This is a genomic window from Shewanella sp. 5S214, from assembly GCF_041439795.1.
Classification (GTDB): Bacteria; Pseudomonadota; Gammaproteobacteria; order Enterobacterales; family Shewanellaceae; genus Shewanella; species Shewanella vesiculosa.
Genome location: NZ_JBGOOV010000004.1, coordinates 168,847 through 223,863, shown reverse-complemented (window position 1 = coordinate 223,863; position 55,017 = coordinate 168,847). Strand labels below are relative to the sequence as shown.

The following is a 55,017-nucleotide window of genomic DNA, read 5'->3' as shown; positions in this document are numbered from 1 at the left end:
GTGAAAGGCTTTCCTAAGCGTTTGTTTAATGCCTATCCACAAGACATGCCAGCACAATACGTTACTGCGGAACGTGTCAATGCCATGATGGGCAGCGCCAAACAACCACAAGATAAAGCCGCTCAGGCATTGAGCCCTGAAAAACTGTATCAAGCTTTTGAAAGCGACAGTGCCAGTTGGTGGAAATTTGATCCTCGAGTAGATTGGTTAATTGAGTTTTTAAAGTCTCACCGCAGCAAAAAAGTACTGATTATTGCCAGCCAAGCTGAAACGGCTTTAAGTCTTGAAGAAGCATTACGTACTCGCGAAGGTATTCAGGCAACGGTTTTTCATGAAGAAATGTCGATTATTGAACGTGACAAAGCCGGGGCGTATTTTGCCCAAGAAGAAGGCGGTGCTCAGGCATTAATTTGTTCTGAAATCGGTTCTGAAGGTCGCAATTTCCAATTTGCTAGCCACCTAGTACTGTTCGATTTGCCGCTTAACCCTGATTTACTAGAGCAGCGGATTGGCCGTTTAGATCGTATTGGTCAGCTAAACGATATTCAAATTCATTTACCTTACCTGCGCGATACCGCCCAAGAAAGATTAATGCGTTGGTATCATCAAGGATTGAATGCGTTTGAACTCACTTGCCCGAGCGGACATGTGTTATTTAACGAATTTGCTGATGAGCTGATTAACGTGCTGTGCGACGATGATGAAGAGGTAATGACCCAATTACTCAATCATACTCAGCATCGCTACAAAGAGCTTAAGCAAGCAATGGAGCAAGGCCGCGATAAACTGCTAGAGATCAACTCTCATGGCGGCGAGCGCGCTAATGCGTTAATTAAACGCTTGTCAGACAGTGATAATGATACCCATCTAATCGGTTCAGTGATCCGTTTATGGGACATTATTGGTGTTGATCAAGAAGATCGTGGTGAAAACTCGATTATCTTGCGCCCTAGTGAACACATGATGTTCCCAACGTATCCTGGGCTGCATGAAGATGGCATCACAGTCACCTTCGATCGCACCACGGCGTTGGCACGTGATGACATTGCCTTTATTTCGCAAGAGCACCCTTTAGTGCAAACTGGCTTAGATTTAATCACCGGCTCAGATACCGGCACCACCAGTGTAGCCATTCTAAAAAATAAGGCGTTACCTGCAGGTACCCTGTTTTTAGAATTGATTTACATGGCCGATGCCTCGGCGCCAAAGGCGAGTCAGCTATACCGTTATTTACCACCCACTCCTATTAGAGTGTTGCTGGATAAAAATGGCTTAAACATGGCTGACAAAGTAGATTATGCCAGCTTTGATAAGCAACTTAGTGCGGTTAACCGTCATATTGCCAGTAAGCTTGTTAATGCATCGCAGCCTATTTTGCACCCTTTATTGGCCAAAGGTGAAGAGTTTGCCAAGCAATCGCTAGCACAGTTAGTGGTCGATGGCCGCGCTAAAATGACTCAGCAACTCACTGGCGAATTGGAAAGACTAGAAGCCTTAAAAGCAGTTAATCCGAACATTCGTGAAGACGAACTAGAATATATTCGTAATCAAATGGTCGAATTAACGGGCTATATGGACAATAGCCAATTACAGCTTGATGCAATACGTATGGTGCTTGTTAGCCATGTATAACGCTTAACTCGTTGTAGCAATAATGTCGTGTAAAAAATGCCCTGTTTATCAGGGCATTGTTTTTACTCATCGTTATACATTAAGCTAATCATATTAAGTGTTTTTTACTGAGAGGTTATGGTGCAATTAGGACGACTAAGTCTGTTATTAATCGTAACAGTAAGCTTATTAATGGCCATGCCGAGCGTAAAAGCGCAGCAACCTTATGCTTACCTATCTGCTGATGAAATAAAATTTATCACTATTGACGGTAAACAAAGTGAAATTCTGGTCCGGTCTTGGCAGAGCAAAAAACACTTTGGCTCGGCGGTGATTGTGGCCGCGTCAGACACAGATGCAGATGCCGCGGGTTTAGCCAGCTATCTGCGGACTAATATTAATAGCCTCGGCTGGGCGAGTATTAGCCTCACACCAGCAAAAGGCTTATATCGACCAAACTATGCCACTAAACCTGAAGAAATTACTAAAGCAGGCACAGAACAATTACAATTAAGTAGTGACAAAAGCATTCCTAAATATGAATCATCTCAGTTACTTGAACTGAGAAATTTTCAACAAACCAATCTAAATGAAGCCCTAAATCAATTACCCGCAACCACCAGTTTATTCCCAGGCGGAAAGATTATGATTGTGCTTGATGACAGCGCCGGCATGATCATCAATTTGCTCTATGAAAAAAAAATTCCTACGCCAGATGTACTGGTCATCATCAACCCTTATCGCGAGTACGAATATTTAATCGATCCGCAAAGTCAGCGTAAATCAATTGCCGAGCAATTAGTGACTATGTCGATTCCAATACTCGATATTCAATCGGCTGATGCACACCCTAATTCGATTGAACAAGCCACTACTCGACTTAATTACAATCAAGTTAAACCGGCTCGATACTATCGCCAATATCAGATGAGTTTAGATTTAAGCAATGCTAGTGGCTGGGAAGAAGCCCTGAATCAAATTGAAGGCTTTTCCCGAACCGTTATCGGTAGATAGTCATTGCATCGATACATTAGTGCTAATCGATTTACTTACCACCAAGACTGACGAACGCGATAGGCCTTATGTGGATTTTTAGTTTGTCTAATCGCAGCAATCACCCGGTTTTCCCCCAATAATAATCGAATTTGGCTCAACGATTCCCGGGCTAATAAACTGCGTACAGAGGCACTCCAACTTTGATTGATACTGCGTTTAATGGCGGCATTGGCATCGGGCGAAGTACGCATAATTTTTTGAGCTAATGCCGTAGCATACTCATAAGCGTTATCACTTATTTGAGTCACCAAACCTAGCTCAAGCGCTTGCTCAGCAGTTAAAATATCCGCGGTATAGGTCAACATCAACGCTTTGTCTTTCGGCATAATTTGTCTTAATGCCACCAAACCAGCCATATCTGGCACAAGCCCCCACTTTGCTTCCATTATCGACAACTTACAATGTGGCGTGGCAATACGAATATCAGCACCTAGCGCTATTTGGGTGCCACCGCCATAACAACAGCCGTCTAACACCGCAATAACAGGAATCGGTAAACGCTGCCAGCCCAAAGACACCCGCTGAGCTAAGTTTGCATTACCTGGCAACCACTTAAATAATAGCTTCAAGGCACTGGTGGGTGAACTCGCCACACTCTTCACATCTAAGCCTGAACAGAAATTGCCTTCGGCGCCGGATAAAATCACCGCATTAATCTGTTTATCAGCTCTGATCTGCTTAATAAGCGCATCTATCGCGGTAAACATCTCAACATTAAGCGCATTTATTTTACTGGGTCTGTTTAGGCAAACATGGGCAATACCATGCTCAACCCTGAACTTAATTAACTCTTTTTCCATAAAGCACCCTATTACTGGTCAGTCCAGTTTTTAGACTAACATATCTGGACTATCTGCCGAATAGTAATAACATGACAAATAATCAGCATTGGTCAAAATGTTGCCACGCTTTATTTTGAACAATATTCCATTGAGTGTTAGCCTGATACAGTATTAATTTAGGCATAACCATCCACTCTTCATGCTTCTACACGAAATATAACGCCAGATTGATATGACATTGATGACATTGTGGTAACAGCCATACAAATGTTACCAACTTAATTAAATGTTAAAACTAAGTTATCAATATTGTAAGCAAATACGTATAATGAGCTAACGAACAAAAAATCGCTGTAAATAGTCTTATAATTATAACTATCCGCCTCATACCACTCGCGGTTGCATAAATGAGTGTTTTTTTCTTAAAGGCGAAATAAGGAAGACCAGCAACAATGACCATTCCAATATTAATATGCGACGACTCTGCACTCGCCAGAAAACAAATGGCAAGAACTCTCCCCAAAGACTGGGACGTTGAAATTAGCTACGCCACCAATGGTGCCGAAGGGCTTGAGGTCATTCGCGCAGGTAAAGGTGAGATTGTCTTTCTCGATCTCAACATGCCGGTGATGGATGGTTATGAAGTACTCCAAGCGGTACAACAGCAAGATTTACCCGCGCTGATCATTGTGGTGTCAGGTGATATTCAAATTAAGGCCCATGAGCGAGTCAAAGCTTTAGGTGCTCTGGACTTTATTCAAAAACCCGTTAGTGCAGAAGCTATCAGCCATATTTTGCAAGAGTACGGCATTTTAACCCTTACTCAGGGTAATAAAGCTGACGACACTCCAATGATGAAAGTTGATATGCGTGACGCATGCCAAGAAATCGCTAACGTCGCTATGGGTAGAGCAGCAGACTTACTCGCTAAGCTTCTAGATGTATTTGTATTATTACCAATCCCAAATGTGAACGTGCTAGAAGTTAGTGAATTAACCATGGCCTTAAAAGCCACCGAGCGAAACTCAACTGTCTCAGGGCTGTGCCAAGGATTTATTGGTGCAGGAATCGCTGGTGAAGCATTATTGCTGTTCCATGACTCTAGCTTTGAAGACATGGCCAAATTGATGGGCTTAGATAATCCAGAAGACATCACCACAGAAATAGAAGTGATGATGGATACCGGTAACGTGCTCATAGGAGCATTTCTAAATGGTATATCTGAACAACTTGACATGAAATTCAGTCAGGCACATCCGGTTGTACTTGGCAGACATTGCAGCGTCAATGAACTCATTCACGACAACTCAGACAAATGGCAACGAACTCTAGCGATGGAAATCAACTATCGAATCGAAGATTACAATATTCAATGTGATCTTTTGCTGCTGTTTACTGAAGACTCTATTCCTACGCTTAACTATAAGCTTGGCTACTTACTCGATTAATGTTGGATACTCTTTATGTCAAATGACCAAAGTGCGATGAATGAGCTTCACTGGCTAATCGATATGGTGCAAACCATTGAGGTAGGCTTAGTTGTGCTCGATCGCGACTATAATATTCAGCTTTGGAATGGTTTTATGGAAAACCACAGCGGCGTATCACCGAACTCCATTAAGGGTAAAAATCTGTTCGAACAGTTTCCAGATTTACAGGCTGATTGGCTGAAGAAAAAAATGGAATCGGTATTTGTATTAAAAAATCGCACTTTTATTAGTTGGGAACAACGTCCATACGTATTCAAGTTTAAAAACTATCGGCCAGTAACGGGACGAGCTGATTTTATGTATCAGAACATTACCTTACTACCATTAGCTTCATTAACAGGGCAAATCACCCACATCAGTATTATTGTCTATGATGTAACCGATATAGCGGTAAATAAACTGCAATTAAAATCGGCCAATGAGCAACTGGAGCAATTAAGCCAAACCGATGGCTTAACCCAGCTACATAACCGTCGCCACTGGCAAGATTGTATGGAAAAAGAGTTTGATCGCTATTCACGTTACGGTGATGCGGCATCTTTAGTCATGATTGATATCGATAATTTCAAACTGATTAACGACAAGTATGGTCACCCTGCTGGCGATAAAGTTATCCAACATATCGCTTATCTGTTAACACAAGCATTACGTGAAACCGACTGTGCCGGCCGTTATGGGGGTGAAGAGTTTGGCGTGGTGTTATCTAAAACCACAGCCGAAGATGCACTGAACTTTACCGAACGGTTACGAAAACGCATTGAAGAATCTGAAATAGCATTCGAAAATCGCCTGATAAAAGTCACTATAAGTATAGGGATTAATGATTTAGATTCAGAAATAGACAATAGCTCTACCTGGTTATCCGGTGCAGATAAAGCACTATATCTTGCTAAACAACAAGGTCGTAATCAAAGCGTTATTAATAAGTAATAGGTTATCAATAATTGCTATTCAGCCATAAAAAAACGCTCATCATGGATGAGCGTTTTTTATGGTATTCAGCAAATGATTACTTAGTGAAATTTATCATCTGAGTCATTATCATCTTCGTATTCATCATCTTCAAATTCATCGTCTTCTTCGTCGCCTTCAACTTCATCACCAACAAAGTAAGTTCCCCAACCGTCATAGTCTACTTTTTGCTTGGCGGCGAGTTGAATTAACTGTTCACAGGCTTTATCCAATAAAGGCACTTCTAGCTTATGCTTAGCGATAGCATCAAAACAGAAAATAATCGAGCCATCTTCAAGCTCCATTTCTTCGGCATCGTTCACTTCAAAACCGAGTTTAAATGCGTCAACAGCGGCTTTTTCTAAACGATCAAAATTGGTCGCAGAAAAATGATGTTCAATAGTATATTCCGCATCAGGCTCTGAACCATCGGCAAGTAAGGCATCAACAATTTCAAGATTTTCAGCAAATTGTTCTTTTAACTGACGCTCAACAGACATGGATTACTCCGTAAATAGGACCTGTAAAAATTTATTCAATTATACCCAAACTGACACAAGTTGCGAGTTTATGAGCGATGTTAGGCGACCGATAACAATATTATTGCGCTTGTAGCATTAATGCTTGTGCTTCTTTATTCAATTCGACCAAACGTGCTGACATTAATTGATGCACTTTAGCATTTAATGCTTTCACATCATTTTTATCTAAACCTGCCGTGGCTACTGGCGCCATCATTTCTACAATCACCACACCGTTGTTCCAACGATTTAGGTTTATATGATTCTGACAAGACGCTAAGACTGGCACTATGGGTGCTTGGGCAGCTATCGCAGTGTGAAAAGCACCCACTTTAAAGGGTAATAATCCACGACCACGAGAACGAGTTCCTTCAGGAAATATCCACACTGACAGGAGTTTATTTTTCATCTTATCGACTGTTTTCGCCATAGTATCAAACGCACTATGACGGTTTTTGCGATCAATAAGAATATTGCCCGATAGCCAATAAATTTGCCCGAATAACGGCATCCATAGCAAACTTTTTTTACCTAAGCTCACTGTCGCTTTAGGCACTACTGATGTATGGGTAAATAAATCAAAATTATTTTGATGATTAGCTAAGTAAATACAAGGTTGCGGTGTAGCACTCGCAGAGTGAACACGTTTAATGACTTTAATGCCCAATACTGGCGCAACGGAACCAAAAAAGCGGGCCACAAAATGTACATTGTCGCGATGCATAGGCCGAAATAGGCAAATGACAACCGAAAATATAAAGGCTAAAAATAATAGCACGGCGAGAATGATTGAACGAGCGATAAGCAGCACAGCATACTCCTGCAATAAAATTGGCGTCAGTATAGCGATGCTAGTCTAGGGACTCAACGTTTTGTTTACATATGTACGCTGAAATACTCTGCCCCTGTGAGCAGGGGCAGAGTAACAAGCTTTCTATGAAAGATTAGCCATTGGGTTAACAAGTTAATTATTAGTGGCTTAACCAGCTAATACTGGCAATCGCAGTTTTAGCAACATTCTAAATAAAAATGCACTTAACGCTAATGTTGCCACTATGGCTGCACCACTGGGTAAGTCATAACTAGCAGACAACAGCAAGCCAGCAATATAACCCACAATACCGACCCCATACGCCAAAGCGAGTTTGGGTTTACCATGATATTGGTTTAAGGCCAAAGCCGGCAAAATTAGGGTGCTAAACACTAAATACACTCCCACGAGTTCCACCGACAAAGTAATCACTAAGGCAAATAGAAAGTAAAACCCAGCACCATCTAATATTTGCGGTTTTGCGATAATAATCCCCAGAATACCGGCAGAAACTACTGCCGGTAGTGCTAACTGAGACCAACTCACCCACAATATTTGCCCCGACATTAATTGCTTTAATAACTCAGCACCATGAGGGTCGTTGGCTAATAACAACATTGCCGCCACCGCACTGAGCACATAAAAGCAGCCAATAAATGCCTCGAGCTCACCGACTAACCGCTTTGCCATCCAAGCAATAATACCTGCACCGCCTAGAGCAAACAACGCAGGCATCCACACATGGGCATAGGGTAAATCTTCTAGCCTATGATCAATGTGCGACACTATCGCCCCTAAGGCTGCAACTTGAGCAATAGCCAAATCAATAAAGATAATGCCACGCTTAAGCACTTGTTGACCTAACAGCACATGGGTTGATAATACCAATAACCCTGCCGCTAACGCAGGCAACAAGATAGACAGTAGCTCTACATCAAACATAGTGTTATTTCACCTTATTCAATAGGCTAAGTATGCTGTCGTATAAGCTAATCAGGTCTTTACTCTCTTCGTTGCCACCCACCGATATCGGTAGCACCAATACTGGCAGATTAGCACGTTCGCCTAACCATTTTGCCCCACGCTCATCTTGGTATGACGCCACAATAATCGCCATTACATCGCCTTTTTCCGCACGAGCAAGCAAAGAGGCTAAATGGCTACTCGTAGGTGCGATACCTGGCTTGGGCTCAAGATCGGCTACTTGCTCAATGCCAATCCATTTGAACAAATAACGAAAGCTTGAATGGTAGGCGATAACCTTCTTACCAGCTAAATCTTTAGCCTGCTGTTGCCATTGCGGTATTTTAGCTTGCCAAGCTTGACTAAAATCGGCCAACGACTGACGATAAAGACTGGCATTGTCAGGATCGATTTGAGTAAATTTGGTACTCAAGGCCTGTGCAACTATTAACATCCGCTGCGGATCAAGATGCAAATGGGGATTTCCCTTTGCATGAACATCGCCCATTGAACGATCCACTGAGGCTAACTTATCCAAGGTATCAATATGCTCTGCAGCAAAAAATAAGCCCTTATCCGTCGACCTAACCTGAGGATTAGCCGACTTCATTTGCAGCATAGGCAGCCAACCTATTTCTAAGTCTGCCCCTGCACAAACCACTACATCAGCTTGACGCATCTTCGCAATCAGGCTTGGTCTTGCTTGTACTTGATGTGGATCTTGCATCGCTGTTGTTGCCGAATACACTTTTGCATCGGGTGCTAACGCTAATGTCAGTGCTGCATATTCAGGTTCACATGCAAACACATTGAGTTCCGCTTGTGCTGTCGCGGTAAACAGCAGTGACATTGAAGCCACTGCTAAAAGCAATTTAGTATTGATGCGCACCGTGAGCTCCTAATGACATGACATATTGTAAAGTAAGGATATTATCATCTTCAAAACCATCGAAATTAGTCCCCGTCTGATGAGTGTATTGCAAGCGCACTGTCGAAAAATGACTACTGTGCCATGCTAAACTGACTTCTGACTCTTTCAATTGTTGTGGATGAAGGTGATCGCCATGGACTTCATAAGTATCCACTTGACCATAACGAATCCCAGCAGACCAACGAGGAGAAAATTGATACACACTACTGACGTACCAGCCCTGGTGATAGTCATCACTACTAATATCTTCATGGTCGGCCTCAACAATATGACCAGGTTCCATAGCAAAAATATCAGTTACTCTAAAATATTCACCACTGACAGTTAAATTTTGGTATTTGTAGTTACCATTAGGTGCCCACTTATAAACAACATCAGCAATATAGGTGTTTTTACCTGTATAAGAAGCACTATGGCTATGTCCAGCATGCTCTTCATCATGGTCCTCTTCTTCCTCATTATGCTCATCTTCGGCATAAGCTTGACCATTTTGATTGCGAAGATAACTCAAGCCTAACTGCCAAGAACTTTCGATACCAATATCCCCCCCCATCTTGGTTAACGCACTGTACACCCCAAGGTTATCAAAATCGCGCTCACCATGTGCATCCGCCGCACGTAAACTTTCTCCCTTAAACGCTTCGACACCCAGAGTCCAGTAGAGATCGGTTGGCGCGACATAGTTTAAACGAATACCATCATCAAAATAATGTCCGCCTAAAAATGCACGGTAAGCAGCTGGACGATCAGAAAATGAGTCTGTGTGTAAATGTTGGTTATTTAAATAGCCAATGTCAGATAAAAAACGACCTGCACGAACCGATAAACCATAAGGCATAGCTAATGTTTGAATAAAGGCTTCTTCTAAATTAAGCTCTGTTTCACCGTCATGTGACTCAATAATGGCGGTCACTTTACCGTAAAACATTTCATCAATATTGGCACTCAAGGCCAACTCAGTTTCACCTAAACCAAAACCTTCTGCACGCTCAGCTAATGGTCGGTCACCTGTTTGATAGTATCCATCGAGCACTGCACTTATATTAGGGTTGGTTAAACTAGAATCTTCTGCCATGACAGAATACGAACTCACAGCACAAGCTAATGCTAAAATTGACACACGGGTGTTTAACGCAGACATAAAATCTCCAAAATACAACAAATATCCGCCTATCGCTGTTCAATATGAACTATCCGATAACGGAAAAATTAATAAATGTATGTGTTGAATTACAGGGATTGTGGTGGCGCGCGACTGTGGTAATAGCGATGAAAAACCGTTGAGAAAGGAGGTAGAGTATACTGCTGAAGTTCAAAAGTTTGCTTAGTAACGGCAAACACAAAACTGGAAAACTGCAGGGTTTTATTAAGATGAAGTTGGTGAAAACACAAGGTACAGTGATTTTTTACACCGTCATCGAGATGTCTAACTGAATGGGCTGACGCAGCAACAGACAACACAATCAAAATGGCACTAAGCCAGATTGCGATAGTTTGTCTTATTTTGATGCGGGAACTCACCAGCAAAAATCCATCAGGTTAATAAAAGTGGCCATTAGTGTAAAAGACCACCAATAAAAAGCAACACTTAGATTGTGATAAATCATGGCGACATATTGACAGTAAAATCATTAACTACCGACAAATAACTAAGTCGTTATTTTTAAGATAGTCTTAAGCTATTACCCATAACATAATGCATGAGTAAACATCATCATTACAGGACAAACACCATGGCACTATTTATTCGTGAAAACATTGGCATCATTTTAGTAATAGCCATTGTTGCTGTTGTTGTACTAGGCGGTATTTACTACGTTGAAGCCTCATTAGAAAGCCAAGTGATTGAGGTGAATTAACCTATTTTGCACCAGGTTCTGTACTAGGATCATTTTCAGGGGCTTCGATCAGCTGTAAATGGTCCATAATATGCGATAAACCAACAATGATAACCGCTAATATAATCAATGGCGTGGTGATCGACGCTACATTGTCAAAAAAATAACCGACTACCGCGGCAACTACGCCACCATAAAACCCAAACATCTTAGCAATTGATAACAACTTGTTATGCCCAAGCCATGCAGCACAATGAGGGCATTGCACCTCAACCGACAAACCTTTACCACGACTGTCATTGACCTTCGCAATTGAAAAAGATTTATAGCAATGAGCACATTGCAGCGACATGATAATTTCCTCAGTTCAATAATGGCGGCAAGTGTAACAAATAACCCTAAGAATTGCTGTACTTGGCTACTATAGGCGTTTTCCACTATTATAGGCACAACTCAACGCCAAAGGACGACCTTTCATGCTACGGATTTTATTTACGATATTATTCACCTTAGTGGTGTTTATGTCGCCAACAGCTAGCGCAGAACAAGATGCAACAGCACCGATTGTCACTACCAGTCAGTTAACCGACACTCAAAATAAAATCAGCCGATTACAACAAACAATTGATCAAGATACACGCCTACTGTTTAAAGCAAAAGGTGAATTACGTAACTTTACTGAATATAGGATTAAGAACAAGTCATCTGAATTACGCGATATAATTGCGCAGTTGATCAAAACTCCAGATGAAAACCCGCAATACCTAATCACTTTAGTTCAAAGTCAGCTGGATTTTTTAAACAGTGTCGGGAGTTATTTAGACGATCAAATTATGCTTATGCGTCTTGATATCAAGCAAGGTGATGAAAGTAAGGTTGTCTTAGCTATATCACAACGAGAATTTGAACGAGACCACTATCTCAAGGCACAATTAACCTCGCTGCAATGGGCTAAAACCTTGAATATGGATGTCAGTATTCAACAACAGAAATTAACCGATTTTATGCTCAAACGCGCCGATCATTTCGACAGTTTAGTGCATTACACACAAGATGAATTACAAAAAGCCGTTTCAGAAGCTGAAAGCGCTGGGGCCGATATCACTGCCGAACAAAAAGCAGAGGTGATGGCACTAAAAGAACGTTTAGATCAAAGTAGCTCAAGCCTAGCTGTATCAGCGGGAATGCTCGAAACACTAGGCCAAGATGTCACGGCTTTTAAACAAACCTTGTTTAGCGTGTCAGGTGATATCACCCAAGATGTATTGAACTTCAGTGTCGCGTCTAATCTGCTGCAAGGCTGGCTTAACGTCATCAAAGATCAAACCATTAATAATGGTCCTAGCTTAACCTTCAAAATTTTAGTCTTTGTATTTATTTTATTTTTAGCCAGTTTAGTGGCCAAAATTGTCACCAAAATTATCTCGAAAACAGTAAAAGCATCAAAATTACAATTTAGCCAATTACTGCAAGACTTCTTTATTTCGTTGTCCAGTAAGGTGGTATTTGCATTAGGATTATTAATTGCCTTATCACAGCTCGGGTTTGAGCTTGGGCCTTTGCTCGCTGGTTTTGGTATTGCCGGTGTGATTATTGGTTTTGCATTACAAGACACATTATCAAACTTTGCATCTGGGATGATGATCTTAATCTATCGTCCATTTGATGTCGGTGATCTGATTAATGCAGCCAATGTTACCGGTCGTGTGAGTCACATGAGCTTAGTATCAACAACCATCAAAACCCTCGATAACCAACGCTTGATTGTGCCAAACAATAAAATTTGGGGCGATACCATTAACAATATTACTGCCGAGCATCAGCGCCGCGTAGACATGATTTTTGGTATTAGTTACAGCGACAATGTTGAACATGCTGAAACCATTTTAAAAAGTATTGTTGAGCAACACCCTAAGGTGCAAGAACATCCAGAACCAATTGTAAAACTGCACACATTAGGTGAATCTTCAGTCGACTTTGTTGTCAGGCCTTGGGTTAACCCTGATGATTACTGGGAGGTTTACTGGGATATTACTCGTGCAGTGAAAATACGCTTTGATGCTGAAGGCATTAGTATTCCGTTTCCACAACGCGATGTACATATTTATCAAAAATAACCCAGTGCTTAAGCTAATCAAGCTAAATCAATGGCATGCTATGTCGCCTAATGTAGTCAAACATTGTGTCAAAGTATGCTACAACAATGATTAACTGACCTCATCCATTTAGCGGATGAGGTAAATAGCTAAAAATAACACTGGCTCAGTGATTTTGTTCTGTCTTGCTAAGATTCGTTGGCTTTTGATAGCGAGTCGCTTATCAGTCAATGCGGATCTAAAAGTGCTTTAATAAGCATTTATTACCCCTAACTAAGGTTAAAATTAACTTATGACCCAATCTACTTTTAGATTTTCTGATTTTATCGCCGGATTTTGGCGTGCTGATGCTTGGAATATGTCGCCACAGCAACTGCTTGGCTTAATTGAGCATTATCTTGATCTTGGCGTCACGACCATGGACCACGCTGATATATATGGTATGTATCAGTGTGAAACCTTATTTGGTGAAGCGTTAGCCCTAAAACCACAGTTACGTCAGCAAATGCAGTTGATCAGTAAGTGTGGCATTAAACCCTTGTTTGATGGCTATGATGGTCGTTATGTTAATCATTACGACACAAGTAAAGCGCATATTATTCAAAGTGTTGAAAATTCACTTACTGAATTAAAAACTGATCACTTAGATGTCTTACTCATCCATCGCCCCGATCCATTAATGAATGCTGACGAAATGGCTGCCGCTTTCGAGCAATTGCATGCCCAAGGTAAAGTCAGCCACTTTGGTGTATCTAACTTTACCACCAGCCAATTTGATTTACTGCAATCACGCCTCAGTACTCCGTTGATCACTAACCAAGTTGAAATATCGCCTTTAGCCATGCAGAGCTTGCATGATGGTGTGCTTGATCAGTGTCAACAACACCGCATCACCCCAATGGCATGGTCTTGTTTGGGCGGTGGAGATCTCCTTTCAGCGAACACGCCCCAAGCACTGAGAATTCGCAATACCCTGCACGATATTGCTCAGCAAGTTGGCGCACAAGACATTAGCCAAGTGATTTATGCTTGGGTTCGTATGCATCCAAGTCGCCCTGCTCCTATTATCGGCAGTGGTAATCTAGAACGTATCACCAGCGCGGTAAATTCAGCTAACATTGAACTTGATCGACAACAATGGTTTAGCATTTGGGAAGCGGCAATGGGCCACTCGGTACCTTAAGTCTGCCATAAAAAAGCTCAGGTATTAACCTGAGCTTTTTTATGTTCGCAATTGACTTACCACTGACGTTTAAGCCACCTCAGCGAGGTCTATCTGCTTATAAATAGGTAACATCACCCTGCAAATGCGGTCGACGACCTTTGACATCACGTATTTGAAAACGTTTACCATTCTCAGTACTTTCAAATGCAAATGTCACTTCAGACGGCATAAACACCGGTAATTTAAATTCAACATCAACCTGAAAAGGTCGATCACCGATATAAGTCATCAACTGAGATAATGCACGCGCTTTAGACCACATGCCATGGGCCAACACTCGCTCAAAACCAAAGCGTTTTGACAATAAAGGATGCAAATGGATCAAGTTATAATCGCCCGAAGCTTTGGCATAACGACGGCCTAAGTCATCGGTTAAACGCCATTGCTGGACATTTTCCCATGCCATCTCAGACGCTTTAGGCGGACGAGCCCGCCGCCCAGCAGACTCAATGCGATATAAGTATGTTGATAACGCTTGCCATACAAGCTCTTCACCAACCAACACTTTTGAAACTAAATCAAACTCAAGTCCAGCATCTGTAGTGCGACTCGCTGACAGTTCGCACTGCACAGTCAATATTTCATCAGTACGTACAGGACGAAATACACTAATACTATTTTTTAAGTGGATCATTCCAAGCAACGGAAATGTCACGGCTTTATGAGTAAAAATCATCGCATGCAAACGAAATGCCCACACATATAAATACGTTGGAGGTAACACCCTATCATCGTATTCAAAACCACATACTGCGGCATATTGCCGAATTTTCTCTTGCGACAGCACCACATTAGAAGCTTGCACATAAATATTCGGCAGCGGTTGTTGATCCCATCCCGGTTTACGACCAAATAGGATTTTTCGATACAAAGACAACAGCGAAGGCATCGCCTGTAATTCGATAGCGTAGTCGTGACTCACAATGTTGTACCCTAAATAGGCAGCAAAAAGTATGCGCTGCAAAGATGGTTAGTCGATCATTATACCTTAGACTCTTACTGTTGCTAAACCGCTAATTATAAAATGCGCTTAAAGTCGGTTGTCATTGCTGCTTATATTGATTAATCGATAAACTTTTATTTACCCTATATGCACAATCACTGATTTGTCTTTACCTTTTTCAGCCTACAGTGCGACAATTACGTTACTCCATATCGGCTCAATAACGTGATGTAACTTAAATCGTGCAAGATAAAAATTTCGATACTCTTAGTCAAAAGTTTGCGCAAAACATCTATGGCACCACTAAAGGTGAAATCCGTGCTGCAGTATTGTGGCGAGACTTAATCCCAGCATTAACTCGCTTGAATAAACCACGATTACGCATTTTAGATGCTGGGGGAGGATTTGGTTTTTTGAGCCAAAAACTGGCTGCGTTGGGCCATGATGTGGTGCTATGTGATATTTCTGAGCAGATGTTGGCCATAGCCCAACAACAGATTGCCGCCTCAGACACAGAATTATCAATCGAGTTAGTGCATAGCCCTATTCAAGCACTAACCGTGCAGCAGTTTGGTCAGTTTGATGTCATCTTATGCCACGCTGTAGCCGAATGGCTCACTGATGCTGAATCGACTTTGCATGGGTTATTAAGCCTGCTAAAACCGAATGGGTTATTTTCGCTGATGTTTTTTAATAAGGAAGCCTTGCGCTTTCACAGTTTAATTTCAGGCAACTTTGACTATGTTAAGCGTGATTTTAAGGTTAAAAAGAAGGTTGGATTAACCCCTAACCATCCCCTGTATATTGCAGATGTTCGCGCTTGGTTTGCCCAATGGCAACTGTCGATGATCAGTCAATCTGGGGTTAGGGTGATTAATGATTACTTAAAAAATAATCTCCCGCCCAACTTCGATAAACATCAGCTTATTGAAATGGAATTGGCTTATTCACAACGTGAGCCATATTTATCTTTAGGTCGATATGTTCATTTTCTTGGTCAATCAAAGCCAATATAAGCATAAAGTTATACTATTATTGGCCCTTGTGGACGCACAACATCCTCCTTAACACTGCAAAAAGGTACAAGGGGTGACCGTTGCACCTTGCTGTTTAAGTAAGTCAGGAATGGCTTGCTGACCAACAATATGGCCTGCTCCAACCACAATAAACAGCTGTTTATAATTACGCTGTTGTAGCAACTGGATAATTTTTTGCGTCATGGTGTGATTGCGTTGCCACAGTAATTTTTCAAGCAATTCATCGGCATCGCCCGCTTGCGATTCCATAATGGTTGCCAATGCACTGGCATCGCCTTGGCGCCAAGCATAAATTAAATCAAGCATTTCGGCATCACTGACGTTGATCGAATCATCCAGCATTTGCATTTGGGTCGCGGTTGAAAATGATGAAATTAACTCAAATTGAAACTGCATACTTTCAAGTTCAACTAGGGCTTTGTCACTGCGATTGGCCATAAAATAAGCATCGACGCCTTGGTCTGCGCTATAACCCAATTGCGCATAACGGCCCATACTAATTTGTGCTGACTGTAACCAGGGAGCATACGGTGCTAATGCCTGACACAAACTTTGATGACTTTGGCAATAAACTTGGCGTGTCACATTAACGTCTGCGGCAATATCGGCAGACAAAGCACCGTACTGCTGTAATAGCGCTCCCGTGTCACCTTGGCTAATATCGGCCTCAACCACGAGTGCATCGGCTTGCTTAAATGCCGACTCAATATGTTGTCCTAATGGGTAAAAATCTTGGCGACCGATATGAATTGAACCCAGTAAATACGCTTGCTGTTGCTGATACTCAATTTTATAAAATACTGGCGAATCCAATGCCATTGCCGATGTAGAGCCAAAACACAGTAGAAATACCACTAAACTAAAGCTATATCGCTGTAAACGACGATAAATCATCCCTATATTAAAAATAAGCGGACTTTTCCTTGTTGCCAGCATAACGGCTCCTTATAATTAGCTTTATTATTTACAAATGCACTATGAGGCAATTATGCCGTACACCAATGTTTTTCTACAGATAAAAGAAAACCTGCAAATAGCCTATAGACAAGCGATTGACTCTGATGCTCGCCTTGACGAATTGCGTAAAGCAGGACATGGTAAGTTTGTGGCTATCTTTACTGAAGATCAAGGATTTACGGAAAGTAGCAACCGTTTCTTGCCCTATGTACAAGAATTGGTAGCTGAGTTTGATGCGATGCAGAGTAGTACTCATGTCGCACCTGAAACTCTCGAAGCCTTTGTCAAAAAACTTGCGACTTTACTGCAAACGCTGCAAGTATTTAAACTGTCTAAATAATCTTTATGCTCCTGCGGAATCTTCATGCAGGAGCAACCTTAGTTGATATGACCTTTACATGTTGCGGCGACAATCATTGATAAAACCCAATGGCGACAATCAAGCGTAACCAGCGTCACTGGCACATTTGGTTATCAACAACGATTCATCAAGTCACTACAGATAAAACAGACAACCCTGCGCTAAATCAACCTTATCGATATAATCCTAAGTACTGTCGCCAAGGGCTATAGTTTAGGTGCGACACTCTTTTGTAACCAATCGGTAAATAAAGTTGTTTCGTACTGAAATGGTCGGTCATTAAAGCGATGTGAGTTAGACATAAAACTCATATCTGTGATTTTCTCATCACCAACAATAATCACCTTGTCACCTTCTTTAATCGTGTAACTAAAGGTGGCTCTGGGTGGGTATAAATCTTTTACAACACGTAAATCACCCGGCGTGGCACCAAATGTTGGTCGCATGTCTCCCGCTAGATCAAAGTTAGTCACTGTCATTTGCAGTGTCTGTCCTGGCTTGAGGGTTTTTTCAGCTTCTTTATTGATGTTCTTGGTTAAAGTGTCAAATAAACGGTTTTCAAATCGTGACTGAAGCTCGTTAGAAGTTCTGATATCACTGAAATCTTTTGGATTTTGCCATTCAATTTTTACCAGCCCAACTTCAGTAAGAGGATTAGGTGGTGGCGCATCTTCAGCCATAACAATTTGGGATACTAATACCGAAGCTAGCATTATATATTTTACATTCATAATAGACCTCCTGGGACTTAGGCGCTTGTGATAACACAGGTTTCAAGGCTGCTTCAGATAACGCTATTCAGCTTCTGTTAAAGCAACTTTGACCATATTTGCACGCCGATACTTATCATCAAATCAAATGTTAGCCATTAAGCTATCATCACTATAAATTGACTATAGTCCTCATAAGCTGAACCAAAGCTTAACAACGCCTAAGATCAAGCGGTCCACTAAAATGGAAAACGCGCACTCAATAAAGGATAGGTTTGACGCATAATTTTTGGTTTAGTGCTAAATTTTTTCCCTTCTGGAGTACTGTGTCCTGAGGGTAAGAATGGCAGCTCTAAGCCAGTGCGGTCTTCGTAGACTTGTCCTGCAATCAAATCATAATCTTCAACAAACGGGTAAGCATAATCGTCCACTAACGGCCAATGTTCTAATTCCCCTAAGCTATCTGGATTGGCGATAATCTTGTTGTACCATTGCTGACCTAACGACAATAAAAAACACCTAAACTCAGTAAAAGCATCATCAGAATCGCAACCTGTCACTATGTATGCTGCTCCCCAAATCGACCAGGAATAACTGCGACGTAATTGTTGACCTAATATTTTATCGAATGCCTTGAGTGCTTCATCGTCCAAGCTTTCTAATTGCTGGCGTAAACTCAGGGTGAGATCTGCAGAAGACTGCTCAGGTTTATCGCGGGTCACTAGCGCCCAAAAATGTGTTTCTGTCATCAAAATATACCCATCACTCTGTTTTGTGCGATATTCTACCTCAAATTCTCCAGTACTATGATCAATATGAACCAAAATTCAGCCCAACGAATGCCCGTTAGAGTGATGATCCTTATCTCACTGTATGTTGTACTCACTCTTGTTGCTATTTGGCGCGCGATCACCTTTGAAGCCTTTGACTTATTAACTCTGGGAGTGATACCGGTTTTTATTGGTTTACTAATACGTGCGCCATGGACAAAAGTACTGCTACTCAGCTATGTCGCCCTACAAAGCCTAGGGTTAGTTGCAATGACAACAACGGCGTTGATTGCCTATCAAATCACCCCTGAAGACGTCAAACTGGTATTTCGAGGCTATAATATTCCATTAATTCCGCTATGGTTATTACTGTTAAGTGTGGTGGTGTTTCAATGGTGGGTTGGTCTGTCGAACGCGACCAGAGACTATCTTGCTCAAAAATAAACACCAAGTGCTATAGGCCTAGCTTAACTATCATCTCTAGCATTTTTTTAGTGTACAATTTATTCACACATGCAACATTAAAATAATACTAATAATAAATATCTGTGGAACGTGAATTATGACTAGCTTATCTCCAAGTGAATTATCCATCCTATTACTTGAGCCTTCAGAGACTCAACGTAAGATCATTATTACTCGCCTTCAGCAAGAAGGTGTCAGCAGCATCCAAACTGCCGCAACCATTGCTGAAGCTAAAGAGATAATCCATCGCCATAAACCAGACTTAATTGCCAGCGCACTGCATTTTATCGATGGCGAAGCCACTGAGCTATTGCAGTACATCAAAATGACTCCAGCATTGAGTGATATTCAATTTATGCTGGTTTCCAGTGAGTGTCGTCGTGAACAGCTAGAAATTTTTAGACAATCAGGCGTAGTGGCTATCTTACCAAAACCATTTAATGCCGAACACTTAGCTACGGCACTTAACTCAACCATTGATTTACTCAGCAATGACGAGCTCGATTTAACCCACTTTGATGTTCACAGCATTAGAGTATTGGTGGTTGATGATAGCCGAATGGCACGAAATGTTATTAAGCGCACCATAGGCAATTTAGGCATACAGCTAATTACTGAGGCTGTTGATGGTGAACAAGCGATTAGCCTAATGAAAGACAATATGTATGATTTAGTGATCACTGATTACAATATGCCCTCGGTAGACGGACTTGCACTGACTCAGTACATCCGTAACCACAGTCAACAATCTCATATTCCAATCCTAATGGTATCGTCAGAAGCCAACGATACTCATCTGAGTAATGTATTTAGTGCTGGCGTCAATGCGCTTTGTGACAAGCCTTTCGAGCCGCAGTTAGTTAAGAAAATTCTTTATCAGCTCTTAGAAGAGTAACAACAAGGCAAATAAAGACATTATTTGTGCTAATTTTGCTTTAAAACCATTACAGATACTGAATTTATGGGATAAAGTGCTTTTAAACCAGCATCGCTTGTGGCATGTTAATCATGTTTTAAAAAAACACTTCTATGGAAAGCAGAGAATATCAATATGAACAAAAGTGAATTAATTGCAAAAATCGCTGAAAATGCGGAACTAACAAAAGCTGAAGCTGGCCGCGCTCTAAAGTCTTTCGAACAAGCGGTAACTGAAGCCATGAAAAATGGTGATAAAATTTCTATTGTTGGCTTTGGTTCTTTTGAAACCACTCAACGTGCCGCGCGTACTGGTCGTAATCCACAAACTGGCAAAGAAATTCAAATCGCAGCAGCTACAGTGCCTAAGTTTAAAGCTGGAAAAACACTAAAAGATAGCGTTAATTAATTATTCGTTTACTCTTTTTTTGCTAGAAACCTCCTTTATGGAGGTTTTTTATTGCCTGCTTTTTATATTTATCCTCTGCAAACAGTATTATCTCTTAATTCAACATCAACGAATATTAGGATGCTGAGCACTGTTGCACAAAAAAGGGGCGAGCTTGCATCATTAAGTTGCAACAAATATGCAACAAAATGATCCATGAATACATAAGCAACTGACTTTAATAGGAAAATAGAGTTGGCATGCGATTCGCTAATTAATCTTCAGACAAACCAACATTGAGTTCATTTAGTTACACATAAATGCCTCATTGATAATAAAACGTTAAGGGATGAAGATGAAAAAATCACTATATCAAGCAATTGCATTATCAACAGGCTTATTACTGAGTGGCTCTGCCCTTGCTGAAGTTACGGGTAATATTGGCGCAACATCAAACTATTTATGGCGTGGCACCACACAAACTAATGATGCGGCTGCGGTTCAAGGTGGCATTGATTATGCCCATGACTCTGGTTTTTATGCTGGCACTTGGGTATCTAATGTCGATTTCGGTGATGAAACCAGTTACGAGTTAGATTTGTACGGCGGTTATGGTGGTAACTTTACTGAAGACTTAACTTACGACATTAGCTACCTTTATTATGCTTACCCAGATGCTGGTGGCAGTATTGATTTTGGTGAAGTCGCGCTCACTCTTGGATGGAAATGGCTAGATGTTGGCTATTCTAAAGTAATTAATGCTGATTCAGGTGTTTCTGGTGCCAGTGACGAAACAGATTGGAGCTATATCCAGGCCAATGCCAGCTTCCCGTTAACAGAAAAGCTCAGCGTCGCATTCCACTATGGTTATTCACAAGGCGATGTAGTTGAAGATTTGTTCGGTGACACTTATGCAGACTACAACGTCACATTAAGTGCTGAAACAGACATAGGTACCGTATCCTTCATGGCTTCTGATACTGACTTACCAGACAATGATGCAAAAGTTGTTTTAGGCTACTCTTACGGGTTTACACTATAACGAGTAACACCATTACTGGCTCGCTTTATGAGTATATCAACGCCACCTCATTAACAGGTGGCGTTTTTCTATCTGTAGCAGATAGAAGCAGTATTATCTGGCGACATCATGGCATAGATAATACTTGTTTAAGCACACACTCTTCGCACTTGGCTTTATGTTTTACTAGCAAGAAATACATTTACTGCTAAGCTCAAAACGAAGGGTAAAAATAGCTGTCCAATTAAGGAAAAATATTTTACTTCCCTATTAACGTTTTTTTAGTTAGAAAATGCTCATTGAATTAATACCACGCTTTTATTTTACATGAGGGTTTTGTGATGGCTAATATTAGTGAAATAGTGCCTGATGACACAGAAATAGATGCGATGACGACGCCTAGAAACGTTAAGTCTGCCGAAAGTTTACAGCATAAACGCCAAGTGAAACGAAGATTAGAAGATTTTCTCGAACAAGCCCAATTACGCAAAGCAATTGGTGACGATGACTTTTTCTAAAAAATAGGGATAAACGCTTATATCGTTTATCCCTGTCTGTATTATCATCTTTATCTCAGCGGATGTTAGGCGCTGATCAATATGCTATACGCTTTTAATTTGTTCGCGCCGCATATGCTTACCCGCTTGGGTTTGGGTGAGCAGCAGCTCGGCTTTGGCCCCTAGATAGACATAGATTCCCAGCCCTACCAACAAGCCCACTACGGCTAACATCATTAAAATTGCTGGCTCAATATATTGCTTTTCCCCTAGCGACGCTTTAAACATAGTCAACAAGGCTTCTATTGAAATCGCAATCAAAATGGTCGAAATAAACCGCGTAATCGTTCGTCGAGTTGAACTGTGACGAAAAATATCTTTATGCATCAATACTTCTTCTTCCAAAATAGTTTTACCCAAATCAAAAATGGCTAATGCCAAGGTAAGAAAAATAATAATGCCGAAGGGTTGCAATGGATCATGGGTAGCAGAAATTTGGCTAAAAAGGGTATAAATGTCACGAACTACAGTCCACATTAGCACGCTCACTAACACAAAAAGGCCCAGTACAATTGCAGCATAAATACTTTTAAAAAAAGGCGACATTTTGCGTCTAGCACTGTCACCCATCATAAACTCAATTAAGCGCGTTAAGTTGACATCAATAACCACAATTACCACTTGCCCAGACGCAGATTTAATCATTTGTGATGCAGACAAACACAAGCCACCACCAGAATTAGACAAATAAGGTCGAGTAATATGCACAGTATCAACCGCAGTCAATTGGGTAAAGTAAGGCCGCTGACTTCGATCTGCACGGTCACCGCAATTCATTAATTTAACCTGCTGGTTAATGACGCTGATATTGGGGCAAATCTGTATGCCCTGAGCATTCAATAAATAAATCAGTTCCACGAAGGGATAGCTTATCGCCATATCTTCAAAAATTTTAGCCGATATAGGTTGCTCGAATAAATTAATATCGCCCACACCAATCAAAATAGACTCTAGTAGCTCGTGCACTAAATGCTCATATTCATGATAACGCTCAATCACACTTAAATAGCTCATCGCTGCCATAAATTTTCCTTTTAATTATTACTACTTTAGGTAAAGCAGTTTTAATGCCAAGAAAATAATTGAATATTTTTAGTAACTTAAAAAAACCACCCTTAAGACATTGCTATACGCCATGATAAATTGCACTAAAATAGTGCTGACTAGATGGTTATTTTTTCATTGCAGTTTTATGATCAACATCTGCTAATATGGCCGCTAGCACTGCTAACAACTTCTCTAGATTAGGAAAAGACAATGTCTGACTCTTTATTGCGTTATCAACAAGATATTCGTCGTTTTTCTGATGAATTAATTCGCATCCAAGCGCCAATTAAAATTTTAGACTCAATAAAATGGCCAAGACAAATTGAAGATGATTTTTTAGCGCAAAAAAGTAAACAATTACCCAACGTTAGTAATGACTTTTATCAGTCAATTCCGCTATCGTTTAACGCAGATCAAACTCAAACAGACCTGCAAGGTTTAAAAACTGCCGTTGAGCGTGGTTTAGGTAAACGCGATAAATTAGGTAAAATTTTACTGGCCAATATTGATCAATATCGCATAGTAATAGACATGCTGCATAATCGTGGCAAGCCGATGTTTGGTAAACTTAGCCAAGAGCTTTACGGCAGTGCCAGCCACAAATTACATGGCGATCGCCATACATTACGCCAACTGGGCGATCGCTTAAGCCATATATTTTCTTTGCCAGCGGCGCGCCACATGAATAGCCGCCATCCTAAGATTGTAACGGCACCAGAAGCGGTAAATGTTCTCAGCGAACGCTTAGTGAAGTATTTTCATAATGATGAAATTCACGTTAAATTGAGTGATGGTATTGTGTCCGATGCCGCCGTCGGTGGCGATACGGTTAAGCTCAATACTCGCGCCATGTTCAGCGAATCTGATCTGAATATCTATGAAGTGCATGAAGGCTGGGTTCATGTGGGCACCACACTCAATGGCCGAGCTCAACCTCATGCCACTTGGCTCAGCGTTGGATCACCACGGGTTACCGCTTCGCAAGAAGGCTTAGCTGTGCTCATGGAAATGCTCACCTTAAGCTCAAATCCGGGCCGCGCTCGACGTATTAGCGATCGAGTATCTGCGGTAGACATGGCAGAGAAAGGTGCTGATTTTATTGAAGTGTACCGCTATTTCAGAGACCTTAATTTAAGCTCAAAAGACAGCTATCGGGTAACTCAACGGGTATTTCGTGGTGGCATGGTCGGCGGCGGTAGCTTTTTTACTAAAGATATCTCTTACGTGCGCGGTTATGTAGAAAATATTAACTTTATTCGTAGTGCCATCAGCACTGGGCTACCTGAGTTAATCCCTATGCTATTTTTAGGCAAATTAGCCATTGAGGATATTCCGGTACTATACCAAGCTTATCAAGAAGGTATTATTGCCCACCCTAAGTATTTACCTCCGATGTTTGAAGATATTAGCGGACTTTATGCTTGGTTTGGTTTTGCCTCAGGAATAGGCAATATCGACCTAAAAGGGGTGCAACGCCATTTTGCTCGCCAATTCAAAAATGTTGTTCCAAGTTCTGCCGTCGACTTATTTGAAGACTCAGAGTTTGATAATAATTTCGAATAAACCACAGTGGTAATGTAATAGGTTAAGTGCGCGATAGTTACACTTAACCTATTAAAAATAAACTTCTTTTAAATGATACAGGTAACACTCACTATATTGCACTAATAGACACTAAGTAACGAATCTATCTAAATACCTCGGTCGATGACATACGCCTCACCATTACACTCTAAATACACAGCACACGATGGGTAATTAACTTTGCCGCATTGCTTCATAACAATGGCATTTCCACCACGTTGTTTCACTTGTAATTTGAGCGATTTAGTCATTGAAGACAAGCTAGGGAGATCATCTAACTTATCAGGATCCGATGAGACTTCACAATATGAAGTGGTCACATCGCCTAGAAACTTTGCTTTGAACCGGGATATTTCTCCAGAGGTATAAGTATCAATCTCTGCTATCTTGGCATTGCCAAGCGCAATGGTACCCGCATTTGTTCGCAGCGACAGATTAGAACACCCGGACAAGAGCATCACCATCAATAACGCTGCGCTTGATACAGCAAAAGTAAGATGTTTCATAAAAATCCTTTTAAGGAAGCATGTTCATCTATTTACCAATGAACATGCTTAACCACGATTGCGAAATATTAACGTGAGTCGTTAACTAGACGAGTTTAAGCGTTAGCTTTCAAAGCTCGTTGCTTAATAAAATACTCACGAGTTAAGCCAAACACCACAGGACTTAACAACACCAACGCAATTAAGTTTGGAATCGCCATCATCGCATTTAATGTGTCAGCTAATAACCAAATAAACTCTAACGAACTGACTGCGCCTATCGGTACAACTAAGGTCCAAATTAGACGAAATGGTTTGACGGCTTTATCACCTAAAAGGTATTGGACACATTTTTCACTGTAAAAACTCCAACCTAAAATGGTGGTAAAGGCAAATATAGCCAATGCAATTGCCACAATATAATTTCCCATAGGCAATGCATTTGAAAATGCCAATGAGGTTAACGCCGCGCCGTTTTCACCTGATGTCCAGGCACCAGAAACCACAATAGCCAAACCGGTAATTGAACACACAATAAGGGTGTCAATAAACGTGCCTAACATAGCGACTAAACCTTGTTTTACAGGATTATTAGTTTGTGCTGCGGCATGAGCAATCGGGGCACTACCTAAACCAGCTTCATTGGAAAATACGCCTCGCGCTACACCAAATCGAATTGCAGCCCATACCGCTGCGCCTGCAAAACCACCTTGGGCTGCGACCGGGTTAAAAGCACTTTCAATAATTAACAGAAAAGCCGCGGGTACTTGCGCTGCATTAACAATCAATACCGCTAAACCCGCAGTAATATAAAACACTGTCATTAATGGCACTAGCTTACCAGCCACTTCAGCAATACGCTTAATACCGCCCATCAGTACCGCACCAACCAGCACCATTAACACCACGCCGGTCACCCAACTAGGCACGCCAAAATTACTGCTCATCGCATCCGCAACCGAGTTAGCTTGTACGGTATTACCAATACCAAAACCAGCAATAGAGCCAAAAATAGCAAATGCAGTACCTAACCAAGCCCACTTACTGCCTAAACCGTTTTTGATGTAATACATAGGGCCACCAACATGGTTGCCATTAGCATCTGTTTCACGAAACCTCACCGCCAAAACAGCTTCCGAAAACTTAGTCGCCATACCCACGAGCGCCGTACACCACATCCAAAATAGCGCACCCGGACCACCAATAAAAATCGCCGTTGCCACACCCGCAATGTTACCGGTACCAATAGTGGCTGATAATGAGGTCATTAATGCATTAAACGGGCTGACATCACCCTTTTCGCTATCATCTGTAACCTGACGACCCGCCCATAACAATCTAAAGCCTCGATTTAGCTTTAAAATAGGCATGAATTTTAAGCCAATCGACAGAAATAGCCCGACACCTAAAATCATAATTAGCATGGGAACACCCCATACTATACCGTTAACCATATTGACAAATTGTGTGACTGCTTCCATGTAAAAACCTCATAATGAGTAATGATTTATGTCTAAAGTTATAATTATTATTAACTAACCTCACCTCGCGGATAATAGACAGGATAAAACGTTTAAACGGGAGTCATACCAAATCTACAAAATCAAACCTACACTGTGCTTTACTCACCAGGCTGTTTGAAAACCGTTTATTATCCAAAACTGAGGTTAATTATCTTCTGATTCCCCCTCAACAGCCCAACTCCGTTGAAAAACAATCATTTTAGATTACCTCGATTTCGTTAATCATAGCAACCATGTATATGTGACTAGCGCCAACTTCAATAATACCGTCCTAAAGTCATCAGAAGATCCCCCTATTAATATAAATCGCGCATTGTTCTGCCATGACGCAGATATGCATTCAGAGACGGTTATAAATAAGTACCAATATTGGTTTATAGGTCGATAAATAAAAATATTAACTTACTTGGGAAGGACAAGAACGAGGACATCAAAGCAGCTATTGATTGGCGTTAAGTGTTTATATGCCAAGTTAAGCCGCTTCGAAGCGGTAACACAAACCATCACTCAAATAGCATTGAGATTTCGCTAATGAGTAATCTAAGGTTAGGGTGAATAAGTTTCAACGGCATCAATATCAGATTGTTGCACTAATTTAGCCATACAAGACTGACAAACACATTGATTATTGGGTAAATCAACCCCAGAAGATGTTGCGTTAAACTGCGCAATAATGGAGGGCATATCCACGGTTTGCTTAGCGCACCAACATGCATCTATGGCTAATCCTTGCTCCATGGCACAAGCATTATCTTGTTGGCACAGTGGGCACAATTGTGCCGCAAAGGTGAATAATGTCATTGCCCAACCTATGAGGTAATAATAAATAAAAGCTAAGATCAACATACTGCCATTTCTGATCGCTATGCTCAATAAGCTCTGTCTAAGTAATGTGTACACTGACAAAAAAGCCCATTAAGCGTTCACTCAATGGGCATCATTCATAGGTTTATCTTAATTCAGATAGATATCAAGGCTTAACTGTATTTTTAAGCGGAAAAACCGGATACGAATCAGTCCCTAAAATAGGCTTACCAGCAACCGATTGGCCATAATAGCCCTGGTGCTGATGGTATGTGGCTTGAGTCTTACTCACATCACCATCAAAACGAGGATCTTGTGGGCGATCAAACGAATTAACATAAGCGGCAACATCCCAAGCTTGCTGAACGGTAAGCTGGACACTTTTACCTAACGGCATATTTTCATAAATAAAATCAGCAGCCGTATTTACGCGATGCATTCCAGCGCCCCAGTTGAAGCTTTGAGGTCCCCATAATGGCGGCAAGGCAGCAACCCCAGCGATTATTTGTCCTTGACCATCTTCGCCATGACAAGTTTGGCAATGAGCTTGATAAACAATCATACCGCGCTCAGGCGCATAGGCTAATTCTGGATCTGGCGCTTTAGGAAAGCCCCGTCCAGGTAACTGACTTAGCGCTTTGGTATCTAAATTTTTGGCAATGGCCTCTGGCATCGGGAAATCATCCCGCATTGCACCTTTCACTAATTCAGCATCAGATAACTCAGGCACAGGGCCGCTAACGTTATATTGTGCCATTAATCCACTCATGCCTAACCAGTATGAATAAGCAGATATTGCCACTAACTCAGGAGAACCAGACTCGGGCGCTTTACCGTTCATTGAATAAGTAAAACAACCTTGAACACGCTCTTGAAAGCTGTTCACTTTATCATTTTTCTTACGATAGGCCGGATAGGCAAAATATGCCCCCCATAAAGGCGACGAATTAGCTTGTTGCCCTGCATTCATATGACAATTAGCACAACTGAGTTGATTACCAACGTACTTATCTCTAAGCGTTTGAGTATTCACGAACAATTGATAACCTAGGCGAACTTTGTCACCAAAAACTCCCGCAGGAATATCGGTTAATGACGCAGGTTGTAGATAGTTCTCACCCACTTTTTTAGGTACTGCAGGCAATGCCGCTTGGCGATCAGGTAGTGCTGCTGAAGCTGTAGCAGGGACTTCAGTTAACATTTCATTGGCCTGTAAAGGCAAGCTAAACAGGACACCAATGCTCAATAGCGATAATAATTTCATAGCCATGTCCTTATTTTATATTGGCAAAATACTGCGATAATCCATCGATTTCGGCAGCTGTTAATTTCCGCGCAATATTACCCATCATATTGTCAACATCACCGGTTCGAGTGCCGTCTTGCCAAGCTAATAGTTGGGTCTTGATGTAACTGGCTTGCTGGCCTGCTAAGCGAGGGAAATTGCCTCCACCAATGGCCGATGGCCCATGACAACTGGTACACGCCGGAATAGTTCGCGACCAATCGCCTTGAAAGGCTAATCTTTCAGAGGGATCACTAATGGCAACCTTGTCACCGCGAAATTGCAGCGAAATATCTGCAACTGGCTGTTGGCTAAAATATTGTGCCACTAGGCCAATATTATCACCTTGTACCGTGGCAGCCATTGCTAGCATGGTGGGGTTTTGACGTTTACCGGCATGAAACAACTTGAGTTGATTGGTAATGTATTCAGCCGATAAACCAGCTAAACGAGGGCCAATGATATCAATTCCTTGACCTTGAGCACCATGACAAGAAGTACATAACTGAGCGGCGGGTGGAATGGCTTGTTGAGGTTCTGCAGCATTTGCTTGCACAATATTAACTATGGTTAAGCCAGCCAATACACTGAGTACATAAAAGGATGTTTTCATCATCACACCTTTTTAGTTATTAATTGTTGTTAATATACCATAGGCTATAAATATGAAAAAAAGAATACGGCAAACGTCGAATACTCACACAAAAGGCCATAAATATTAAACAAAAACCCCGCTAATGAAATCATTAACGGGGGTTAGAGACTATGACCACTGCGTCTGTTGGTATCGACTCAGCAGCCATTCTAATTTAACTTTTTTGAATAGGACGGCCTATTCAACGCTAAGCCATTTACGCTTAGTTCAAGGCAAAAGGCGCAATTTAATGGTTTAAATGAATGAGCATTTTTGCAACGATAAAATAGGCGTAGAGTCGTTACGCCTGTTTACTTTGGACGCACACCTAACGTATGGCAAATAGCATAAGTTAATTCGGCACGGTTAAGAGTATAAAAATGAAAATCTTTAACCCCTTCACGAGACAATACTTTTACCATATCAATCGCAACGTTGGCTCCAACTAACTGACGAGTTGCAGGGTCGTCATCTAAACCTTCAAATTGGCGATGTAACCAATGTGGAATCGCCACGTTAGTCATTCCAGCAAAACGTTTAGTTTGCTTAAAGTTAGTCACCGGCAAAATGCCAGGGATAATTTCAACATCTATGCCAGCGGTGACACAGCGATCGCGAAAACGTAAATAGGATTCAACATCAAAGAAAAACTGAGTAATGGCACGGTTGGCGCCCGCATCAATTTTTTTCTTCAAGTTAATTAAATCAGCCTGAGCGTTACGCGCATCTGGATGAACCTCAGGATACGCCGCAACCGAAATATCAAAATCTGCCACTGAACGTAATAAACGTACTAAATCATTAGCAAAGCGAGTTGGTTTTGGGCTGCCTTCAGGCAAATCACCACGTAAGGCGACAATGTCTCTAATACCTGAATTCCAATAATGCTTTGCCAGTTCAACTAACTCTTCATCACTAGCATCAACCAAGGTTAAATGCGGTGCCGCTAGAAGATTCGTCTCTTTCTGAATACGTTCAATCACGCTATGAGTACGATCACGTACGCCGGAATTGGCACCATAAGTCACAGAGACAAATTTAGGATTTAACGGCTCTAAACGACGAACTGAATTCCACAGGATCTCTTCCATCTCTGGCGTTGATGGCGGGAAGAATTCAAAAGAAACATTAATATCATTCAGCTCAGACAAGCTCTGATTTAACGACTGGGCATGTTGCGCATGATGAAAAGCCATAATGTATTCCTTCAACTTCTGTAAAACTTAGGAGCCAATACCAATTAACTAACTTTCAATTTAGCCGTTTGGACGTCTATATGTCCATATACTAGTTTAACTGCATCCTAAGTCAAGCTAAAATACCATCAATTAACCAATTTAAGTCTACAGCTCAATCGCAAGCAATAACGCGAGCGCTAACGAAACCAGCCAAATCCTTTGAACCACAATAAAAATGACTACAGACCGACTATAAGTGTTCACTGTATTCCTTTTAGTGCATAACAGCTCAAATCAGTTACGCAGCCATCTGCATATGTCTGCAAGCCTTTATCAAATCACGGTGTGATAAACCATCAAACTGACAATAAATGAGTTTCTTATACGGTTAATAAAAAGCGAGTGTTACTCTGATGAAGCTGGTTAGCTTATTTAATCAGTTGATATATTTTAAGTTTCTCTGCAAAAATGCTCAAAAGTAACCTCAGAAATGTTTCCCATGACATAAAAAAGCTACCATCTAGGTAGCGTTAAAGTAATACGGATATCGTTAAACAAATTACTCGTAATCAGTAGAGTAAGTTTCTTCATAGCTGTGCGAGTAAAGTTCAAACAAGTTGCCAAACGGGTCTTCTAAGTAGACCATTTGTGCTAGCTTACTGTCATCTTCTGGGTGGTAGCGCATAATGTCCATTCTTACTTTACCGCCATATTGCTCCGTACGCGCAATAGCGCCTTCAAAGTCATCTGTTTGCAAACAAAAGTGGAAGATACCAAGACGGGTAAAATCAACTTCGTGACGTTGTTGACGGTCGATCATTTCAAACATCTCCACACCAATACCGTCAGTCGTGACTAAGTGTGCAATGTTAAAGCCTTTAAAGCCTTCACCAAAAACGGCCACACACATTCTGCCAATAGCAGTTTTACGTTCTTCTTGAACCTTAGTGTTACCCATCACCACTCTTAGTCCCAGCGCTTTAGTATAAAACTCAACCGCTTTATCCATGTCGCCAACCATCAAACCTACATGATTCATTTTCATAACTTACTCCTAAATACTATTGATTCGTCTTTGTTCGATGGCGTAATCTTACGGCGGACAGTGAATGAATAAAAATTATCAAAACTTATCTAGTTGATAATTTAAATTTATAACACTTTGATAATCACAAAATAGAGATTCTCAAGCAATGATGTAGCTTTAGCCAATAAGACAAATTCAACACAGCAAAAAAGTTTGAGAACCAAAGAGTAGAAATCAAGCAACGGGTTTAATAGGTGAGTGATTAAGTGCAGGGAACTTGATGACCCCAACTAATTGTCAACAAGCTTATTTACTTAGCCAAATAAGCTAATGTTGATTATTGATTGGTGAGAGGCTCATATTCTTTAGGGAGATGAATGGCTCTGTCTTTCTATTTCGAGATCAATTAATAATGCGCTATGTGCATCATTTGCGGCGTATCTTTTCTGATGATCGTGTAAAGGGAATATTGACCAATTGGATTGTTGTGCACTCTTAGATAGCCGTTGATTAAAAAACATCGCAACCGCAACTCTAGCGCCAACGCGTTGTTTAACTTGCGCAAAACGCATCACCTTTGAAGAGAGTTCTTCTGTATTGATTAATTTAATGCCAAATTTTCTAAAAAGAAGTTTTTTATCTTCTTTCAATCCAAAACCTACCTTCTTTATTGTCGGGTCAGATAATATTTCAGCGATTGCAGTAAAGTTTTCATAAAATTTTGTAGGAAATAAGAATACTTTAAATTTTGTGGCTATCTGGATTAAATGAGGTCCATCACTGACCTCACCTTTTACAAAACAAGGTTTGCTCTCTGTATCAAACCCTAAACAAGAATGAGTTCTTAACTCCGCTATTGCATTTATAGAGTCGGCTTTGTTTGTAACGACGATAATATTCTCTAAACTAATACCGTCATAAAGGGGTAAATCTCGAATTTGTTCCTTTGTTGGCCTTTGCATTGGATATCCTTTTGCCCAGAGAGTCAGTACTCATGTGTGGCGATATTGATAAGAGCATAAATCGCTAGTTGGCTTTATCCATAACGGTAATGCTAACTAACATTGAGGCCGTTGAAAACTTCCCATAACAGAATAGGTGAGCAGTAGGATAAAACCCTGTCGCGAAGTGTTCGCTTTCCAGGAAATGTTGATCGGTCGCTAAGAGTTTGCAAAAGAGTATAAGCGCTCTTCCCCTTTACTCTGTTATGAGCCAAGCACCACTAAGCTGGCCATAAGTACAAAGCAATAAATAATAGTGCTGGATTCCGGCTCACAAGCATTGCCGGAATGACTAAATAGTAAAATATCAAAATGACTAAATAGTGAAGTGTCGGGCTGACTAAATAGTGAAGTGTCGGAATGACGTTGATGGCCGCAGGCCAAAAAAGCTAAACCCCGGCTCCAAAGCGTTACCGGGATGACAGCTTAATTGACTTACTCTTGTAACAGGTCTTTGCAGATATGCACTAAATCGGACTGCACCGCTGCAGCAGTCACCTCACGCCCGGCCCCTGGTCCGCGGATAATCAAAGGGTTACCTTGGTAAAACGTACTGCGAATAACAAACACATTATCGCCTGGGGTTAAATTGGCATAAGGATGATGATTATCCACCCACTGCAAACTCACTTCAGCTTGTAACTTACCTTCCACTTTATCCAACGAAGCCACATAGCGCAGTACTTTATGTTGCTCTGTTGCGGCGACATATTGCTGCAACAAACCATCATCTAATTCACTGATGCGTGATAAAAAGTCTTCAAGTGATAACTCTGCTAAGGCTTTGGGCACTAACGAGTTAAGACTGATATCATCTAATTCTATCGCCAAACCAATCTCGCGCGCCAAGATTAACAACTTACGTTGCATATCGCGGCCCGACAAGTCATCACGCGGATCAGGTTCTGTAATACCTAAACTTCGAGCGTGGAGTACTAATTCAGAAAACGGTTTACTGCCGTCATAATTTTCGAACAACCAACACAAGGTGCCGGAAAATATGCCACCAACGGCCTCAATTGTGTCGCCACTGTTACGTAAATCATTTAATGCATGTTGTATTGGTAAACCGGCGCCACAACTCGCGTTATAACGCCAAAACAAGCGACGATTACTGAGTTGCAGTTTTAATTCGCGATAAAAAGGTAATGGCCCAGAGCCGGCTAATTTATTCGCGCTCACCACATGAATTCCGCGGGCAAATAACTCTGGATATTGTAAGGTTAACGCTGCACTGGCACTGATATCGAGTGCGACAATTTCATCGCATGATAACAGTGCCAACTGATCAAACAATTTGTCATAATCCCATTCAATGCCGTGCTGCTGATAATCTTGTTGCCATTGCTCGAGATTAATGCCGTCATTAGAGATTAAGGCTTTTTTCGAGCCGACTAAACCCACTAACTCAACAGTAGCCTCAAGTTCGTGATCCAATGCAGGGCTTGCGCGTTTAAATAAATCAATCCAAGCCTCACCTATATTACCCACGCCCAACAATAACACTCCGATGCGCATTCTTGGCCCAGCGCAACGACGATGCACTTTCTGAGTCAATAAGCTCACTTGAGCTTGCGGCACTAAGGTGACTAAACTCAGTGAATCTTGATAAACAGGTTTAGCATCGCGGCTAAGTAATCGGGCAAAACTGCGTCTAAAGTGATGCGCATCAGCACTGACAAGGGCCACTAAACCTAAATCAGTTTGGGCACTTAACTCGTCAATACCAAACTCACTGCTGTATTGCGTCAATAAGGCCTGTACTTGTTTCTGGCACTCTAGGGTAAGCGCAAGTTCAATCTTATTCTGTGCTAGCGACCAGTAAGCTAAAGGCGTAATGCCAACGTTATCTAAAATAGTCAGTAACGGCTCAATGTCAGCGTTCATTTTAAAACTAAACAACACCACTTCATTTAAGTTAGTCACAACGGGTGCACTGGCTGATGAACTCAGTGGAGCAATTAAGGTAAAGTCAGTGTGTGAAGCATAACTGGACCGCACGGCTAAACTTACGTGAGTATTAAACAATGGCTGTAAGGTACGTGAGTGCAACACAGGCGAGCCTAGACGAGCTAAGCGATCCGCTTCTGCTAGTGACATACTCTTGAGTAATTTAGCGTCATTAATTTTATTCGGGTCGGCGTTAAATACCCCTTCAACATCAGTCCAAATCGTCACACGCTCAATGTCGGCTAAACTGGCAATTAAGGTAGCACTAAAATCTGAACCATTACGGCCCAACAATAACGTATCACCATGACGATTAGCACAAATAAAACCTGTAATAACTAAACGCTCTTGCGGATGCAAAGCGAGTAAGGCTTGTACTTTTTCACGCGATTGCGCCACTAAAATATTGGGAATAGCACCTTCGTCTGCAACCAAAATAGAACACGCATCCACATGAGTGGCTGTTACACCCATTTCTCTCAGCAATGCGGCCATAAGGCGTGCAGACCAACGCTCACCAAAACTGACCACTTGGTTTAATTGGTAGTCATTACGCTGCTCTAAAGACAATAAACTGACTAATTGCGATTTGTCAGTCGACAGGCGCTCACGTAGGTCACGAGCCAGCTCATTTGATAATAACTGTTCAATTAATGTCTGCTGATAACTGATCAGCACTTGAAGCTCTTCTTGCCATAACTGACCGCTGTCACGCAGAGTGAGTAATTTGTATAAAAAGTTAGTCGTTTTGCCGGCGGCCGATACCACAACTAAATCATCACTTTGACCATGTGTAAGCAAAATATGGGCAACACGGCGATAGCAATCTGCATCCGCTAAACTTGAACCACCAAACTTATGTAAATGACTTCGCGTCATTACTAACTCCTTAAACAACTAAGACTTTTATTGCGACAGCTATACTTCTAATTTGAAATAAACAGTGTGGCAAGTGCATATTTTCTATTTTACTTTATTTGGCCGGAACCACAGCAAACTTAAACTCGAATTAAGCCAACTCAAGCTGATTTTATCGCAGTAACAGCGGCGAGACCGGCTTGAATATCCGCGAGCAGGTCATCTGCATCTTCAATACCGACAGATAATCTCAGTAAAGTGTCTTTAATACCAGCCTGTTGCCTTGCCTGTGGGTCCATTGCACGGTGAGTCATGGTGGCAGGAACAGCAACTAAACTTTCCACTCCGCCTAAACTTTCAGCAATACTAAACAAAGATAATGCCTGTAAAAAGGCCACCACTTCAGCTTCGCCACCGGTTAATTCAAAACTTAACATAGCGCCAAAACCTTGTTGTTGTTTTGCGGCAATTTCGTGACCCGGATGGTCTTTTAGCCCTGGGTAATACACCTTGGCAACCACATCACTGGCATTGAGTAATTCTACAATTTTTTGCGCATTACGTTGATGCTCACGAATGCGGACTGCCAGCGTTCTTAAGCCACGTAAGGTTAAATAGCTATCAAAAGCAGAACCGGTTAATCCAAGGGTATTTGACCACCAATGTAATAATTCACCCACTTCAGCATCTTTAGCCACCACAGCGCCACCGACCACATCACTGTGACCATTAATGTATTTGGTGGTTGAGTGAATAACGATATCGGCCCCCAACAATAAAGGTTGTTGTAATATTGGCGACAAAAAAGTGTTATCAACCGTCACTAACGCGCCAACCTCATGGCAAGCGATACTGATCGCATTAATATCGACTACCCGCAGTAATGGATTTGATGGCGTTTCTAACCAGACCATTTTGGGATTTTGCGCTATCGCGTTGCCCAGCGCTTGCGCATCAGTTTGATCAACAACCAATAACTTAAATTGACCTTTTTTGGCCAGGTTAGTAAATAAACGGTAACTGCCACCATAACAATCGTGCGGCACAACCAATAAATCATCTGGGCCCAACAAACTGGTCACTAAGGTAATGGCCGCCATACCGGTACATGTCACCACACCAGTTACACCTTGCTCAAGTTTTGCAATCGCCTCACCTAATATACAACGCGTCGGATTACCTGAACGGCTGTAGTCAAACTCGCGAGGATTAGTGTGGCCATCAAATGAATAATTGGTCGATAAATAAATCGGCGGCACAATAGCACCATGTTGTGTGTCTATTTCTATACCCTGGCGAACGGCCAAAGTGGCACTTTGATACTGAGTCATAATTGATTCCTAAAAAGTCACAAACACACAATAGATGTCTAGACGTCCAAATTTACCGAAGAGTTCCCTCCGAGTCAACCAAAATAGACGTTTAGACGTCTAAACATCGAGAAATCTATTTGCATCGGGATTAAATAGTAGCAATAATTTGACTAGAGATTGTAACGGTTTAAAATCTGCAGCGTATTTATCGTTAAGGGTAAGTTAATGACTGAATGGAATGGCGAATATATCAGCCCATATGCCGAACACGGCAAAAAAAATGAACAAGTAAAAAAAATTACGGTTTCTATCCCTTTAAAAGTATTAAAAGTACTGACAGATGAGCGGACGCGTCGCCAGATAAATAATCTGCGCCATGCAACTAACAGTGAACTGCTATGCGAAGCATTTTTGCACGCGTACACAGGTCAACCATTACCTTATGACGGTGATTTATCAAAAGATCAGCCTGATAGCATTCCAAGTGAAGCGAAAAAGTTAATGGATGATATGGGTATCGAATGGGAAGAGCTCGAATAACCTACAGGTTAATGAATCCCTCACCGACTTTAAAACTGCCCATTGATACCAATCCTTATTGAAGTTTGCTCTTTTAGCGAAAATGATTAGCGTGGTATTCGAGGCAGTCTTTTAAAGGCAAAGTTGCTGTACGCCTAAAATAGATCCAATTTCAATGTGGATTGCTATAAGCAGTAATATTTTAAAGAGAAATTATGATGTCATTTATCGATCCAACCACTTTGATACTGGCATCAATTATTGTATTTTTTGGCGCGCTAACCCAAAGCTTAATTGGCTTTGGGTTAGCCGTTGTAGCAAGCCCACTGCTGTATATTGTTAATCCTCAATTAGTTCCCGTTCCTATTATTGCCATGGGTTTTGCAATCTCTGCAATGACCTTGTTTAGAGAGCGCGGCCACCTACAGTTTAATGGATTACAATATGCCTTACTTGGACGTGTTCCAGGAGGATTTTTAGGTGCTGGGTTATTACTGTTTGCACCACAAGCCATACTAGGCTTGGTGATTGCAGCAATCGTGTTTATTGCCGTTATCCTAAGCGTCTTTCGCTTTACCGCACCAATCAATCGCATCAGTTTATTTATCGCTGGGGTATTTTCGGGCATATTTGGCAATATCGCTGCGATCGGCGGCCCACCAATGGCCATTTTACTTGCCGGTCAAGATGCCAGTCAATTTAGGGCGGCGCTATCAGCCTTTTTTGTCTTTAGCTCATTAATCGCATTGGCTATTTTAGCCGTTGTCGGCTTAGTTGAAGTAAAACATTTATGGCTATCACTGCTATTACTCCCCTCAGTCATTGCTGGCTACCTTGTCTCTGGTCGATTAATTGGCCGTGTCGATAAAGAGAAAACCCGGGCTGCGACATTAATATTGTGTAGCATTAGCGCAACAATATTAGTAATAAAGTCGACAATCGCATTAATTTAACGCCACTCACTGATTCTCTTTATCAAATGACCTTCCAATAAACAGGGCTGCGCATTATTTTATGTGGCTGAATCCCTGTCACTAAACGTTAATTTATCCTCTAGCAAACTATTACCCTCTAGACAATAGATCTGCATCACACCAACTCCATTAGATTTTTATCAATTAACTTTTTTTCAATTAGTTTTTTCTCATGGATATGATCTACTTCAAATTAACACTACCCCCTTTTAGGTAACATTATTTACAGCAAAACAATAAATATATGTTGCTAAGGCACCAGCCATAAAAAGCTTTGTAGAGGATAAAATGATGAACATTTACGTTAAAGTTGGTATTGCAATCGCGATTGCATTTTCTCTTGGTAGCCAAGTAATGGCTGCAGAAGGTGGTAACCCTAAAAAAGGTAAACATCTTTATAAAAAAGAATGTAAAGCTTGCCACAGTGCCAATAGTGAAGGCAAAGAGCTCACCCCTATGACCAAAACCATGAGCCAGTGGGATCGCTTTTTCACCCGTGATATGCATAAAGCCAAACCTGCTGTTTTCGAGGCGCTATCAGAAAAAGACTTGAAAGATATTCAACAGTTTTTATATGACCACGCAGCCGATTCAGACCAACCAGCAACCTGTGGCTAAGTCATTACAGCTTAGGGCCTTGTCGTCTTAAGCGTCAACATCAGCCAATAACCAAACTGACAAAATAGTGAGGCTTAGCCTCAGGGATTTTTACACCAAAAATTTGCCACATCAGCTTATACATTTGGCAAGTTTAGGGGGAGAGAAAGATGATGAGAACTCTGATATCAATACTTGTAGCTAATGCGCTTTTCATGAGCGGCGCTAGCTTAGCGGCAGACACCGATGCACAAAAAATTGCCGATCTTAAACAACAACTGGCCACCATTACCGAAGATCTTGACGACTTAAACTCACGGGTTGATAAAACTGAGCGCCATACGGCACTGGACAGAGTGTCCATCACTGGTGACTTTAGAACCAAAGCACACTCATTACATTATCAAAATGTCACATGGAACCCTGCCATGAACGTTAACTTTTCTGATTTTGGCGCGAAAGCCATGTCAGGAGCATTTGGCGATCCAAATAGTGCCACCTCACCATTGGGCCAAATGATGATGGCTAATCCTGATTTAGCCAGCGCGTTTCAAAGCGGTATGCTGCAAGGCATTATGCCAATGGTGTTAGGCCAAAAAACCCAACAAGATATTAATAACGACATATTTTACACTACCCGGTTACGCCTAAACATTGATGCCAAAGTATGGGACAACGTCAGCTTTGCCGGACGCTTAACCATGTTTAAGAGTTGGGGAGACTCAGCTGGGGTTAAAGTATTCGACTCGTGGAACTCATTCACCATGGATGGCACCAGTAGCGGTAGCACCAGTGGTGATGAGTTAAAAGTAGAGCGCGCCTATTTTAACTGGAAAGATATTAACGATAGTGGCGTTTACCTCTCTATTGGGCGTCGTCCTTCAACCTATGGCCCACCAAGCCATTATCGTGAAAATGAACTCAGAGGCGGCACACCGTCAGGCCACTTAGTCAATTTCAACTTCGATGGTCTTACCTTAGGTTACAACTTAGGTGATATCACAGGTATTGAAGGGCAAACTGTACGTTTTTGTTACGGTCAAGGCTTTGAGTCACAGTACGGTAATGGCGAATTGTTTGGTGACATCATCACTAAAGACACCCACCTCGGCGGGTTTAATATCGACTTGATTAATGACGGTAACCATTTCTTACAGTTCACCTTATTCGGTGCTAAAGATGTCAATGATGGCTTTACAGGCACCATGGCATTCCCAACTCAACTGGCAGGCATCTTTGCCCCAACCATGTATCAAGACATGCAAAAATTTGACAACTTTAACTTCGTCACCCGCGTGCAACCAAGCGGTGTGATTGGTGATATGTACTTAGGTGGACTTGGTTATGCCTATGAATCCGATGACGATATGAAAGTGTTTGCTTCACTCGGCTGGACTCGTGCAGAACCTAACGGCAATGCCGGTTTATTCGGCGGCATGTTAAGCGATGCGGTATTTGAAGCCGAACTTAATAGCACAGGTACTGAAATCATTATGGTGCCAAAAGAAACCGTTGATAGCGACACCAAAGACGGTTATGGCATTTATGTGGGTATGCAAATCCCTGCCCCCTTCGGTAAATTCGGTTTGGAATATAACTACGGCTCTAAATACTGGAGTCCCTTCACCCAAGCACAAGACGACCCAATCGGCAGTAAGTTAGCCACCCGCGGTCATGTTGCCGAAGCCTATTATATCTTTGATATTAATCCAAAAATGTTTATCAAGTTAGCCGGTTTGTATTACGACTATGAATATACCGGAAGTGGCTCACCAGTGGGTGCTCCTCAGAAAATTGACGATGTGATTGCCGGTAGTGCCTACTCAATGCTGCCTGTGGTTGACACTGCCTATGACGTCAATGCCTCACTGACCGTTAACTTCTAACACTCACTTAACCTTCTAACTTGGCCCCCCTGAGCACAAGCTCAGGGGTAAGGACAAACACCATGAAACTATTATCAGCACTGGCTGTATTACTGTTATTAAGCAGTAGTGCACAGGCTGCCTTTAACCACAAAGAGGCGTTACAAGGGCCTTTTACCAGCGGCACCGAGGTGACAACACAATGCTTAACCTGCCATCAAGAACATGCAGAAGAGTTTATGAAATCTTCCCACTGGACTTGGGAGTTAGAACAAAAACTGCCAGGTCGCACTGTTAAAAGAGGCAAGAAAAATAGCATCAACAACTTTTGTGTGTCGATCTCTGGCAATGAACCACGTTGTACCAGTTGCCATGCGGGTTATGGTTGGAAAGATTCTACATTTGATTTTAAAGACATGACCAAAGTCGATTGCTTGGTATGTCATGACACAACAGGGACGTACATTAAAGATCCAGCTGGTGCAGGTGAACCGTTAGCCAAAGTCAATTTAACGAACGTAGCACAGAATGTGGGAGCGCCCGTGCGTGATAATTGCGGCAGTTGCCACTTCTACGGCGGCGGTGGTGATGCCGTTAAACATGGTGATTTAGACTCATCGATGGCTTACCCAGACAAGGCAACCGATGTCCACATGGACACCGACGGTAATGACTTCCAGTGCCAAACTTGTCACGTCACTGAAAATCATCAAATCAGCGGTAACGCTATGGGCGTATCACCTGGTGGTGAAAACAAAATTGGCTGTGAAAACTGCCATGATGCCGCGCCTCACAAAAATAAAAAGCTTAATACACATACTGCAACAGTAGCGTGTCAGACCTGTCATATACCGTCATTTGCTAAAAATGAACCCACTAAAATGCGTTGGGACTGGTCAAAGGCAGGACAAGATCTTCCTGAAACTACAGACCAATATGGCAAGCACACCTTTATGAAAAAGAAAGGCAGCTTTATTTGGCAAAAAGACGTTCCACCACAATACGCTTGGTTTAACGGTCACGCAGATGCCTACATGGCGGGCGACAAAATTGATCCAACTACAGTGGTAAAATTAGCTTTTCCATTAGGTGATATAAAAGACCCTAAAGCTAAAATCTATCCATTTAAAGTGCATACAGGTAAGCAAATATACGACACCGAACTCAATATATTACTGACCCCTAAAACATACGGTAAAGGTGGTTACTGGACTGACTTTGATTGGGACTTAGCGGCCAAGCTGGGTATGGAAGCGAACCCAACCATGGTAGAAAAAGGACTTAAGTACAGCGGTAAACATGGTTTTGTTGAAACCGAAATGTGGTGGCGTATCAACCATATGGTGTCACCAAAAGATAAAGCATTACAGTGTAATGACTGCCATAACAAAGGCCAACGTTTAAACTGGCAAGCCCTTGGTTATGATGGCGACCCAATGAAAAACAGCAAAGGGATTAAGCACGCTAAAGCAGAATAAAGTCGCATAAATCTCTAGTGTAAAAGACGAGTATCAAACCCAAAACCGCCATCAACATATTGATGGCGGTTTTTTTAGTCGTTAAAAATGGACTAAAAAGCTAAACCTTGGCACTGGAAATCTTGTTCAATACCACTGACAGGATCAATAAAACGCAAGCGTTTAGCCAATAACTGTAATGGTTTATCAAAATTATCCGGCCCTTTAGGTTGTAACACCGGATAAAAGCGATCATTGATGATAGGCATGCCCAGACTCAGCATATGTACTCGTAATTGATGAGTTTTGCCAGTAATCGGGCTTAACTCAAATAATCCTAAATCACCTTTTACTGCCACTAAGCTGATTTCAGAATGGCTATTGGCCTCACCTTCAATCACCTGCATAGTAAAGCTTGGGTTAGCTGGGGCGATACGATTTTTCACCGTCCAGTGGATAGGTAATGCACAGCTATTATCAGCTAATTGAGTCAATAATTGCGGGGTTATCTTTGCAATGGCCTGATAGTTTTTAGTGATGTTGTCATCTAAAAACAATTGATGATAAGCATGCCGAGTTTGCGGATTGAGTGTCATTAACATCACCCCTGCGGTGTCCTTATCGAGCCGATGAGCGGGTGCAACAGTGTCAATTTCTGTCGCAATACGTAATCGATGTACTAGGCATTCGTTAACGTAATTACCACCTGGCGTTACAGGTAAAAAATGCGGCTTGTAGACGATAATGGTATGACTGTCTTGATACAGTACTTGCTCTGCAAACGGCACTTGCGTTTCGGCTAACACTTCACGGTAATAATATACCCGCGCAGTAGCTTGATAAGCACTGTCAGCGGTAATTAATTCACCATTTAGCCAATGCACTTTGCCATCGTTAATCCGCTGCTGCCATACACTGATATCGATTTGCTGAAAATGATCGACCAAAAACTCCAACACAGTTTGGTATTGCTTGCCCGCTAACTCAGTCGCGCGTGGTAACACAATATACGAAGGTTGAGCGGCAATGGCGGCGGTTGCTGTTTTGGAGGCTAGTTGAGTGTGACTCTTGCTATAGTTTGCTGAATTAGGCATAAATAACTTGGCTATATGAAGATAACAAATGGCAAAATGATAACGCTATCTTATCAGGCTAGGCCCAGATTGTATCTTGATTATCACTATCTCAATAAGCCACGTCATGCGTCATACATCCACATGCGATTTAAGCAACTGCAGGACAAAATCCATGGTTTTATGGCAGTTAGGTTGCTCGACAAGAATCAACTTATCGCGATTATACATAGGTAAGACTTCTAACCAACGCTGACTAACCCAAGTAGCATCTTCTAAATGAGTTTGTGAATACAATTCCAGTAAATCTGGATTCACTTGATAAAATTGATCCAGTGCGGCACTGATAATTTCAAACTCGCCCGCAATGGGTTCATGATCCCAATTAGCACAAGGAAGCGCGCGGGCTATCCAGCAACCGTCGCGTTTTTTTGCTGCAGATAATATTTTAAGCCGCTGTAAACCTTCAATAATAATGCTTAAAGAGCCATCATCTAACTGGTTGAAATCAATGATATTACATTGGGTAACGGCAATGTAACAAGGCGGCTCACTATTGAGTTTCAATGGCGCGAATGCTAAGCCATAGTGGCCTTTGAGTACATCGGCAACCATGCGTAAATCGCTCGGTGTCACCACTCGAATTTCAAGTCGACCACCTGGCAATAACACTCCATCTTGGATAAGTAATGCCACTTCTTTTGTTTGCATAACAGCCTCCTACACCATAGGTGAAGTTACTGAACTAAAGTCAAATCAATAAGACAAGTGTAGCAGTGGTTAATATTTCAACAACTTAAGCAGTGTAAATAATGCTTATTACCGACGGCACCAGCCATTTACACTTGGTCTTATTTCAATAGACCTAGTTCAATAAGACTATCTTTCACAAACAGCACAAAAAACACTCAGAGAGTGGCCACTTTACAAACGTTCAATACGATCCATTATCGTGCCAGAGGCGACTATCTCGGCAAATTCATCCGCTAATATTTGACTTTGTTGTACACTTTGCTGCCAATAAGCAATACGAGTTGGGGTATCTAAATGCTTAAAATCTTCACGGTCTGGAATTTTACTAAAGGGTAAACTGGCAATAAATTGCTTACTCGGTGCTAAAATTAAGCCATTGTGGTAATTGGCTTTGGCTTTGCGCCATAAAAGGGATTTATCAAACCAGCCGGGGCTCATATAAGGATAAAAGTGCGGATATAAACTCAAGCCAGTTGCTGCGGGTAATGGCATATCAAAATGGTAATCGGTAATGCCGCCATCGTAATAATGGCCTTTTGGCGATCCTTGCAGGTCTTTAACCGGATCAAGCAGCAACGGGATCGATCCACTGGCCAATAGTCCATGACGAATATTGTCTTGGGTTAATTCAACATGCTTAGTCGGCAAATCTTTTAAGCGCCTAAAAGGTGATGCATCATCTTTATGGCTCAGAATTACCCGCTCAAAATGCCAACCTAAGCTTTTACGATTAACCACATTACTCACAGCCGCCATCGACAGCCCAATCATTAAGCCAAACTTGGCCTGAATGCGATTTAAATGCCGAGCGCGGCACGCCACCATATGATGACGAATTAACGGATTAGCAATAATATCAGCACCTTGCTGCTCACCCAGAATACCATCCACAATGTGCAATACTTGGGCACTGACTTGTTCACGCGTTGGTTTTTTTTGGTAATCTTGATGGATATAAAAATGTTCTAATCTTTCATAAGCCGCTAAGGGATCTTGTTGTGCCATACAAGATAAGCGCCATGCGCCCGACGAGGCGCCCATGGTATAGAGTGGATCTTGGCGTTGTTTAAAAAACTCACTAAATAAATATTTATCTAAGCCCGCTATCGCCAACCATTTAGGCCCGCCTGAAGCAGCAAAAATCTGGGTAAATAATGATTGTTGCAAGCCGTTCGCTTCAAGTTGTTCGTAAGCAGTTGGTCCAGCAAGTAAACGTAATGCAGGCAATGTACAATCCTTCTTATATTTGTAATGCTGATATCTTGCTAAAACTGTATGCTTTAACGCTAACACGCTATGATGTTTTTGTGATTATTATCTTACGGAATTTTTATGATTGTTGATACTTTAACTAACCGTCACCTATATACGTCACTCAGCCCGAGATTAGCCAAAGCCTTAGCCCATCTTGCCGAGACCGACTTTAGCCAACTTGAGGTAGGAAACTACCCAATCGAAGGCAAAGATATTTTCGTTATCATTAATGATTATGAAACTAAACCCAAAGAAACAGAGCCATTTGAAGTTCATCGTCAATATATTGATGTGCAATATGTGGTTAGCGGTGAAGAAGAGTTTGGCTATTTACCTTTAGCCAACCAAACCCCTTCTAAGCCATATTTTGATAAGCATGATTACGCCGAATTCGATTTTCAATCGAACCAAGATGACGCAGCATTTATTCCGCTAAAGGCGGGGATGTTTGCGCTATTTTTCCCTGGTGACATTCATATGCCTGGTACGAGCGCAACCCCACAGAAAGTCCGCAAAGTAGTCATTAAAGTTCGAATTTAATGGCCTTACATAAAAGATAGCTAAGTTCATATGTGCTATTTTAGGTTATAGAATACAATAGGCCTTGAGACTCTTAGCTTGGGGCTTTTTATTAATGGATGACTCAAATCATTAGTAATAATACTCCGGTGATGCGCTAAACAACTCAAGTGGTATTTTTTAATGCTATCAGGATTAATCCTTGTTAAAATCATGGTAACTTTATAGGAGAGTGTTTCAATGGCAATGTATGTAGTGGGTCACAAGATCCCTGATTCAGATTCAATTTGTGGTGCAATCGCATTAGCATATTTAAAAAACCAAATCGGTGAACCAGCTATTGCTGCCCGTTTAGGTGAATTATCACCAGAAACCGCATTTATTTTAGAGAAATTTGGTTTTGAAGCACCTGAATACAAAACCAGCTATGCTGGTGAAGAAGTCTACATTGTTGACCATTCAGAAATTACTCAAGCACCAGATGATATTGCTCAAGCGACTATCGTCGGTATTGTTGACCACCACAAATTAGGCGATCTCACCACTTCTACTCCGCTAGAATGTTGGATTCGCCCAGTGGGTTGTAGCAACACAGTGATCAAAATGATGTACGATTTTTACCAAGTAAAAATTCCAGCAAACATCGCTGGCATCATGATGTGCGCCATTTTAAGTGACACTGTCATTTTCAAATCACCAACCTGTACCACTGCAGACATTCGTTGTGTCGAAGCATTAGCTGAAATAGCGGGTGTTGAAGACTTTAAAGAAGTCGGCATGGACATGTTTAAAGTAAAATCAGCAGTTGAAGGCACGCCAGCACGTGACCTAGTTATGCGCGATTTTAAAGACTTCAACATGAACGGTAACTTAGTTGGTATTGGCCAATTAGAAGTGATCGACTTGGCTGTATTTGACGACATCAAAGCTGATTTAGAAGCTGATATAGCTAAATTGAAAGTCGAAGGCAATCGTCACAGCGTATTATTACTGCTAACCGATATCATGAAAGAAGGTTCAGAAATGTTAGTGGTTTCTGATTCAGCAGACTTAACCGAGCGTGCTTACGGTAAGCCTACCGTTGATGGCCGCGTATGGTTAGACGGCGTATTAAGCCGTAAAAAACAAGTTGTACCTGCACTACAAGATGCGTTTGCAAAGTAAGTCGTGGTAAAAAATTCAATAAAAAAGCTGAATCAATTGATTCAGCTTTTTTTATGTCTAATACATCTTATCGGCATGGTTAACACACCAAACTCATACAGGTATATCACAGCCCCATAGCTCAATGGAGGGCTGTTTAGTGGTAGGTTCACCGACCCAAAAGCTCATTGGGTGGCATTGTTGCCCAGCCTGAGCCGATGAAACACATAACTGATAATCCCCCGCTTCTGGAGTTCGGCCTAACTTTAGTATTGGCAAAATAGGTAAATTGGGTTTGTAGTGCCAACTGCCATCTTTTAACACCGCATCGGCAGGAATTTCCATCCCTGCACCACTGCCTTTTACCCTGGCTTGTTCTAAAATAAAACCTTCATTCGTTAAACTATAATCTTCGGCCCAACGAATTTTTTCAATCGTGTGCGTCCAAGACAGAGTCATTTGTTCAGCCGGCACTTGCGCCCAAATAGTGCCAGCTAGCCCTAAACATAACCCTAGCATTATTCGTCCTGCGCTAAACGTTTGAGCTTACGAGCGCGCCATACGTGGTGTAAAATAAATGCCAGAGCTAAACCAAAGCCTAATTCATCACTTAATGGCGTTGCTAAAATCAAACAGCCACCAGCAACAAAGCCTAAAATACGTTCCCACCAATAAAGGTTTTGTAATAAGTAGCCAGTAAAAATCACCCCCCAAATACCAATAGCAACGGTTGCTTTAAGCACTACAAAAATAGTCTCTAGCACACCGCCACTTTGGAGCATTAACGCGGGGTCGTATACCGCCATAAAAGGAATAATAAACCCAGCAATCGCAATACGAATAGCCCACAAACTGATTTTTAAGCCTTTCTCTTTTGCTATTGGCGCGGCCGCGAAACACGCTAGCGCAACCGGTGGAGTCAGGTCAGCCATAATGCCAAAATAAAACACAAACATGTGCGACACAATTAACGGCACACCTAAGTCGAGTAATGCTGGAGCAGCTATTGAACTGGTAATAATGTAGTTAGGAATCGTGGGGATCCCCATGCCTAAAATAAGACAAGTTACCATGGTCAATACTAACGATAAAAACAGATTATCTTGACCCACCGCCAAGATATATCCAGCAAAAGTAGAGGCTATACCCGTAAGTGAGACGATACCAATAATCACCCCCACCAGCGCACAGGCAATACCTACAGGCACGGCATGACGGGCACCTTCAACTAATGCGTGCAAACATAATGTTAGGGTTGCTTTGCCACCTTTAACAAACCAACACATCACCATCAGTATGGCAATGATGCCAAACATCACCCCTATGCCCAATTGAAAGAAGCCAGCACATAACACGCCAAGTGCTATCCAAAAAGCAAAACGCATCACAGCAGATGACACATTTAAAATTATCGCCGAACCTAAAATCACAATGGCGGTCAGTGCTAAACCTACCATGCCTGAAAACAGTGGCGTACGCCCAGAGAACAACAAGCCAATCAAAATAAATAACGGAATGAGTAAGTACCAACGTAACTTAATCGCCGCCCATGGATCAGGACATTGATCTTTGGGTAAGCCAGATAAATTTGCGCGTTTGGCCTCTAAATGCACCATCCAAAATACTGAGCAAAAGTACAATACCGCAGGGATCATCGCTGCTTTAGCAATTTCAATAAATTGCACGTTAATGGTTTCGGCCATAATAAAAGCCACAGCGCCCATAATCGGCGGCATAATTTGGCTACCCATACTGGACGTGGCCTCGACCCCGCCGGCAAAAGCTGAACGATAGCCAAAGCGTTTCATAAGCGGAATAGTAAACTGTCCAGTGGTGACAACATTAGCAACCCCCGAACCGGTAATGGTGCCCATGAGTGCCGATGACACCACAGACACTTTTGCTGGCCCACCGACTTTGTGACCAAATAAGCCCATGGCAAAATCGGTGAATAAACGTATCATTCCGGCTTGTTCTAAAAAGGCACCGAACAAAATAAATAAGAAAATATAAGTCGCTGAAACATAGGTTGGTGTGCCATATAAGCCTTCTGTACCAAAGGCTAACTGGTTAACTATTTGGTCAAAACCATAGCCCCGGTGCATTAATTCACCCGGTAAATATTCACCAAATAAACCATAAGCTAAAAACAAACCACAGATAATAGGCAGTGCAATGCCCATCACTCGCCTAGCCGCTTCAAACACTAACGCAACTAATACCACACCAATTATCATGTCATTTTGGGTTAAGTCACCAGAGCGTTGAATTAAGTCTGCTTCAAACACCCATTGATACACAGCAGTTGCCATACCCGCTAAACCGAGTAGCCACGCCAAAGGTTGCCATGGCTGACTCTTGCCCATACCGGGGTAACTGATAAACACCACTAATAATAAAAAACCCACGTGCACTGCGCGTAATACTTGGGTTGAAACCGGATGAAATGCAGCTGTGGTAATTTGAAAAATTGAAAAAATCAGCGCCACAAAAAACAATGCTTTTGGCCAATCGCGGGTATCTGCACTTAAGCCATGTTCAGACATAGTAGTCTGGTTATTGGATGGATCACTCATGGTACGCCTCTACACTTACTACAGCTAAAATCGGTGTGTCTAAAAAACAACTAAGCGCTTGCTTAAGGTTAAGCAAGCGCTCACAAAAAGAAGCATAAGATTACAGTGCATTCACTTCTTTGTAGTAACGTTCAGCACCTGGATGTAATGGGATGGGTAAGTTTTTAGTAGCCGTTTCTAAGCTTATGTCTTTCGCCGCAGAGTGCGCTGTGCCTAAACGGTCAAGGTTTTCAAACATCAACTTAGTCATTTGATAAGCAATTTCATCAGAGACCTTACTGTGGCTTACAAGTAAATTCTGAATCGCCACGGTACTGACATCTTCCGTTTGACCTTCATAAGTATTGGCTGTAATCACTCCGACTTGGTAAGCAGGATTATTGATTTTAGCCACCACATCAGCAGGGATCTCAACAAAGTTAATCGCCATTGTTGCTGCTAAATCTCGAATGGCTGCCATACCTAGGCCAGATGATTGCAACGTCGCATCCAATTGACGGTTTTTAATCAACTCAACAGATTCGGCATAAGGCAAAAACTCGACTTTAGCCATATCGTCATAGCTTAAGCCGGCAGCGCTGAAAATAGCGCGTGCATTTAGCTCAGTACCTGATTTAGGGGCGCCGACAGAAATGCGTTTACCTTTTAAATCTGCAAGGCTATTAATCCCAGCGTCTTTATTGGCGACAATTTGAATAAAGTTTGGATAGGTTGCCGCAATCACACGTAACTTATCCAGTGGTTTGTTAAAGCCAGCGTCAGCATCACCAGCCCATGCTGCAGACACAGAATCACCTAATGCAAGGGCTAACTCACCTCGTCCCGCTTGTAATAAGTTAAGATTTTCAACAGAAGCTTTAGTCGCTTGAACAGAAGTTTTAGAGTCCTCAATACCCTTGCTATAGAGTTGTGAAAGTGCAACTCCAATAGGATAATACACACCACTGGTTCCGCCGGTGAGGATGTTAATAAATGTCGGCGCAGCCATAACAGCGGTACTAATAGACAGCGCAGCAGCTGCGCCAATCATGCAAAAACGTTTGGTTAATTTCATCCTGCAATATCCTTATTTTTTATATTGTTATCAGTATTATTGTGCTGTAACACTACCACTGTCATCCAATACTGCCTATATAGACTAAAGGCTAACAACATGGTTGTAGATTGAATTTATTTACTATTTCAGTCACTTCAATAATGCTTCGACACGTAACCTAGGCAATGATCATCACCCATTGTGTATCGCTAATCGAACCGTGAGTGATTAATACCGCACCATAACGAGTATAGTGAATAGAATAAAAAAGGTGCCAACAATGTTGGCACCTTTTAAGTCAATCCAGTTTACCCCATTTAAACGCGGGATAAGCATGCTGTTAAACATTACATATTCATGCAATTTGCATAATAAGTTACCGTTGCAGGCCAATCGGAAAACACACCAATAACACCAACATCTTTAGCCAGTACATCTAATAACTCAAAAGTGTCGCCTTCGTTATCTATCGCATCAGCAATGCTTTGATAATACCAACCGCCCCCACCTTGACTCAGTGGGCCAGAACGCTCAAGAGACCATGCGATAATTTTTAAGCCTGCTGCATTAGCCGCGTTGGCATATTCAGAAGGTATGATGGCCTTGTTATTATCTAAGGTGACTAACATCCATAAAGGTGGCGCAATAATTTTCACGCCATCAGCGGCTAAGGCATCCATACTCGGTGACCAACTCGCGCTGTTTTGCGGATCAAATCCAGCCTGCTCATCGCGGCCATCAAGGTAAACCGCCTGCTCGGCAAACTCTGGCGCATTGGCTATCCAATATTTTACATCGTCTAAATTAAATGACTGCGGGAATACCTGTGATGCATCGACACCTGCGGCGGCATATTCATCTAGCATTTTTTGGGCGTAATCTTGCTGAGTAAATCCATCATAAGGCATGCTCACACTGGCCGATTTAAGCTCAGGGGTCATCTTTACACCTGCGGCTTTAAACAAGGCTATACTCTCAGCATGGGTCATTAAGGTGCCATTACCCGCATATAAATCGGTGCGCCAGTTTGGTGTACCATCAATAAACTCTGCAACCGTGGTGGCCTTAGGATTAAAGCCATCCATTTTACCTTTTAAGGTTTTAAATTCAGCCAGCGTAATATCACTTGTACAACAGGTTGCTGAAGCACTAACGCCGTTAGCGGCATCGGCAGGTGAAAACGGCACCGAACATTTATTGGCAAGTTCAGGGATTGCGAGAATATTCGTCGTCGTTGCTAAGTCGCACTGTGAATGGCGACATACCAGCGCTTTGTCGGCTGTAAAAGTGACGTCACACTCAACAATACCGGCACCGGAATCAATAGCCGCTTGATAAGATTCTTTGGTGTGCTCAGGAAATTGCATCGAGGCACCACGATGGCCAATGGCAAAGTCAGTGCGGTAAAATGGTCCAGTCTCGCATTGGGCTAATTGAGTTTTTAATTCACTGTCTTGCATTTGATCGACTAAAAATAACGGCCTAGGGCCGACTTGCGCGACAACACTTTTATCTACCACTGCTGAAGCCGTGTCATTATTGTAGTTACTGTTACAGCCTGAGACCCATAACATACTGGTTAAAATAGAAATAATGCCCAGTGTTATACTTTTTTGCCCTGTCATTTTAGTACCTCCGTGTAGTAATGCTGTAATGCATTGTTTGTTAAAATTATCTTACGCAATGAATATGACTAAAATAGCGAACTAATATGACAATATTAGTATCTACTGTATTTAAGATAGATTGAGTTGCTAGGCTGCAAAGCAATTAATAAAGAGAACCATAATGTCAGATACAACACTCTATTATGTACACGACCCTATGTGCAGCTGGTGTTGGGGATATCGCCCCACATGGGACACCCTCCAAGCCCAACTGCTGCAGCAATTTAACCAACAACTGACAATAAAATACTTAGTTGGCGGTTTAGCACCCGATTCTGAACTGCCTATGCCGCAAGCCATGCAGCAAATGCTCCAACAAACTTGGCACAAGATAGCTCAACAATTGGGGACTCAATTTAATCACGATTTTTGGCAGCACTGCCAACCTAGACGATCAACTTATCTAGCCTGCAGAACCACTATTGTTGCACGCCAATATGGACTTGAGCAGCAAATGATCAACTCAATCCAACAGGCTTATTACCTGCACGCGCGCAATCCATCTGATATTGGCACCTTAACATCTATCGCCACTCAATTAGGCATCCCGGCAGATCTTTTTAACCAGCAACTAAACGCCAGTGAAACAGAAGAGCAATTAATCACAGAAATTAACCTTGCCCGCCAACTGCCTATTCAAGGATTCCCCTCGTTAGTATTGATGGTTGCTAACGACGCCTATCCTATTAGGCTTGATTACCAGCAATGGCAAACGAGTTTAGCCGACATCCGTACTATTTTATCAAATCCTCCAGCTTGATGAGGTTGTCATAAGAACACATTTTTATGCCATGGCTTACTGTTGTGGCTTAATCCAATCTGTACACTGAGACCAGATAATCTGCCTTTTAGATATATAATCTGCACGACATTGATTAGCATTTGGTATTGATGGTTAATATCCTATACTCTTGCACGTCGAAAACGACACAGCCCCAAAGGCTAATGATAACAAGAGGCAGTGAATGGCAGATCGTAAACGAGGTTTTTTCGGTTGGACATGGTTTGTCATGTGGCGGTTGTTGCTATTACTGACGCTATTATTATTGCTGCTACGATTTGTGCCACCACCGACTACGTCATTTATGCTGCAAAGCCCTTATCCAGTTACCCAGAACTGGGTCAGCATTGATAAGTTGCCGTCGCAAATAGCGCTGGCAATGGTTGCCTCAGAAGATCAGCGTTTTCCAGAGCACTTCGGTGTCGATTTCACTGCTATCAGTAAAGCCCTTAACCAGTCAGACGATGGCGAAGGTCTTCGCGGGGCTAGCACTATAACCCAACAAACGGCCAAAAACCTTTTGCTATGGCCGGGGCGAAGCTTTATTCGTAAAGGTCTGGAAGCGGGTTTAGCCTTGAGCCTTGAGGTGATTTGGGGTAAAAAACGTATCTTAGAAGTGTATGTAAACGTGGCTGAGTTTGGCAAAGGAATTTACGGCGTAGAAGCAGCCAGCCAGCATTACTTTCATAAATCGGCACGCAATCTCAGCAGTAATGAAGCTGCGCGGCTGGCAGTGCTACTACCAAGCCCTCGCAAACGCGATCCCAATAATTTAACCCCTTACCTTCGCCAGAGAGTCGTCTGGGTTGAACGACAAATGAAACAACTTGGCGCAGGCTATTTACGCCCTATTCTTAATTAACGCTAACACCTTAAAAAGGGTCAGATGAAGATTGAGTCCATCTGACTCAAGCGCTTTATCGGCAAGCCTCAGTATCCTAATCGCATGATTCGCAAACAATAAGGTCGACACTGACGACTATTCATCCTTGAGTGACGCTGCATATAGTCAATCCTGATGAATTAAAGGGCTGATGCTCAATCAACCATTATCTAATTTACGGGGCTTTTTTACAGGCCATTTGTTAGAATTCATTATTATGTTGTGGCCGCAGTGTTTGCTGCCATTATTCTGCTTCGCAATAAGCATTCAGGTTTTACTATTTAAAGGCAGGTTATGACCGTTCTTCTAATGACTCCACCTATGACTCAGCTGAATACACCGTATCCAGCAACAGCGTATTTGACCGGTTTTTTACGCTCACGAGGCTATGAGGCGGTGCAGCGAGATCCTGCGATTGAGCTGTTTCTTGAGATGATGACGGCGCCTGCGCTAGAGATTATTCGTCAGCACGTGGAAGAAAACTTCGAGCATTTTGAAGACGATGAACTGCCTGATGTTATCTTCAATTTTCTGGCTGAGTTTGAGCGTTATCATCTGACCGTAGAGCCCGCGATTCGTTTTTTACAGGGTAAAGACCCCAGCCTAGCGATGCGGATTAACTCGCGCCGTTTCTTACCTGAAGGCCCAGCGTTTGATGCAATTGCTCAAATGGAAGCCGTATCTGGCGATGTGTTGCAAGCGGCCTTTGGTAATTTAGGCGTACAAGATAAAGCTAAATATCTCGCTACCCTGTTTATCAATGATCTGTCGAACGTCATCACCCAAGGTGTTGACCCGTATTTTGAAGTCAGCCGTTATGGCGAGAAATTAG

The 55,017-nt window shown here is 41.9% G+C and carries 56 protein-coding genes (1 of these 56 only partly in view); 26 read left to right on the top strand and 30 right to left on the bottom strand.

Annotated features, from left to right (window positions below; translation table 11 throughout):
- Both rapA and ACED29_RS04410 read left to right on the top strand, forming a co-directional pair.
- A partial coding sequence (rapA, locus tag ACED29_RS04415) for an RNA polymerase-associated protein RapA (RefSeq protein ID WP_371697134.1) occupies positions 1–1,632 on the top strand: 1,632 nt, incomplete at its 5' end.
- A 117-nt stretch (positions 1,633–1,749) separates the two neighbouring features.
- Positions 1,750–2,625, top strand: coding sequence for a DUF3530 family protein (locus ACED29_RS04410; protein WP_124015117.1), 876 nt, complete (start codon positions 1,750–1,752; stop codon positions 2,623–2,625).
- 35 nt (positions 2,626–2,660) lie between these two features.
- Here the strand turns inward: ACED29_RS04410 and ACED29_RS04405 are convergent, their stop codons facing one another.
- A complete protein-coding gene (locus tag ACED29_RS04405; RefSeq protein ID WP_182755390.1) occupies positions 2,661–3,467 on the bottom strand; it encodes a crotonase/enoyl-CoA hydratase family protein in 807 nt (268 codons plus the stop codon).
- A gap of 434 nt (positions 3,468–3,901) precedes the next feature.
- Between ACED29_RS04405 and ACED29_RS04400 the strand changes: the two genes are divergently transcribed.
- Together ACED29_RS04400 and ACED29_RS04395 are read left to right on the top strand one after the other, a co-directional pair.
- Positions 3,902–4,897 carry a response regulator gene (locus tag ACED29_RS04400; protein ID WP_124015119.1) on the top strand — a complete coding sequence of 332 codons (996 nt, stop codon included), beginning with the start codon at positions 3,902–3,904 and terminating at the stop codon, positions 4,895–4,897.
- Positions 4,898–4,912: 15 nt separating this feature from the next.
- Positions 4,913–5,869 (top strand): diguanylate cyclase, encoded by a 957-nt coding sequence (locus tag ACED29_RS04395; protein ID WP_371697133.1) that lies wholly within the window; start codon positions 4,913–4,915, stop codon positions 5,867–5,869.
- A gap of 83 nt (positions 5,870–5,952) precedes the next feature.
- Here ACED29_RS04395 and rraB read toward each other — a convergent pair whose 3' ends face one another.
- The 6 genes from rraB to ACED29_RS04365 form a co-directional block, all read right to left on the bottom strand.
- Positions 5,953–6,390 carry a ribonuclease E inhibitor RraB gene (rraB, locus tag ACED29_RS04390; RefSeq protein WP_124015121.1) on the bottom strand — a complete coding sequence of 146 codons (438 nt, stop codon included), beginning with the start codon at positions 6,388–6,390 and terminating at the stop codon, positions 5,953–5,955.
- 100 nt (positions 6,391–6,490) lie between these two features.
- Complete coding sequence (locus ACED29_RS04385) at positions 6,491–7,222, bottom strand: 1-acylglycerol-3-phosphate O-acyltransferase (protein WP_124015122.1); 732 nt, start codon at positions 7,220–7,222, stop codon at positions 6,491–6,493.
- 168 nt (positions 7,223–7,390) lie between these two features.
- Positions 7,391–8,164: a metal ABC transporter permease gene (locus ACED29_RS04380; protein ID WP_124015123.1), complete on the bottom strand. Its 774-nt coding sequence runs from the start codon at positions 8,162–8,164 to the stop codon at positions 7,391–7,393.
- Positions 8,165–8,168: 4 nt separating this feature from the next.
- Positions 8,169–9,074 carry a metal ABC transporter solute-binding protein, Zn/Mn family gene (locus tag ACED29_RS04375; RefSeq protein ID WP_371697132.1) on the bottom strand — a complete coding sequence of 302 codons (906 nt, stop codon included), beginning with the start codon at positions 9,072–9,074 and terminating at the stop codon, positions 8,169–8,171.
- Positions 9,058–10,257, bottom strand: coding sequence for a hypothetical protein (locus tag ACED29_RS04370; RefSeq protein ID WP_371697131.1), 1,200 nt, complete (start codon positions 10,255–10,257; stop codon positions 9,058–9,060). The genes ACED29_RS04375 and ACED29_RS04370 overlap by 17 nt, the downstream gene beginning before the upstream one ends.
- Before the next feature lie 89 nt (positions 10,258–10,346).
- Entirely contained in the window at positions 10,347–10,637 is a 291-nt protein-coding gene (locus ACED29_RS04365; RefSeq protein WP_182696752.1) for an ABC-type zinc uptake system zinc chaperone, read from the bottom strand.
- Between the two features lie 212 nt (positions 10,638–10,849).
- On the opposite strand from ACED29_RS04365, the gene ACED29_RS04360 reads away from it, so the two are divergent.
- Positions 10,850–10,975, top strand: a complete 126-nt coding sequence (locus ACED29_RS04360) for a hypothetical protein (protein WP_259395238.1) — start codon at positions 10,850–10,852, stop codon at positions 10,973–10,975.
- A gap of 1 nt (position 10,976) precedes the next feature.
- On the opposite strand, the gene ACED29_RS04355 is transcribed toward ACED29_RS04360, so the two are convergent.
- Positions 10,977–11,306: a hypothetical protein gene (locus ACED29_RS04355; RefSeq protein ID WP_182696753.1), complete on the bottom strand. Its 330-nt coding sequence runs from the start codon at positions 11,304–11,306 to the stop codon at positions 10,977–10,979.
- Between the two features lie 124 nt (positions 11,307–11,430).
- Here ACED29_RS04355 and ACED29_RS04350 point away from each other — a divergent pair, with 124 nt between their 5' ends.
- Both ACED29_RS04350 and ACED29_RS04345 read left to right on the top strand, forming a co-directional pair.
- On the top strand, positions 11,431–13,071 hold the full coding sequence (locus ACED29_RS04350) for a mechanosensitive ion channel family protein (RefSeq protein ID WP_182755394.1): 1,641 nt from the start codon (positions 11,431–11,433) through the stop codon (positions 13,069–13,071).
- A gap of 271 nt (positions 13,072–13,342) precedes the next feature.
- The gene (locus ACED29_RS04345) at positions 13,343–14,233 is read left to right on the top strand and encodes an aldo/keto reductase family oxidoreductase (RefSeq protein WP_371697130.1); all 891 of its coding nucleotides are present in this window, start codon (positions 13,343–13,345) and stop codon (positions 14,231–14,233) included.
- Between the two features lie 97 nt (positions 14,234–14,330).
- Here the strand turns inward: ACED29_RS04345 and ACED29_RS04340 are convergent, their stop codons facing one another.
- Positions 14,331–15,164 carry a MaoC/PaaZ C-terminal domain-containing protein gene (locus tag ACED29_RS04340; RefSeq protein ID WP_124015364.1) on the bottom strand — a complete coding sequence of 278 codons (834 nt, stop codon included), beginning with the start codon at positions 15,162–15,164 and terminating at the stop codon, positions 14,331–14,333.
- Positions 15,165–15,460: 296 nt separating this feature from the next.
- Between ACED29_RS04340 and ACED29_RS04335 the strand changes: the two genes are divergently transcribed.
- Positions 15,461–16,234, top strand: a complete 774-nt coding sequence (locus ACED29_RS04335) for a methyltransferase domain-containing protein (protein ID WP_182742305.1) — start codon at positions 15,461–15,463, stop codon at positions 16,232–16,234.
- 48 nt (positions 16,235–16,282) lie between these two features.
- Here ACED29_RS04335 and ACED29_RS04330 read toward each other — a convergent pair whose 3' ends face one another.
- Positions 16,283–17,191, bottom strand: coding sequence for a TraB/GumN family protein (locus ACED29_RS04330; RefSeq protein WP_371697129.1), 909 nt, complete (start codon positions 17,189–17,191; stop codon positions 16,283–16,285).
- Positions 17,192–17,243: 52 nt separating this feature from the next.
- Here ACED29_RS04330 and ACED29_RS04325 point away from each other — a divergent pair, with 52 nt between their 5' ends.
- On the top strand, positions 17,244–17,552 hold the full coding sequence (locus ACED29_RS04325; RefSeq protein WP_182696758.1) for a prephenate dehydrogenase: 309 nt from the start codon (positions 17,244–17,246) through the stop codon (positions 17,550–17,552).
- Between the two features lie 89 nt (positions 17,553–17,641).
- Positions 17,642–17,785, top strand: coding sequence for a hypothetical protein (locus ACED29_RS04320; RefSeq protein WP_371697128.1), 144 nt, complete (start codon positions 17,642–17,644; stop codon positions 17,783–17,785).
- Here ACED29_RS04320 and ACED29_RS04315 read toward each other — a convergent pair.
- Together ACED29_RS04315 and ACED29_RS04310 are read right to left on the bottom strand one after the other, a co-directional pair.
- Positions 17,780–18,304 carry a DUF3016 domain-containing protein gene (locus tag ACED29_RS04315; RefSeq protein ID WP_371697127.1) on the bottom strand — a complete coding sequence of 175 codons (525 nt, stop codon included), beginning with the start codon at positions 18,302–18,304 and terminating at the stop codon, positions 17,780–17,782. The genes ACED29_RS04320 and ACED29_RS04315 overlap by 6 nt on opposite strands.
- Positions 18,305–18,522: 218 nt before the next feature.
- Entirely contained in the window at positions 18,523–19,032 is a 510-nt protein-coding gene (locus ACED29_RS04310) for a DUF4240 domain-containing protein (RefSeq protein ID WP_124015132.1), read from the bottom strand.
- A 66-nt stretch (positions 19,033–19,098) separates the two neighbouring features.
- Between ACED29_RS04310 and ACED29_RS04305 the strand changes: the two genes are divergently transcribed.
- The 5 genes from ACED29_RS04305 to ACED29_RS04285 all read left to right on the top strand — a co-directional run bounded on the left by ACED29_RS04305 (position 19,099) and on the right by ACED29_RS04285 (position 22,360).
- On the top strand, positions 19,099–19,497 hold the full coding sequence (locus ACED29_RS04305; RefSeq protein WP_235781736.1) for a hypothetical protein: 399 nt from the start codon (positions 19,099–19,101) through the stop codon (positions 19,495–19,497).
- Positions 19,498–19,615: 118 nt separating this feature from the next.
- Entirely contained in the window at positions 19,616–20,413 is a 798-nt protein-coding gene (locus ACED29_RS04300; RefSeq protein WP_182696760.1) for a response regulator, read from the top strand.
- Between the two features lie 156 nt (positions 20,414–20,569).
- Positions 20,570–20,842: an HU family DNA-binding protein gene (locus ACED29_RS04295; RefSeq protein ID WP_101033991.1), complete on the top strand. Its 273-nt coding sequence runs from the start codon at positions 20,570–20,572 to the stop codon at positions 20,840–20,842.
- A 334-nt stretch (positions 20,843–21,176) separates the two neighbouring features.
- Positions 21,177–21,863: a TorF family putative porin gene (locus ACED29_RS04290; RefSeq protein ID WP_182722401.1), complete on the top strand. Its 687-nt coding sequence runs from the start codon at positions 21,177–21,179 to the stop codon at positions 21,861–21,863.
- Between the two features lie 320 nt (positions 21,864–22,183).
- Positions 22,184–22,360: a PA3496 family putative envelope integrity protein gene (locus ACED29_RS04285; protein WP_165870035.1), complete on the top strand. Its 177-nt coding sequence runs from the start codon at positions 22,184–22,186 to the stop codon at positions 22,358–22,360.
- A gap of 84 nt (positions 22,361–22,444) precedes the next feature.
- Here the strand turns inward: ACED29_RS04285 and ACED29_RS04280 are convergent, their stop codons facing one another.
- Entirely contained in the window at positions 22,445–23,422 is a 978-nt protein-coding gene (locus ACED29_RS04280; protein ID WP_182696761.1) for a PDC sensor domain-containing protein, read from the bottom strand.
- A 234-nt stretch (positions 23,423–23,656) separates the two neighbouring features.
- Between ACED29_RS04280 and ACED29_RS04275 the strand changes: the two genes are divergently transcribed.
- Positions 23,657–25,009 (top strand): flavohemoglobin expression-modulating QEGLA motif protein, encoded by a 1,353-nt coding sequence (locus ACED29_RS04275; protein WP_124015137.1) that lies wholly within the window; start codon positions 23,657–23,659, stop codon positions 25,007–25,009.
- 128 nt (positions 25,010–25,137) lie between these two features.
- On the opposite strand, the gene ACED29_RS04270 is transcribed toward ACED29_RS04275, so the two are convergent.
- The 10 genes from ACED29_RS04270 to metB form a co-directional block, all read right to left on the bottom strand.
- The gene (locus ACED29_RS04270; protein WP_259395240.1) at positions 25,138–25,536 is read right to left on the bottom strand and encodes a hypothetical protein; all 399 of its coding nucleotides are present in this window, start codon (positions 25,534–25,536) and stop codon (positions 25,138–25,140) included.
- 95 nt (positions 25,537–25,631) lie between these two features.
- The gene (locus ACED29_RS04265) at positions 25,632–26,996 is read right to left on the bottom strand and encodes a sodium:alanine symporter family protein (RefSeq protein WP_124015138.1); all 1,365 of its coding nucleotides are present in this window, start codon (positions 26,994–26,996) and stop codon (positions 25,632–25,634) included.
- Between the two features lie 588 nt (positions 26,997–27,584).
- Positions 27,585–27,839 carry a cysteine-rich CWC family protein gene (locus ACED29_RS04260; RefSeq protein ID WP_182696762.1) on the bottom strand — a complete coding sequence of 85 codons (255 nt, stop codon included), beginning with the start codon at positions 27,837–27,839 and terminating at the stop codon, positions 27,585–27,587.
- Positions 27,840–28,008: 169 nt separating this feature from the next.
- Positions 28,009–29,106: a c-type cytochrome gene (locus ACED29_RS04255; RefSeq protein WP_182742308.1), complete on the bottom strand. Its 1,098-nt coding sequence runs from the start codon at positions 29,104–29,106 to the stop codon at positions 28,009–28,011.
- A 10-nt stretch (positions 29,107–29,116) separates the two neighbouring features.
- Positions 29,117–29,740 (bottom strand): c-type cytochrome, encoded by a 624-nt coding sequence (locus ACED29_RS04250; RefSeq protein WP_124015141.1) that lies wholly within the window; start codon positions 29,738–29,740, stop codon positions 29,117–29,119.
- 332 nt (positions 29,741–30,072) lie between these two features.
- On the bottom strand, positions 30,073–30,957 hold the full coding sequence (gene metF / locus ACED29_RS04245) for a methylenetetrahydrofolate reductase (RefSeq protein ID WP_124015142.1): 885 nt from the start codon (positions 30,955–30,957) through the stop codon (positions 30,073–30,075).
- A 541-nt stretch (positions 30,958–31,498) separates the two neighbouring features.
- Positions 31,499–31,984 (bottom strand): VOC family protein, encoded by a 486-nt coding sequence (locus ACED29_RS04240; protein WP_124015143.1) that lies wholly within the window; start codon positions 31,982–31,984, stop codon positions 31,499–31,501.
- Between the two features lie 347 nt (positions 31,985–32,331).
- On the bottom strand, positions 32,332–32,928 hold the full coding sequence (locus ACED29_RS04235; protein WP_371697126.1) for a 3'-5' exonuclease: 597 nt from the start codon (positions 32,926–32,928) through the stop codon (positions 32,332–32,334).
- Between the two features lie 474 nt (positions 32,929–33,402).
- A complete protein-coding gene (locus ACED29_RS04230; protein WP_124015145.1) occupies positions 33,403–35,796 on the bottom strand; it encodes a bifunctional aspartate kinase/homoserine dehydrogenase II in 2,394 nt (797 codons plus the stop codon).
- Between the two features lie 140 nt (positions 35,797–35,936).
- The gene (gene metB / locus ACED29_RS04225; protein WP_371697125.1) at positions 35,937–37,106 is read right to left on the bottom strand and encodes a cystathionine gamma-synthase; all 1,170 of its coding nucleotides are present in this window, start codon (positions 37,104–37,106) and stop codon (positions 35,937–35,939) included.
- Positions 37,107–37,313: 207 nt separating this feature from the next.
- On the opposite strand from metB, the gene metJ reads away from it, so the two are divergent.
- From metJ to ACED29_RS04200, 5 genes are all read left to right on the top strand, one after another.
- Positions 37,314–37,628: a met regulon transcriptional regulator MetJ gene (metJ, locus tag ACED29_RS04220; protein WP_011638970.1), complete on the top strand. Its 315-nt coding sequence runs from the start codon at positions 37,314–37,316 to the stop codon at positions 37,626–37,628.
- Between the two features lie 194 nt (positions 37,629–37,822).
- The gene (locus tag ACED29_RS04215) at positions 37,823–38,560 is read left to right on the top strand and encodes a sulfite exporter TauE/SafE family protein (protein WP_182696767.1); all 738 of its coding nucleotides are present in this window, start codon (positions 37,823–37,825) and stop codon (positions 38,558–38,560) included.
- Between the two features lie 309 nt (positions 38,561–38,869).
- A complete protein-coding gene (locus tag ACED29_RS04210) occupies positions 38,870–39,199 on the top strand; it encodes a cytochrome c (RefSeq protein ID WP_124015148.1) in 330 nt (109 codons plus the stop codon).
- A 152-nt stretch (positions 39,200–39,351) separates the two neighbouring features.
- The gene (locus ACED29_RS04205) at positions 39,352–41,064 is read left to right on the top strand and encodes a DUF3373 domain-containing protein (protein ID WP_371697138.1); all 1,713 of its coding nucleotides are present in this window, start codon (positions 39,352–39,354) and stop codon (positions 41,062–41,064) included.
- Between the two features lie 62 nt (positions 41,065–41,126).
- Entirely contained in the window at positions 41,127–42,521 is a 1,395-nt protein-coding gene (locus tag ACED29_RS04200) for a tetrathionate reductase family octaheme c-type cytochrome (RefSeq protein ID WP_182696768.1), read from the top strand.
- Positions 42,522–42,613: 92 nt separating this feature from the next.
- On the opposite strand, the gene ACED29_RS04195 is transcribed toward ACED29_RS04200, so the two are convergent.
- From ACED29_RS04195 to ACED29_RS04185, 3 genes are all read right to left on the bottom strand, one after another.
- Complete coding sequence (locus tag ACED29_RS04195) at positions 42,614–43,594, bottom strand: pseudouridine synthase (RefSeq protein WP_371697124.1); 981 nt, start codon at positions 43,592–43,594, stop codon at positions 42,614–42,616.
- A 111-nt stretch (positions 43,595–43,705) separates the two neighbouring features.
- A complete protein-coding gene (locus ACED29_RS04190; protein ID WP_124015151.1) occupies positions 43,706–44,284 on the bottom strand; it encodes an LON peptidase substrate-binding domain-containing protein in 579 nt (192 codons plus the stop codon).
- A gap of 213 nt (positions 44,285–44,497) precedes the next feature.
- A complete protein-coding gene (locus ACED29_RS04185) occupies positions 44,498–45,553 on the bottom strand; it encodes an alpha/beta hydrolase (RefSeq protein WP_182755414.1) in 1,056 nt (351 codons plus the stop codon).
- Between the two features lie 105 nt (positions 45,554–45,658).
- On the opposite strand from ACED29_RS04185, the gene ACED29_RS04180 reads away from it, so the two are divergent.
- Positions 45,659–46,120, top strand: coding sequence for a YhcH/YjgK/YiaL family protein (locus ACED29_RS04180; protein WP_182696771.1), 462 nt, complete (start codon positions 45,659–45,661; stop codon positions 46,118–46,120).
- Positions 46,121–46,339: 219 nt separating this feature from the next.
- Positions 46,340–47,263 carry a manganese-dependent inorganic pyrophosphatase gene (locus ACED29_RS04175; protein ID WP_273057872.1) on the top strand — a complete coding sequence of 308 codons (924 nt, stop codon included), beginning with the start codon at positions 46,340–46,342 and terminating at the stop codon, positions 47,261–47,263.
- 93 nt (positions 47,264–47,356) lie between these two features.
- Here the strand turns inward: ACED29_RS04175 and ACED29_RS04170 are convergent, their stop codons facing one another.
- The 4 genes from ACED29_RS04170 to ACED29_RS04155 form a co-directional block, all read right to left on the bottom strand.
- Positions 47,357–47,761: a DUF1850 domain-containing protein gene (locus ACED29_RS04170; protein WP_371697123.1), complete on the bottom strand. Its 405-nt coding sequence runs from the start codon at positions 47,759–47,761 to the stop codon at positions 47,357–47,359.
- Positions 47,761–49,818, bottom strand: coding sequence for a TRAP transporter permease (locus ACED29_RS04165; protein WP_371697122.1), 2,058 nt, complete (start codon positions 49,816–49,818; stop codon positions 47,761–47,763). Before ACED29_RS04165 ends, ACED29_RS04170 begins: the two co-directional genes overlap by 1 nt.
- Before the next feature lie 100 nt (positions 49,819–49,918).
- Complete coding sequence (locus ACED29_RS04160; RefSeq protein WP_182696774.1) at positions 49,919–50,872, bottom strand: TAXI family TRAP transporter solute-binding subunit; 954 nt, start codon at positions 50,870–50,872, stop codon at positions 49,919–49,921.
- 329 nt (positions 50,873–51,201) lie between these two features.
- Positions 51,202–52,479, bottom strand: coding sequence for a glycerophosphodiester phosphodiesterase family protein (locus ACED29_RS04155; RefSeq protein ID WP_371697121.1), 1,278 nt, complete (start codon positions 52,477–52,479; stop codon positions 51,202–51,204).
- Positions 52,480–52,642: 163 nt separating this feature from the next.
- On the opposite strand from ACED29_RS04155, the gene ACED29_RS04150 reads away from it, so the two are divergent.
- The 3 genes from ACED29_RS04150 to ACED29_RS04140 all read left to right on the top strand — a co-directional run.
- Positions 52,643–53,281: a DsbA family protein gene (locus ACED29_RS04150; RefSeq protein WP_371697120.1), complete on the top strand. Its 639-nt coding sequence runs from the start codon at positions 52,643–52,645 to the stop codon at positions 53,279–53,281.
- Between the two features lie 205 nt (positions 53,282–53,486).
- Complete coding sequence (mtgA, locus tag ACED29_RS04145; protein WP_371697119.1) at positions 53,487–54,164, top strand: monofunctional biosynthetic peptidoglycan transglycosylase; 678 nt, start codon at positions 53,487–53,489, stop codon at positions 54,162–54,164.
- A 315-nt stretch (positions 54,165–54,479) separates the two neighbouring features.
- Positions 54,480–55,017 carry the beginning of a radical SAM protein gene (locus ACED29_RS04140; protein WP_371697118.1) on the top strand. 1,397 nt of this gene lie beyond the right edge of the window, so only the first 538 of its 1,935 coding nucleotides appear in the window; the start codon lies at positions 54,480–54,482; its stop codon lies off the right edge, out of view.

Bases quoted from the DNA above. Each gene is read 5' to 3' on its own strand.
- ACED29_RS04240 (WP_124015143.1), bottom strand. From the start codon at position 31,984: ATGAAAATGAATCATGTAGGTTTGATGGTTGGCGACATGGATAAAGCG.
- ACED29_RS04155 (WP_371697121.1), bottom strand. From the start codon at position 52,479: ATGACAGGGCAAAAAAGTATAACACTGGGCATTATTTCTATTTTAACC.
- ACED29_RS04255 (WP_182742308.1), bottom strand. From the start codon at position 29,106: ATGAAATTATTATCGCTATTGAGCATTGGTGTCCTGTTTAGCTTGCCT.
- ACED29_RS04290 (WP_182722401.1), top strand. From the start codon at position 21,177: ATGAAAAAATCACTATATCAAGCAATTGCATTATCAACAGGCTTATTA.
- ACED29_RS04360 (WP_259395238.1), top strand. From the start codon at position 10,850: ATGGCACTATTTATTCGTGAAAACATTGGCATCATTTTAGTAATAGCC.
- ACED29_RS04175 (WP_273057872.1), top strand. From the start codon at position 46,340: ATGGCAATGTATGTAGTGGGTCACAAGATCCCTGATTCAGATTCAATT.
- ACED29_RS04285 (WP_165870035.1), top strand. From the start codon at position 22,184: ATGGCTAATATTAGTGAAATAGTGCCTGATGACACAGAAATAGATGCG.
- ACED29_RS04305 (WP_235781736.1), top strand. From the start codon at position 19,099: ATGAACCAAAATTCAGCCCAACGAATGCCCGTTAGAGTGATGATCCTT.
- ACED29_RS04200 (WP_182696768.1), top strand. From the start codon at position 41,127: ATGAAACTATTATCAGCACTGGCTGTATTACTGTTATTAAGCAGTAGT.
- ACED29_RS04160 (WP_182696774.1), bottom strand. From the start codon at position 50,872: ATGAAATTAACCAAACGTTTTTGCATGATTGGCGCAGCTGCTGCGCTG.
- ACED29_RS04300 (WP_182696760.1), top strand. From the start codon at position 19,616: ATGACTAGCTTATCTCCAAGTGAATTATCCATCCTATTACTTGAGCCT.
- mtgA (WP_371697119.1), top strand. From the start codon at position 53,487: ATGGCAGATCGTAAACGAGGTTTTTTCGGTTGGACATGGTTTGTCATG.
- ACED29_RS04380 (WP_124015123.1), bottom strand. From the start codon at position 8,164: ATGTTTGATGTAGAGCTACTGTCTATCTTGTTGCCTGCGTTAGCGGCA.
- ACED29_RS04330 (WP_371697129.1), bottom strand. From the start codon at position 17,191: ATGCTGGCAACAAGGAAAAGTCCGCTTATTTTTAATATAGGGATGATT.
- ACED29_RS04195 (WP_371697124.1), bottom strand. From the start codon at position 43,594: ATGCCTAATTCAGCAAACTATAGCAAGAGTCACACTCAACTAGCCTCC.
- ACED29_RS04230 (WP_124015145.1), bottom strand. From the start codon at position 35,796: ATGACGCGAAGTCATTTACATAAGTTTGGTGGTTCAAGTTTAGCGGAT.
- ACED29_RS04405 (WP_182755390.1), bottom strand. From the start codon at position 3,467: ATGGAAAAAGAGTTAATTAAGTTCAGGGTTGAGCATGGTATTGCCCAT.
- ACED29_RS04410 (WP_124015117.1), top strand. From the start codon at position 1,750: ATGGTGCAATTAGGACGACTAAGTCTGTTATTAATCGTAACAGTAAGC.
- ACED29_RS04400 (WP_124015119.1), top strand. From the start codon at position 3,902: ATGACCATTCCAATATTAATATGCGACGACTCTGCACTCGCCAGAAAA.
- ACED29_RS04325 (WP_182696758.1), top strand. From the start codon at position 17,244: ATGCCGTACACCAATGTTTTTCTACAGATAAAAGAAAACCTGCAAATA.
- ACED29_RS04350 (WP_182755394.1), top strand. From the start codon at position 11,431: ATGCTACGGATTTTATTTACGATATTATTCACCTTAGTGGTGTTTATG.
- ACED29_RS04205 (WP_371697138.1), top strand. From the start codon at position 39,352: ATGAGAACTCTGATATCAATACTTGTAGCTAATGCGCTTTTCATGAGC.
- ACED29_RS04315 (WP_371697127.1), bottom strand. From the start codon at position 18,304: ATGAATGTAAAATATATAATGCTAGCTTCGGTATTAGTATCCCAAATT.
- ACED29_RS04370 (WP_371697131.1), bottom strand. From the start codon at position 10,257: ATGTCTGCGTTAAACACCCGTGTGTCAATTTTAGCATTAGCTTGTGCT.
- ACED29_RS04165 (WP_371697122.1), bottom strand. From the start codon at position 49,818: ATGAGTGATCCATCCAATAACCAGACTACTATGTCTGAACATGGCTTA.
- ACED29_RS04295 (WP_101033991.1), top strand. From the start codon at position 20,570: ATGAACAAAAGTGAATTAATTGCAAAAATCGCTGAAAATGCGGAACTA.
- ACED29_RS04215 (WP_182696767.1), top strand. From the start codon at position 37,823: ATGATGTCATTTATCGATCCAACCACTTTGATACTGGCATCAATTATT.
- ACED29_RS04250 (WP_124015141.1), bottom strand. From the start codon at position 29,740: ATGAAAACATCCTTTTATGTACTCAGTGTATTGGCTGGCTTAACCATA.
- ACED29_RS04170 (WP_371697123.1), bottom strand. From the start codon at position 47,761: ATGCTAGGGTTATGTTTAGGGCTAGCTGGCACTATTTGGGCGCAAGTG.
- ACED29_RS04310 (WP_124015132.1), bottom strand. From the start codon at position 19,032: ATGACAGAAACACATTTTTGGGCGCTAGTGACCCGCGATAAACCTGAG.
- ACED29_RS04270 (WP_259395240.1), bottom strand. From the start codon at position 25,536: ATGAAACATCTTACTTTTGCTGTATCAAGCGCAGCGTTATTGATGGTG.
- metF (WP_124015142.1), bottom strand. From the start codon at position 30,957: ATGGCTTTTCATCATGCGCAACATGCCCAGTCGTTAAATCAGAGCTTG.
- ACED29_RS04190 (WP_124015151.1), bottom strand. From the start codon at position 44,284: ATGCAAACAAAAGAAGTGGCATTACTTATCCAAGATGGAGTGTTATTG.
- ACED29_RS04355 (WP_182696753.1), bottom strand. From the start codon at position 11,306: ATGTCGCTGCAATGTGCTCATTGCTATAAATCTTTTTCAATTGCGAAG.
- metB (WP_371697125.1), bottom strand. From the start codon at position 37,106: ATGACTCAGTATCAAAGTGCCACTTTGGCCGTTCGCCAGGGTATAGAA.
- ACED29_RS04260 (WP_182696762.1), bottom strand. From the start codon at position 27,839: ATGACATTATTCACCTTTGCGGCACAATTGTGCCCACTGTGCCAACAA.
- ACED29_RS04340 (WP_124015364.1), bottom strand. From the start codon at position 15,164: ATGCCTTCGCTGTTGTCTTTGTATCGAAAAATCCTATTTGGTCGTAAA.
- ACED29_RS04280 (WP_182696761.1), bottom strand. From the start codon at position 23,422: ATGGCAGCGATGAGCTATTTAAGTGTGATTGAGCGTTATCATGAATAT.
- ACED29_RS04320 (WP_371697128.1), top strand. From the start codon at position 17,642: ATGGCGACAATCAAGCGTAACCAGCGTCACTGGCACATTTGGTTATCA.
- ACED29_RS04150 (WP_371697120.1), top strand. From the start codon at position 52,643: ATGTCAGATACAACACTCTATTATGTACACGACCCTATGTGCAGCTGG.
- ACED29_RS04275 (WP_124015137.1), top strand. From the start codon at position 23,657: ATGTCTGACTCTTTATTGCGTTATCAACAAGATATTCGTCGTTTTTCT.
- ACED29_RS04210 (WP_124015148.1), top strand. From the start codon at position 38,870: ATGATGAACATTTACGTTAAAGTTGGTATTGCAATCGCGATTGCATTT.
- ACED29_RS04395 (WP_371697133.1), top strand. From the start codon at position 4,913: ATGTCAAATGACCAAAGTGCGATGAATGAGCTTCACTGGCTAATCGAT.
- rraB (WP_124015121.1), bottom strand. From the start codon at position 6,390: ATGTCTGTTGAGCGTCAGTTAAAAGAACAATTTGCTGAAAATCTTGAA.
- ACED29_RS04345 (WP_371697130.1), top strand. From the start codon at position 13,343: ATGACCCAATCTACTTTTAGATTTTCTGATTTTATCGCCGGATTTTGG.
- metJ (WP_011638970.1), top strand. From the start codon at position 37,314: ATGACTGAATGGAATGGCGAATATATCAGCCCATATGCCGAACACGGC.
- ACED29_RS04265 (WP_124015138.1), bottom strand. From the start codon at position 26,996: ATGGAAGCAGTCACACAATTTGTCAATATGGTTAACGGTATAGTATGG.
- ACED29_RS04235 (WP_371697126.1), bottom strand. From the start codon at position 32,928: ATGCAAAGGCCAACAAAGGAACAAATTCGAGATTTACCCCTTTATGAC.
- ACED29_RS04180 (WP_182696771.1), top strand. From the start codon at position 45,659: ATGATTGTTGATACTTTAACTAACCGTCACCTATATACGTCACTCAGC.